This is a genomic window from Roseibium sp. SCP14 (genome assembly GCF_040329475.1).
GTDB lineage: Bacteria > Pseudomonadota > Alphaproteobacteria > Rhizobiales > Stappiaceae > Roseibium.
In genome coordinates, this window is the sequence record NZ_JBDZYH010000006.1 from 224,791 (window position 1) to 279,137 (window position 54,347).

Sequence of the window (54,347 nt, forward strand, 5' to 3'; positions counted from 1 at the left end):
CTGGCGGGGGAAACACGGATCCTGTCCACAAACCTCAAGCAGTTTGTCTTTCTTTCGCATCAGCTGGACCATTACGGTGCTTATGAACTGCAAACTCTCGAAACGTTGCTGCGTGCCCAGAGCACACCGATTTCGTCAGATGCAGCCAAGAAAAGAAACACGACCATCGAGGCCATCGTCGACAAGATCCGCAAGAAGATCGGCTATGCCGACCCGGTGCCGTCGGCAGACAGGCTGCGTTTCCTGCAAGCCTTTTATAACGCCCAGCGGGAACATCTCGAGCAGCGCCAGCTGTTCGGCGACAGACGCGAAAACAAGCACTATGCCAACGCGAATGGCGATGCTAACACCGGCACCTAAGCATGCAGCGCTTGAGGTGCCGATACTGGCAACCTAGAGTCGACAACCAGTTGCTTCAAAATTCATTCAGGCACCGGCAAATTGCAAAACCAGGATAATCAATCTGTTAAAAATTTTTATTTGGAACGGAACAGCAGAGAACAGAAGACCCCCAAAACACAATCAAAGCTCCCTCCTCTCGGTGTCGGCTCGATCATCGGCGAATGTTTTTCGATAATCTTCAACCACATTCTCCTCGCAATTCTGTTGGGTATTGTTCCAACACTTCTGGGCCATCTAATTAGTGCAGGCTTGGCCGGCTACCAGATTCAGTTGGGGCTTTCGGAATACCAATCCAGCGGCATCGACAACGATTTTACGTTGGTGTTAGCAATCGTCATCAATGTAGCCGCGTATGCAATAACATGTGTGCTACTGATTCAGTTGGCGTATGACGCCAAACATAAGCAGCGCGCCCAACCAAAGAGATATCTCGCATCCGCAATTAAAACCTTGGTGCCATTTTCAATTCTCAACGTTTTCATTGGCGCTGTCTTCACCACAGGCGCGTTTGCCGTTACTTTTCTAGGCGCTAGAGTCGGACTGCCAACGATTTTGGTATATCCAGTAATGATCGCGTTCTTTACATAGACATACGCAGCATTCTCCACAGCAGCACCAGCCATTGTTATTGAACGATCCGGACTTCGGGTATTAGGGCGCAGCTTAGCGCTTACGAAGGGCTACCGGTGGCCAATTGCCGGAACACTTAGTCTGGTGATATTGCTCACCTTGCTGATTCTAATGGTGATCAGTTTCCTCATCTCTCTTCTTGCATCGGCTGGCGGAATCATCGGCTTCATACTAGCAATCACCCTTCTTTCAGCATTCTATTCGGTTGGGATTGCTCTGATCTGCATCACAACAGCTCTTGTCTATGCCCGCCTGCGCGAGATCAAGGAAGGAATAGGCGTCGACCAGATCGCAACTGTATTTGATTAGTCTATCAGCTTCGGGCGGGTCACCCGCTGCGGCAAGGAGCCTGAGCGACTGCTTGCAGACAGACATTCAAGCAATCTAAGGTGTAGCCAACTTAATAATGCAAAAGACACAAAACGGGCTAGGGCAATTGCAAAATCTGGACAGTCATCCGGCTGAGAAAACCGGTGCAACACCGAACATTCAGGAAAACGAAACACCGGCAGGTCCTTCCAAAGTCTCTCTCGGCGTCGGCACGCTCCTCGGGGAAAGCTTTTCGATCATCTTCAGGCATATCGTACTCGTGGTTCTGCTCGGTTTCGTGCCGGTTCTTCTCGGTCAGATCGTGACAGGACTGTTGGCCGGATATCAGATCCAGGTCGGCTCGGTGGACTATCAGTCCAGTGGTCTCGACAACGGATTGGCGACATTTCTGGCGGTTCTGATCAGCATTGCGGCCTACACCATCACCATCGCCCTGCTGGTTCAGCTGGCCTATGACGCCAAGCTTCGGCGGCGGATACGGGTCAGACATTACTTCACGAACGCTGTCAGAACCGTGGTGCCGATCGCCGTTCTCAATATCGTCATTGTCGCAATCCTGGCCATTGCCGGCTTTGCGATTGTCTATCCGGGAGGCGTCGCCGGAATTTCACCCTTGATGACCTTGCCGGTCCTGTTCGCATTGCTGGCGTGGATCTATTCCCTGTTCTCCGTGACGGCGCCAGCGGTCGTGATTGAAGGCGCAGGTTTTCGGGGACTGGGCCGCAGCATCTCGCTTACCAAAGACTATCGTTGGCCAATCGTGGGCTGTCTGTTTCTGGCGATGATTTTTGCCGTGATCATTTTCTTTGTCGGCGGGCTCCTCGTCGCACTTCTTGCAGCAGTGGGCGGTATCCCCGGTGCGATCCTGGCCCTCATTGGACTATCGGTCCTTTACGCTGTGGGCACGGGCCTGTTCAGTATCCTGACCGCGCTCATCTATGCGCGTCTGCGCGAGATAAAGGAAGGCATCGGCATTGAAGAGATAGCGGCGGTTTTCGATTGACCGAAAGGGCACTGAAATTTCAGCCGTTAGATGGAAGGAAAGCCCCACGCATCGTTTTATGGTAAGTTTTCACGAGGAGTATCAGGGCCGCAACCGTTGCAGCCTCGTCGAATTTCATCACTCCACGCATCTTTGCTTTGTCATTTGAACAATACGGAGAAACTGAATGTCAGACACGACCGCAGGCCAGATCAAGCCATCCCTGGGTGTTGGCGCACTCGTAAGCGACAGTTTCGCGATCTTCTTCGGAAAATTTCTCAAGGTCTTCCTGATTGCATATGGCCCCACTCTCATCGGCTTGCTGATTTCCGGTGCATTGATGGGATTTGGGACAATCGTCGGAACCGCAACACCTGATCTCGACAGTTCCATAAGCTTTGTTGCGATCTTTCTCACAATTCTTGTCCAGTTGGTTGTTTATGCGGTGACCACCGCCCTCCTTGTCCAGTTGGCATATGACGCAAAACTGGGACGAGACGTGCGGCTCGGAAGATATGTGGGTCCGGCGTTCGCGGCCGTGATACCGATCGTACTCCTCGGTCTTGTCTCGGGTATTCTCTTCATGATCGGCTTCGCCATTTTCGTGGTTCCGGGATTGTGGATATACGCCGTGTTCTCCGTCATGGTCCCGGCCGTGGTCATCGAAAGAGCCGGTTTCAGCGGCCTAGGTCGAAGTGCTGCGCTTACCAAGGAATATCGTTGGCCGATCATTGGTGCGATTTGCCTGCTCATCATCATCGCAATCGTGATCAATCTCGCCGCCAGCTTCCTGGTTGGTATCATCTCGACAATTTTCGGCAGTGTTGCTCTGGATATCATCCTGTCCGCCGCCATCTCCACGATCAGCGCCGGCATCGGCAGCATCTTGATTGCCCTCATCTACGCCCGGCTACGTGAGATCAAGGAAGGTGTCAGCGTCGATCAGATCGCTGCGGTTTTCGACTGAGAAACATTTCGGAACGCGGGTGCACCATCCGCGTTCCCGATACCAGGACGAAGGAAATTCGAAGTGGGCGCCATTTGACAAATATTAAGGCAGCTGAATTCGCTTGCATGATAGCTGTCCGGCTGACTAGGGTCCGACCCCTGACAAGGTGACCATCCACTTCCTTCGGAGCACTCCCCTGAAGCTGATTGCAAAAAACCTGACTATCGACCGCGGCGGACGCCGGGTGTTTCAGGATCTGTCCTTTTCGCTGGAACACTCCACGGCACTGGTCGTGACCGGCGCCAACGGCATCGGCAAGTCCTCGCTGCTGCGAACCCTGGCGGGGCTCGTTCCGCTTTCTGCCGGAGAGTTTCACCTGGAAGGTGGAGAAGGGGAGAAGCTCCCACAGGAACAGACGCATTATTTCGGTCATCAGGACGCCGTGAAACCCGCCCTGTCCGTTCTGGAAAACCTCCGCTTCTGGCAGAGTTTTGCCGCACCGTCCGTCGCCGGAGCCTTTTCGGGGCGTGTCCTGTCTCCGGTTGAGGCGATCGAAACACTTGGCATCGGCCATACCGCGCATTTGCCGGCCGCCTATCTTTCTGCCGGTCAGAAACGCCGCTTGTCGCTGTCGCGCCTGCTGGTTACACCCCGTCCGATCTGGCTGATGGACGAACCGACCTCCGCTCTCGACAAGGCCTCCGAAGCACAACTTCTTGGCCTGATGAACGCACATCTGGCATCCGGTGGTCTGATCGTCACGGCAACGCATACGGATCTCGCGCTCGACAAGATCCAGGTCCTTCACCTGCAGGCGAACGACCCGGTGTCGCAAACGCCCGAGGAGGCGATGATATGACCGGTTGGGCTGTTGCTCTTTTCCAGCGCGATCTGCGCCTCTCCGTTCGGGTCGGTGGCAGTGCACTTGTCGGCGTGCTGTTTTTCCTCGCGGTCGTCACAGTCATTCCCTTCGGCGTCGGGCCGGATCTCAACCTCCTGGCCCGCATTGGGCCGGCAATCCTGTGGATCGGCGCGTTGCTGGCAACGTTGCTCGGTCTTGACCGCCTGTTTCAGGCCGATAGGGACGATGGCACGCTGGATCTTATGCTGATGGCGGGCCGTCCTCTTGAGCTGGTGGTCCTGATCAAATGCCTGGCACACTGGATCGCGACCGGTCTGCCGCTGGTTGTCGCCGCTCCGCTTCTGGCAATTTTCCTCAACCTCGACCCGATCGCCATGGGGGCTGTCACGCTCACGCTGCTGGTCGGAACTCCGGCACTCACCCTGATCGGCGCGATCGGAGCTTCACTCACCGTGTCGCTGCGCCGGGGCGGATTGCTGCTGGCCGTTCTGGTCGTACCATTGGCAATTCCAGTGCTGATTTTCGGAGTAAGTGCCGCCGACGCGGCAATTCACGATCCGGTACCGTTCATGACGCCGTTCCTGATCCTGTGCGCACTGTCGCTGATCGCGGCGGTCATCGGTCCGATTGCATCTGCAACGGCACTGCGCTTCGCGGCAGACTGAAGCACATCCTGGCGATGCGGAGGCGCTCTGCCTCCGCCGAATTCTTTCTCGTCAAACCTGCGTCTGTCGATGCTTAGTTTCGGCTTCCAAGTGCGAGCCGGCAGGCAAGGCCGACGAAAACCGTCGCAAGCAGGTATCTCGGCAAGCCGGAGAAGCGGCCTTTCCCTGCAAAAAGGGAACGGATGTGCCCGCCGAGGAGTATTACGGTGCCGTTCACCAGAAGGCCCATGCCGTTGATAACGGTTGCAAGTATCAGCATCTGAAGCACGATCGATCCGCTCGACGGATTGACAAACTGCGGAAACAGGGCAAGCACGAACAGAACCATCTTCGGATTGAGAAGATTGGTCAGCAAACCTTCGGTGAATATGCGACGTCCGCCCGGATCTGCCGGCGCAGCGTGTGTGTGACCCGAGCCGCCTGGCGAACGCAGGGTCTTGAAGGCCAGGTAGATCAGATAGGCACAGCCTGCCCAACGGACGAACTCGAAGGCAGCTGGAACGGCCGCAAACAATTGCGACAAACCGAAAGCGGCGGCCAGTGCGTGGCAATAGGTTCCTGCCGCTATTCCAAAATACGTCAGGAAGCCTGCGCCGCGCCCCTGACTGACGGATCGCGAAGCGATCAGCAACATGTCGGGTCCGGGTGTCGCGGTCAGCACAAGCGACGCAGAGGCAAAAAGCATGATCGTGGAAAGGTCCGGCATCTTCAGTCCTTCAAGGTTATGGCCGGGAATCCTGTTTATCACGATTTGTTTGTGCGACAATCACAGTTCTCCGAAGGCTGGAAATACCCACAATTTCAAAACGAAAACGGGATTTCCATGTGTCTGCAGGTACGCAAGACCGGTCACGGAGAAGGGAATTCGTTCCCGGGTTTGACCAAACGCAAGGCATTCTGCGACCCTTCGGTGCATTGATGACCGCAGAAGACTGAAGTAAAAGGCTCCCATGGCATTCTGGGATTACGCAAATCCGACGCGATTTCTGAGACTGGTGCAGGTAGTCCTGCCCTGGCTCATCGGCTTGTGCATCATTGCTTTTGCGGCCGGGCTTTACATGGCCTTCTTCACGGCGCCGCAAGACTATCAGCAAGGCAACACGGTCCGGATCATGTACATTCATGTTCCCGCCGCCTGGCTGTGCATGATGTGCTACTCAATCATGTCCATCTCATCCATCGGTACATTGGTGTGGAAACATCCTCTTGCCGATGTGTCGGCCAAGGCGGCTGCACCGATCGGCGCAGCCTTTACATTCATGGCCCTCGTGACCGGGTCCCTGTGGGGCAAACCCATGTGGGGCACCTACTGGGTCTGGGACGCGCGGTTGACATCGGTTCTGGTGCTCCTGATCATGTATCTGGGTCTGATGACCTTGTGGCGGACGATGGATGACCCGATCAAGGCCGGCAAGGCTGCCGCGGTACTGACCCTTGTCGGAGCGCTCAACCTGCCGGTGATCAAGTTCTCGGTCGATTGGTGGAACACGCTTCATCAGCCGGCCAGTGTCGTGCGCATGGACGGGCCGACCATTCATCCGGACATTCTGTGGCCGCTGCTGATGATGGCGCTTGCCTTCACCTTGCTTTTCTTCGTACTGCATCTGATGGCGATGCGTAACGAGATCCTGCGCCGCAGAGTTCGCGCCCTGCGCCTGCGTGCGGCAAGCGTTTCTCACCCCGGAACCGCCGCTGCGACGGCCCAGCCTGCGGAGTAAGCTCATGGATTTTGGACCACACGCAGGTTTCATCATGGCTTCCTACGGCCTGTGCCTGTTTACGGTACTCGCTCTGATCGCCTGGGTCAGGATCGACAAGGCCAATCAGGAACGCGCGCTCCGAGAACTTGCAGAACAGGGTTTCTCCCGTGCCCGTCCCGATAGCAGGAGCAAATAGTCAAGATGAGCGCCTCTCATTCTGAAGCTGAAGGCGGCAAGCCGCATAAACGCGGCTTTCCGGTTCTCGTTCTGCTGCCGCTTGTCGTGTTTACAGGACTGGCGGCTCTGTTTCTTTTCCAGCTGACGCTTGGGGGCGATCCCAAGAAAATTCCGTCCGCGCTGATCAACAAGCCTGCTCCAGAACTTGCCCTCGGCCCGGTTGAAGGCCTTACCAGGGACGGTGCGGGAATACCCGGCTTTTCCCGGGAAGACTTCCTCGGCAAGATCTCGGTCGTGAACGTGTTTGCTTCCTGGTGCGTCCCCTGCCGACAGGAACATCCGATAATGGAAGAGCTGGGGACGATAGACGACATTCAACTCATCGGCATCAACTACAAGGACAAGCCGGAAAACGCTCGCCGTTTTCTTGGCAGCCTTGGCAATCCCTATGATCTGATCGGCGCGGACGATGCCGGACGCGCAGCGATCGAATGGGGCGTGTACGGCGTCCCGGAAACCTTCGTCGTCGATGAAAAGGGCATGATCCGCTACAAATTTATCGGCCCGTTGAGCCCGAGCACTTTCAGGGACACTTTCCTGCCCGAACTGAAGAAGGTAATGGACGGCGCCTGATGCGCCGGACATTTGGTCACGCGACCTCCATTTGAAGTCACATTCCCGCGAAATCTCAGGATAGCGGCCAAAGTCACCGGCTCGTGACTCGCGATTGAAAGCCCGATTGCATATTTTATGGTCGAGCAAACAAGGAATTGAACCAAATGGTGGGTCTTCACTCCCGGAAAGCAGGTCAGGCTTTCCGGACGGGCGCGATTGTCATCGCCGGATTACTTGCTGCAGTCACGTCGTGGGACGGCGTCATGGCGGCATCGCAGCCGCAGAAAGTCGTGGAGCTGTTTACCAGTCAGGGCTGTTCCTCCTGCCCGCCTGCCGATGAGCTGGCGGAGCGGCTGGTTGAGGAAGACGACAACGTCCTGACGGTTCTGATGCCCGTCGATTACTGGGACTATCTGGGTTGGAAGGACACTCTTGCCAGCCCGGTCTATTCTCAGCGCCAGCGCGCCTATGCGGCACGGCGCGGAGACAGGTCCGTCTACACCCCGCAAATGGTCATCAACGGTGAGGAACATGTGGTCGGCAGCCGCGAAGGTCAGGTCCGCTCGGCACTTGAGCGCTCGGAACCGTTCACAGCCGAAGTTGACCTGGAAATTTCCGACATGGTGGTCCAGGCAACCGTAGACGGCGCGTTACCTATCGGCGCCAAGATGGCGACCGTCTACTTCCTGCGCATCGATGACGAAGCAACCGTCGATATCGGGCGCGGCGAGAATGCGGGCCGCAAGATCAAATACGTCAATGTTGTTCGCAATCTTCAGCCGATCGGAATGTGGTCCGGTGGAAGTGAAACCTTCCGCATGACCAAATCCCAGCTGGATCTCAAAGGCGACGCCAGATGTGCCATTTTCATCCAGATCGAAGATCAGGATGGGCCCGGCAGGATCATCGGCGCTGCCGTCATGGACTGGCGCGGCGGCTTCTAGGGGGCTCGAGACCGAGTTAAAAAGATTGGTCGACAGCCCTTTAGGTCTGCCCTAAAGCCGCCGCGCATTTTTTTGACTGACCTTCACCCGCGGGAAAAACTGCGGGAATAAAGCCGCACCACTGTTTGTAACCTCGTCAAAAACTGCTACCCCTTGCGCCACATGATCGGTATCGCCGCGCGTGCGCTCTGAAGAACGCTTGCCATTATTCTGAAACATGCCGGTCGATCAGCGCCGCTGCCATCATGTTCTTTCGTCATGGCAGTTGATCCCGGGGGACAGGCATGAACCTTAAATCGAGGCTCCGCATCGCCTTTGCCAGCATTGTTGTCGGAGTCCTTGTTCTGGGGCTGAAGATCGGTGCTTACCTTCTGACCGGCTCGGTGGCGCTTTATTCCGACGCCCTGGAGACCACGGTCAACATCGCCTCGTCGGTTGCCGCTCTTGCAGCCGTCTGGTTCGCGTCCAAGCCCGCCGATAGCAATCACCCCTACGGTCATGACAAGGCGGAGTATTTTGCAGCCGTTCTGGTCGGGGTCATGATTGTCCTGGCGGCGATTTCCATTTTCCACGCTGCCTGGATCGGCTTCATTCAGGGAGACAGTCCGGAATATTCCCTGGAAGGGATCTCAATGAACCTGGCTGCCGCGTTCATCAACGGTGCCTGGGCGCGGTATCTGATGAGCTACGGCAGGAAAGAGCGATCACCCGCGCTGATGGCGGACGGCAAACACCTGATGACCGACGTCTTCAGTTCGCTCGGTGTTCTGGCCGGGGTCATTCTGGTGCTGGCAACAGGTTGGAAGATCCTGGATCCTGTCCTGGCGGTCATTGTCGGCCTGCTCGTCCTGTGGTCAGGCTGGGAGCTGGTCAAGGAATCGGTGGGCGGTTTAATGGATGAAGCCGCGTCCGCCGATGTTCTTGCCAAGATCCGCCTGTTGATATCCGAACACGGCGAAGGTGCGCTGGAGGCCCATGATCTCAGAACACGTATTGCCGGCAAGTCCACCTTCGTGGACTTTCACCTGGTGGTTCCCGGAACAATGCCGGTCGAGACGGCTCACGATATCTGCGACCGGATCGAGGAGGCAATTTCAGAAGATGTGCCGGGAGCCCGCATCACCATTCATGTCGAACCGGAGCACAAGGCCAAGCATTCCGGGATCGTTGTGCTGTAACCGTTGCGGCTGATGAATACGCGCAAAAAATCGCAACACGCGCGAATACAAGAAAATCTGGCATTACAACGACTGCGGGAAATGCTCTAAGTGGTGACCCATCGGTTTGGATCCGGGAATTTCTGATTATGCTTTCATGGCAGCGCTGGCAGGCGCAACTGATTGACCACATTATTCTGATTGCCGGTACGCTTTTCATGACACTGCCGGTCTATTCGCTGTTTGCGGCAACAACTCATGGACCGGGCAGTCCGATGAAACCACGCCTCGATCTCGGCAACAGCACCCTGGAGAACTACGGCGCATTTCTGACTGCCAGCTCCGGGTTTTCCGGTGACATAACGGCGCTTGCCATGTTGTGGAATTCCTTCGTTCTGGGGGCAGGGTTCGCCGGCCTGAAGGTCCTGTTGTCCCTGCTTGCCGCTTATGCCCTGATTTACTTCCGTGTGAAATTTGCCTCGGCTGTCTTCGCGGTTCTGCTGCTAACCCTGATGCTGCCCCTGGAATCCCGGTTTCTGCCAACATTCGATGTCGTCGCCGGGCTTGGGCTGGTCAACACGCGCGCCGGCCTTATCTTACCTCTCGTAGCCTCCGGACTCGGCACGCTGTTCTTCCGCCAGTTCCTGCTGACGGTTCCCGACACGCTTCTGGAATCCAGCCGCCTCGACGGCGCAGGACCTTGGAAATTCTTCAGGGACATACTTCTGCCCTTGTCGCTGCCGACCGCGGGTGCGCTTTTCCTGGTGTCCTTCGTCACCGGCTGGAACCAGTATCTATGGCCAGTCATCGTGACATCGGAAGAAAGCACTTACACGGTTGTCCGGGGAATGCAGTTTTTCGGGCGCGCAAGCCTGCCCGGGCTGATGCTTGCGACCCTTGCAATTCTTCCTCCTGCATTGCTTGTCATCTTGTTTCAAAGACAAGTGATTAAAGGACTGTTTGACGGCTCACACTGAAAGGCAAACTGCATATGACATTTCAAGCGATCCTGTTCGATTGCGACGGCGTTCTGGTCGATTCGGAAAAAATCTATGTCGACGTGGAACGCGAGCATCTGGCACGGATCGGGCTGCATTACGGACTGGACGAATATATGGACCGGTTTCAGGGCCTGAGCGGCGTCGACTTCTGGGCAGAGCTCGACCGGGATCACCGCGCGCTCGGTAAAGGACCGCTACCTGACACTTTCGGCCCCGATCTCGATGAAGCCACGATGGAGCGCATCAACAGGGAATTGTCGGAAATTTCCGGCATCAAACAACTCCTGGAAGTCCACAGCGGTCCTCGTGCAGTTGCTTCCTCATCGCGTCTTCACAGGCTCATCCACAAACTGAAACACACCGGCCTGTTCGACTATTTCGAACCGCACATTTACTCCGGCGAGCAGGTGGAAAACGGCAAACCCGCGCCCGATCTCTTTCTGTTTGCAGCGGAAAAGCTGGGCGTTGCACCCGCCAACACGCTGGTGATCGAGGACAGCTCCAACGGCGTCAAGGCCGGGCTTGCGGCAGGTATGACCGTGTGGGGCTTTGTTGGCGGCGGCCACAGTCACGACGGACATACCGAACAGCTGAAGGCTGCCGGTGCGCACAAGGTGGTCGATAGCCACGACAATCTGGCGGAAATGTTGATGAGCGACAAAACCCTCACCTGATCCCGCAAAAAAAGAGGCGCTTCCTGTGGAAGCGCCTTCAGAGAAAACTCGGTCAGCCGGCATTACCGGCCGAGATCGTATTCCGGATTGGAACTGATTTTGTGGATCGAAAGATCCGCACCCATATGCTCTTCTTCTTGAGACAGGCGCAGTCCCATTACCGATTTCAGAACACCGTAGACGACGAAGCCCGCTGCTGCGGCATAAGCCGTTCCGGCAACGGTGCCGATGATCTGGCTCATCAGCGCGACGCCGCCAAGTCCACCAAGAGCTTCCAGACCAAAAATGCCTGCGGCGATACCGCCCCAAGCGCCGCAAATGCCATGCAGTGGCCAGACACCAAGCACGTCATCGATCTTGAGCTTGCTCTGGCAGAATTCAAACCCGGTCACGAAGATCGCACCGGCAACACCGCCGACAATCAGGCTGCCGACCGGATGCATGACATCGGATCCGGCACATACCGCCACGAGCCCCGCAAGCGCGCCGTTGTGGACAAAACCCGGATCGTTTTTGCCGACCACAAGCGCCGCCAGAATGCCGCCAACCATCGCCATCAGCGAGTTGATCGCAACGAGACCCGACACGCCCTCCAATGAGCCTGCAGTCATCACATTAAATCCGAACCAACCGACACAGAGCATCCACGATCCCATTGCCAGCCACGGCAGGGAAGACGGCGGAATGCCGATGGGGCGGCCATTGCGGTCAAAGCGCCCCATCCGGGCGCCAAGCAAAAGGACCGCAGAAAACGCAATCCAGCCGCCGACGGCATGCACCACGACCGATCCCGCGAAATCGTGAAACCCTGCACCGAATTGCGCTTCAAGCCAGGCCTGGAAACCGAAATTGCCGTTCCAGACGATACCCTCGAACAGCGGATAAACGATACCGACAAGCGCTACCGTCGCCAGACACTGAGGCCAGAATTTCATCCGTTCGGCAATGCCACCGGAAATGATCGCCGGAATGGCTGCGGCGAAAGTGGTCAGAAAGAAGAACTTGACCAGTGTCAGCCCCTGAAGCTCGAACCCTTCGCCGCCACCGGACAGTGTTGCCGCACTTACGAAAAAGGTCGTGCCATAGGCAAAGGCGTAGCCGACAAAGAAATAGGCGACCGTGGAGAGCGCAAAGTCCACCAGGATCTTGACCAATGCATTGACCTGGTTCTTGTGCCGAACGGTGCCAACCTCGAGAAAGGCAAATCCACCATGCATGGCGAATACGAGAATGGCTCCGACCAGGACAAAAAAGACGTCTCCGCCCACCGCAGATGTATTCATGATTGACCCCCAATTAGGCAGATTGCCACTTGATTTTGTTCATTGGGGACCGAGGGGTTCAAAATGCATGCCAAACAGGCAAAAGGCTTCAGGAAGGGCAGAGAACAGCCAAAAATTTAAACAAGTCAGACAAAGGAGGTGGAAATTGGCGCGAATAGTCAGCTTAGAATTTCATCACCTGACCACTTTTTATGCGAACAGGACTTTCCAGCATCGCATCGGTCTCAACAACACGTGAAACGCTGCGTCACGTTTTCACTGTATTAACCATGTCCTTCGATCCTCGGACAGGCAGACAGGCAAGAGTCGGCGCACATGATCAAACGGGCACTCATCACGGCGTTAATCGTCGGGACGATTCTGACACTCATCAATCAGGTCGACGCCTTGTTTGGCGAGGCTGAGCTCGTCATCTGGCAAGCGCTGCTTTCAACCGCGGTCCCTTTTGTCGTTTCCCTGGTCAGTGCTTCGCTAACGCTTCGCCAAGCCAAGCGGTTGGAAACAACCCCGTCCGGCGCGATAGCTGGAGAAGCCGGTCCATCCTCCGGCTCGTCTGTCGCACCCCTCCCCTCCGGATCAGCGGAACCAGCATCAAGCAGACGGATTGACCAACTGCAGGAAGCATTCTCCGTCGTTTCCCAAATCGGGCAAAATGCAAAGGCGGTCAACGCTGCCAGCAAGGAGCGCGCTGAATTCCTGGCCAACCTGATTTCAGCCGCAGAGCGGATTCAATCCGATCTTCATTCTGTAGGCCGGCAGGCACTCGGCTGCACCGAAGACCTTGCAAAAGCAGGCGGCAAGATCACCAAAGCACGTACCGGCATTCAGTCGATCGCGCAAACATGCCTCGGAGCAGCGGATCTGATCGGACAACTGAATTCGGCCACCGTGGATCTTTCAAGCAAATTCGAAGACATTGAAAATCTCGCCCAGGAAATCTCTTCGATTTCTTCCAAGACCAATCTTCTTGCCTTGAACGCAACAATAGAGGCGGCGCGCGCCGGTGATGCCGGAAAGGGTTTTGCCGTTGTTGCCGGGGAGGTCAAATCATTGGCAGGGTCGACTGAAAACGCGGTGGTTTCCATTTCCAACATCCTCTCCGAGATGACCGGGGCGCTTGCGGAGACACGACAGTTGGTCGGCAACGCGGCGGAAAAGCTGCAATTGTCCGATAGCCAGAGCAGCAGCAGCCTGGAGCAGATTTCCTCCGTCGAGCAATATCTGAACGAATTGACAGAGCGGAACGAAGAGACATCCCATCAGATGTCCGAACGCACGACAGCCCTCGAGGAAGTCTCTGCCAATTTGCAAAAAATCCGCCTCGACACTGAAAGTGCAATCAAGGGGTCGGCCAGAAACATCGAGCTGGCTCAGATGGCATCGGACACGGTGACAAGTGTCGCCAATTCCTTGAAACAAACGAACTGAAAAGGTCGGCTTGCAGAAAAAAGGGCCCGGGAAATCCCGGGCCTTCCAAGTTTGCGGTCTGAGCCAATAGACCGCCAGGGAGATTTTCAAGTTCAGCACCTCAAGCTCAGAGGCGCTGAGAGCCTGTGCCGAATTCCGGATAGGCTTCGACACCGATCTCAACCTTGTCGAGACCAAGTGCCTCTTCCTCATCGGAGACCCGGATGCCGATGGTGAGCTTCAGGACGTACCAGACGACACCACTGGCAACGAAGGTGAAGACGCCATAGGCCGCGATACCAACGATCTGAGTGCCATAGGAAGCCGCATCGTTGGAAAGCGGAACAATCAGAGTGCCCCAGATACCGGCGATCAGGTGAACCGGGATCGCGCCGACAACGTCATCGATTTTCAGTTTGTCGAGCATCGGAACCGCGAAAACCACGATGGCGCCACCAACACCGCCGATCAAGACAGCCTGCCAGACGCTCGGGGCAAGGGGTTCTGCGGTGATGGAAACCAGACCGGCAAGTGCACCATTCAGGGCCATGGTCACATCGACCTTCTTGTAAAGTGCCTGGGTGAGACCGACAGCGACCACGACACCGGCGGCGGCGGCCATATTGGTGTTGGCGAAGATGCGCGAGACGTCGGTCACGTCACCGATGGATCCCATGGCAAGTTGGGAAGCGCCGTTGAAGCCGAACCAGCCGAGCCACAGGATGAACGTGCCGAGGGTTGCAAGCGGCATGGAAGATCCGGGAAACGGATGAACGCTGCCGTCCGGACCGTATTTGCCTTTTCGCGCACCCAGGATGATCGCACCTGCGAGAGCTGCCCAACCGCCAACGGAGTGAACGATGGTGGATCCGGCGAAATCGGAGAAACCCATTTCGGAAAGCCAACCGGCACCCCACTGCCAGGAACCCGAGATCGGATAGAGAACACCGGTCAAAATGGCAGAGAAGATCAGGAACGGCCACAACTTGATGCGCTCGGCGACGGTACCGGAGACGATGGAAGCGGTTGCCGCGACAAACACCATCTGGAAGAACCAGTCGGAAGCCGTGGAATAACCGGTATCCAGAGCGTTGCCGCCGACCGGATCGAAAGCATATGGCCCAAAGGAGCCGATGAAACCACCGTCAACGCCGGTGTACATGAGGTTGTAGCCGGTAATCCAGAACATCAGACCGGCAACGGAATAAAGAGCGATGTTCTTCAGGCACTGCATGGATACGTTCTTTGAACGCACCAGACCGGCCTCGAGCATGGCAAAACCCGCTGCCATGAACATGACCAGGAAACCACCGATCAGAAACAGCAGCGTATTGAAGATGTAGGCGACTTCCGGCGACACGGCCGGCACTTCGGGTGCAGCTGCGGTATCCTGAGCAACAACCGGCAGTGCTGAGAGGCTCAGCAGGGCCAGCGTCGTCGCGCCCTTAGCGACAAGATTTTTCATGATACGTTTCCTTACCTAAATCACAGAGCTTCGGCGTCGGTTTCGCCGGTTCGAATGCGGACCACCTGATCAATCGAATGAACGAAGATCTTGCCGTCACCGATCTGACCGGTTTTTGCGGCGCCAGTGATCACTTCGACCACCTTGTCGACAGCACCTGCGTCGACCGCGACTTCGATTTTCAATTTCGGGAGAAAGCTGACCGCGTATTCCGTCCCGCGGTAAATCTCGGTGTGACCCTTCTGGCGGCCGTAACCTTTGACTTCGGTCACCGTGAGCCCCTGGATGCCGATGCTGGTCAGGGCATCACGCACTTCGTCGAGCTTGAACGGCTTGATGATGGCCATCACTATTTTCATTGCTCGTTCCATTCCCCTCGTTAGCGCCTCTTCCCGTTGAAGAAGCTCGGCCGGCCGCCCCGGAAACGCGCCTGTTTGATGTCCCTCTGGAAGGATCTGTTCAGGTCTTTGGCGTCCCCATGCTTGAGGATCCGGGCCGGCGTCGGCACTTACTAATCAAAGACCGTGCCAGTTCTGGATTTCAGGAGAAAAAACCGCAGAAATCTGCGAAAAAATAGGTAAGAAATACTGATTCAGCACCCGAAGCTTCGTTGCCCCTGGTGGATATTCAGGCACAAAAAATGCCCAACTTTTAACCAAGCAAAATTAGCATGATCAAAAATTGGGCACCAACAAAGAAGGCTAAGAATACGCTCAAAAAACATCACCAGCCACTTCGCCCGCGTGCGACAGGCAGCTGGAAGCGTGGAGCGAACCGACAGAATTATGCCGAAAAACCGCTTGCTTTCATGTAGGCAATCTCTTCTGGCGCGGAGTCACGACCAAGGATCTTGTTCCGGTGCGGAAAGCGACCGAAACGACGTATCACGTCCATATGGATGAGCGCATAGTGATAAAGTTCCTTGTCTCCAAGAACCCGGCATAAATCGACGGCCTTCTCCTGATGCTCCATGTTTTCCGAATGCTCGAACGGCAGAAAGAAAAAGCCTCTGACATCCTTTGGGAAGGCTTTGTCATACCCTTTCTCCAGAGCGAATTCGGCAACGGCAACGGCTTTCTCGTCGGCAGAAAACGCATCCGGCGTCCCCCGGTAGACATTTCGCGTCATCTGGTCGAGCAGCAGCAGAAGTGCCAGGGTCCCGTCTGCCGTCTCCATCCAGGAATCGAGATCCCCTGCCTTGGCCGCATCAATTGCCGCCAGGAAACGGTCCCTGCATCGTCCGTCGAACTTGTCGTCATTGGCAAACCACTTGGATGGACCCGCCTGCCACCAGAAGTCCAGAACATCCAATGAAGTAGGAATTTGATCAGTCATATCTTTTTACCGTTGTTGCAAACTGAAAGAGAACGTCTGCATTCCGTCTACGGAATTCAAGCCCGGAACGTCCCCGGAAAGAAATGTGCGCAGGCTCTCCAGAAACATGAAGCTCAACCGCCGCATGCCCGCTTTTGCCAACTAGCCGTGTGCATTCTTGTTCGCTGCTCGAGAAACCTTTCTTCCTTCAGCTGTGCCATTTCTGCCTTGAAGGCATCAACAAGCTCAGGGTCGCTCCCCTTGCTGAACACTGCCCACAGAGGCTTCGCCAAGGCCTCAACGAAAACCACAGGCTCAAGCTGTGAGCCGTCATAACCCTGCATGCAGGCCGAAGCTTCTGCAAGAAACCCTGTGAGCGGCAAGAGATCTATGCGCCCGAGATAGAGCATTTCGATGCCCTGCCTGTAGTCGGTAAGCGGCATCAGGTGGCGGGTGTCATCGAACTGAAGCTGTTTCAGGTAGGAGTGAAGGTTCCCACCGTCCTGCACACCGACCTTCAAATTCAGATCCAGCAGGTCTTCCAAACGCTCGATAGAGACATCCGGGCTGGACTTGAGCCGGTATAGATATTGTCCGTAAGGTGAGACTTCACCGAGCCAGTGAAACTTTTCCTCTCGGGCCTCGGTGCGCGAAAGCGAGAAAAACAAGACATCGGGTTTCGCTTCCGCCAGGAGTATCGCGCGTTTCCAGGGTAGGAATTCAAAGGAACTGACGGAAACAGGCATCCGCCTGTTTACCCGGTCCACCACCTCAAGAATGTACTCGGCAACATACCCGTCGGGCTTACCGGCATTGTCCCATTGAAGCGGGGCAAATCCCTGGGTGACGATCCGAATCTGCCTGGGTTCGGCTTGCGCGCGCAAGGCGAAGGACACCGAAACCAAAACCACGGCGACTGCTGCAGTCCACATCCGAAGGTTCATTAGCCCACCTGCTTTCGCCCTTCCGGCTGCCTTGGATTGTTCCCTCTTCAAATACAGATACCCTGACGAAGATCGTCCAAGTCCAAGATCGCTTATGCTGCGCTGACCTCCGAGTTTTCCTGTCTCTCCAGATGTCAGGCAAAGTCAGTTTGCGCCCTGCATACTTATGAACTGCTAAACACATGTGAACATCTGTCATCTGCATTTGTTTTTTATTATGTTGGCGGCTGATTTTCGCCATTGCGCTTAGGAAAGTCTTCTGTGACCGACACAATTCTTGATCTGAAGGGATTGAAATGCCCTTTGCCGGTACTCAAAACCCGAAAAGCCTTGACCCGGCTGTCCGATGGCGATCAGCTGACCGTGCTGACGACCGACCCGATGGCGGAAATTGACATTCCCCATTTCTGCCAGGAAAACGGTCACACGCTGATTACCAGTGAACGCACTGATTCCGGTCACAGGTTCCTGCTCTCCAAGGGCAGTTGATCTGCACCGTCGCCAGGAACCTGCCGTAGGAGCTTCGGCTCAGTTCCTGTTCGCAAGCCGGTCGATCTCGGCTGCAAGCTTCAGATCCAGCGGGCTCAGACCATCGACATCGTGAGTCGACAGGGTGATGTCCACGCTGCGATACACATTCGACCATTCGGGATGATGGTTCATTTTCTCCGCCGCAAGCGCAACCTGGGTCATGAACCCGAACGCTTCCTTGAAGTCCCTGAACTTGAACGATTTGGAGATGGCCTCTCGCCCCTCGCATAGATGCCAGTCTGGCAGCGTCGTCAGTCCGGCTGCCCTGTCCTCCGGTTTCAAGCGCTCTACCATTTTCTCCTCCTGGATCTGGCATTCTTTCCTCTGCGTTTGAACAGTGTATCCGGTTGACATTCGGATGGCGAACCAGTGCTTTCCGTTTGACGAGAAGGTCCCGCGAGGGGAAAACGGAATTGCTTTCTTGAAGAAATCACCGTCATCCATCGTTTCAGGAGCACCTTCTTGTCCCACGCCGTCTTGTTCGTCTGCCTTGGCAACATCTGCCGCTCCCCTCTTGCCGAAGGGGTATTCCGATCCATCGTGGACGAGGCAGGCCTTACTGATAGCTTTGAGATCGACTCGGCAGGCACCGGCGCGTGGCATGTCGGAAACCCGCCGGACCCCCGCTCGATCGAAATTGCCTCCAAGCATGGAATCGATATCTCCGGCCAGCGTGCGCGCCAGGTCGAAGAGTTCGACTTCGAACGTTTCGACACGATACTTGCCATGGATCGAAACAATCTGGCATCCCTGAAGCTCATGGCCGGACACGGGAAGGCGAAGGTCAGACTTTTCCTGAATGCCCCGGCACAAGACGTGCCCGACCCCTATTACGGTGGTCCGGACGGATTTGAAGATGTTTACCAGTTGGTTCGAGCCGGAGGACAGAAACTGCTGGAGGACCTCACCTGACGTTGCCTGGGCGTTTAACCGCGATCGCACGTTCATAAATCCGTCTTACAGCTTGCGGTATGGGTGACTGTCCCGCTTCACTGTAACTCGGCAACGGCATGAAACTTCTGTGGTGGTTCCTGGCTGCGGTTCTGATATTGCTCGGATTGGCAACTGTGTGGCTGCCGATACCAACCGGCGTCCCGCTTCTCGCACTGGGACTGATTGTCATCGTCGGCACCAGCCGTGGCGCCGCGCGCATGCTGCGCAACCGCCGACGAAGCACCCCCCAGCTGAACAATGCGATCACCTGGGTCGAAGACAGATCGCCATTACGGTTTGCACGGATTCTGAAGAGAACCCGCCCTCGCAGGAAATAGGTTGCCCAGGGACACCTGCCTCAACTGTCGGAAAACTTGCCGACAGCTGTCCGCAACGATCTACGGGCCTTGATGAAAACCCGCCGCCCCGTACGCTGCAGTTTCCGCCCCTTGACCGTAAACCATTCATCCAGTTTCCGATCGGTCACGAGCGGAGGATCATTCTGGTAAAGCAGCCGGTAAATGCCGAGCACGAGCAAGAACGTCAAACCCCAGGAAATCAGGGTGTCGGAGAAAAAGTGTCCACCGAAGGCCACCCGGTTCGCCGACAGGATCAGGCAAAGCGGCAGGACAAAGGCCAGGGTAGCCTTGCGCCACGTTGCCGGTACGATGAACGCGACCGACACCAGCCAGATGCTTGCTGAAGCCTCCCCGGAAACAAAGGAACAGTTGCTCTGGCAATAGTCGGAGATCTTCCAGACCGGCTGGAATGGCAGCTCGCCGCCAAACTCCTCAACCGAACGCGGCCTCGGACGCCCCCAATTGTTTTTCAGAATCAGGTTGACCAGTACACCCGGCCCCAAAATCAGAGTGCTGAGCAGAAATATCGGCTTGCGCAGAGGCAGAATGGGCGGTCGGCTCGGCACAAGCAACTTGAGCAGAAGCACTGCGACGCAGACAATCGCAATCACCCGAACAAGAAACGGACCCAGATGCCTGACTTTGCGCAAAAACGGTTCGTTTTGTGCCCAAAAACCGTCAGTTTGCGAAAAGAACAATCCGCTCGCCCAAAAGTCAACTTTGGGGAAAGCCAGAAAAAACAGGGAAACGACAACGACATACAAGCTGACCGTCGTCATCGGGTGTTCGAAACACCAATGTCCCGCCTTGCGAAGACCGGACTTCGGATTATGCTCATTGGGCTTGGCTTGGTTCATGGCAGCTCTTTAGCGCATCCGGAATATCTATCCAATCCCCTCTTCCTGTCCCATCCATTCGGCGATATCGGGCAGAAAGTCCATCGGGGAAGTGTCAGTGGAGTTTTAATCGTGCCAGAAAATCACTCGCACCCCGGCGCTGAAATCATCCCGTTGCGTGGAAACGATCAGCCGATCGTTGAATTCTGGTATGAATTTGCGTCGACCTATAGCTATCTGTCTGCGATGCGGATCGAAACCCTGGCGCGGCAGGCTGGGGTCACGATAGCCTGGCGGCCATTCTTGCTCGGCCCTATCTTCAAGAAGCAGGGTTGGGACACATCTCCATTCAACCTTCACCCCGCCAAGGGCCGTCATATGTGGCGGGACATTGCACGCCAATGCGAACGCTATGGCCTCCCCTTGTGTATTCCAACCCCCTTTCCGCAACACAGCCTACTTGCAACACGCATTGCCTGTTGTGGTCAGGAGCAGTCCTGGGTCAGCGAATTTACCCGCTCGGTCTATAGCGCGGAATTCGGCCAGGGCCTCGACATCTCCGACGAAGGGTTATTGGCAAACCTGCTCCTCGACGCTGGCGCGCCGGCAAAGCGGGTTCTGGAAGTCGCGCGGACCGCCGAAACAAAATCAGACTTACGGAACACGGTGAGCGAGGCTGAAAAGCACGGCATTTTCGGAGCACCCAGCTTCATCCTGCCGAATGGCGAACTTTTCTGGGGCAATGACAGGCTCGAACAGGCGCTGGAAGCCGCAAGACGGCTTGCAACAAGCTGACGGACAAAAATGCTCGGCGGGCTATTCCTGCGCAAGCGCAATGCGGTTCCGGCTTCGCTCCATCGCCTCATAAAGCGCCCTTGGCGCGAGCGGTTTGGTCAAGATTTCCTGGAACCCTGCATCACGCAGCCTGGTTTCTCCGACAGAATCGGAGGCCGCTGACACGGCGATCAACGGCAATTCCGCCATGGACCGGAATTGTCTGATTGCTTCGGCGGTTTCGACACCGCTCATTCCCGGCATGTTCAGATCAAGGAGCACGGCATCAAACGCATTCTCCTCGACCAGTCCAAGCGCCTGTTGTCCGGAACTGGCAATTGCGGACGTGATGCCGAAGGATTCCAGCAACGCGGCAAGCAGTCGGCAATTCGTGTCGTTGTCGTCCACGATCAACACGTGGTCCGGCAGCAGCCCGGCAGGAGACATGAGGTCAGTTTTTGCATGTGAACTGCCGTCCGGAAGATTGATTTCATCAGATCCGGTGGGCATCTGAATTTCAAACCGAGACCCGCCAATCTCGGACTGCGTCAGAAGCAGCCGCCCATTCATTTCCTCGACCAATTGCGCGGTTCCCCAAAGGCCCAGGCCGGAACCCTGACCCGTTTCCCGTCCCCGCCGACCGCGGACGAACGGCCGGAACAAACGGGCTCTTTCTTCTGCATCAATCCCGGGTCCGCTATCGGAAATCGAAAGACTTATCCAACCGGAAGGCTCGTGCTTCGCATCCTTTTTGCCCGCCGACGGGAGAACCTGCAAGCTCAACTCAACACTTCCGTGTTCCGTGTACTTGATGGCATTGTCCAGAAGCGCCGCGACAACACGGCGAACCGTGCCGCCATGCGGTGTCATACATGCTCGGGCAGCATCTTCGATACTGACGTTAAACGAAAGCGATTTCGCATCGGCTGCGGCGCGGAACAAATCTGCGCTCTCGGCGACGATTTCACTGACCCGGCTCGGAGTGCCCCCGGCGTTCTTGCCCGGTTCGGCCTGCTGGATCAGCGCGCCGGTCATATCGGTCAATGCGTCGATGGATCTGATCAGGACCGAAAGATGTTCGGCCTGGGAAACATCCAGAGGTCCATTGCCGATGAGTTCCGCGGTCAACCGCATCGCCGACAGGGGGGTTCTGAGGTCGTGGGCCAGGAGCGCCAGTCTAACGCTGTCATCGTCATGATCTGCCATGCGGCCCGGTTCCTTCCTCCGGATTGTGCGTCAATGGGGCTTGCCAGACGACCGGCAAAAAGCCACTTTGACCTGTACTGTGCTTACCTCGATGGCTATCGACTGTCCATCTGCCCCGCCTCAAGTTGCTTCACCCAACCTTAACTCGCCGCTAACAAACCGTTTTTCATAGACATCTTTCCGGCCGGACACCTGGATGCTTGCTCAAACACTCACGATCGTCGCCCCTGTATTCCTGCTGATCGGCATCGGCTACGCCCTCGCCAGATTCCAGGTCCTCACCCAATCCGTCAGTGATGCTCTCGGGCAGTTCGTCTTCGTGGTTGCCATTCCGGTGCTCATTTTCCGCACCTTGACGACCGCGGATCTGTCGGCAGGTGTGCCTCTGGCGCTGTGGGCAAGTTATTTTCTGGGTGCAGGCGTCGCCTGGGCCCTTGGCAATCTTGTCATTCGAAAAGGATTTGGCCGTGAAGCGCGCGCCGGCGCGATTGGCGGAATTTCATCGACGTTCTCCAATCTCGTCCTTGTCGGACTTCCATTGATCACGGCCGTCTACGGCGAAGAGGGTCAGGTTCCCCTTTTGCTGATCATTTCCGTTCATCTGGCAACCATGACCATCGTCATGGCGGTCGCAATGGAACGCGCGGCGGCAATCGACAAGGGAGAAGAGACCCCGCCTCTCGGTCAACTTGTCGGCGGTGCTGCCAAGAGCCTTTTGAAGAACCCGTTGATCGTCACGATCGTATTTGCATTTGTCTGGAGGCAGACGGGTCTGCATTTGCCGGTGATTGGGCAAGATGTGCTCAACCGTATCGCCGCAACGGCTTTGCCGCTTGCCCTTCTCTCCCTCGGCATGAGCCTTGTGCAATACGGCATGCGCGGAAATGTTTTACCGGGTTTCCTGTTGAGCGTCATCAAGATCGCGATCATGCCGACAGTGGTGTTCCTGACGTCCTATTTCGTCTTTCAACTGCCACCTCTCTGGACAGCTGTTGCGACCTTGGCGGCGAGTTGCCCAACGGGAGTGAATGCCTACCTCTTCGCCAACCGCTATGGCACGGGCCATGCAATGTCGGCCAATGCCATCACCATGACCACCTTGAGCGCAATTGTGACCACCAGTCTCTGGATCTGGTTCCTCGACCTCTGGTTCGGTCTTGGCTTGTCGTAGCGATTGGAGCTGAGTGGTATAACTCTAAAGGCCGATCATCTTGCGCAGCTGAACATGTGTCAGACCGCCCTGGCGCAAGGATCGCAGGCTCGTATCCTGATTGGACTTGGACAGTTTGCGTCCGTCTTCACCAAGAATGAGACGGTGATGCCGATAGAGCGGCTCCGGCAGACCAAGCAGTTCCTGAAGGACACGGTGCACGCTGGTAGCGTGGTAAAGGTCCAGTCCGCGCAGGACGTCGGTAATTCCTTGTCTCGCGTCATCCACCACCACCGACAAATGATAACTCGTTGGTGTGTCCTTGCGGGCGAGCACCACATCGCCCCACGTCGCTGCGTCGACGGGAATCTGCCGGGACCGTTCAAACAGCGCCTTTCCTTCAGCCCCAACCTCTTTCCAGGTAAGCTGCTTTCCGAGCTTCTGCAGTGCGGCTTTCATATCGAGGCGCAGCGCAAACGGAGCATCACTGTCGGCTCGCTTCTTCCGCTCCTCGTCCGACAGGACCGCATCGTCTCCGGGATAGACCGGCGCACCATCCGGGTCCCGGGGCCAGGCTTGTCCTCTTTCTTCGAAACTTGAAACGAACCGCTTGATCTCTGCCCGGGTCAGATACGCCGGGTAGACAACACCCATATCCTGGAGTTTCTCAAGAGCTGACCTGTAATGCGAAAAATTCTCCGACTGCCGCAAAACCGGTTCATCCAGCGGAACGCCAAGCCAGGCCAGATCCTCGAACATTTCCTCCTCGAGCTGAGAAGTGCACCTAGTCTGATCGATGTCCTCCACCCGGACCAGAAACCGCCCTTCAAGCGCAATTGCGGCACGCGCATTCAGGAGTGCCGAAAGGGCGTGACCGACATGCAGATGCCCATTGGGCGACGGAGCGAACCGGAAGACGGGCATGGTCATGAAGACAGGCTGAACCGGGTTAGAGAGATGACAGACGGGTAATCCTGTCCTACCTATCATTACCGTTCATACGCGCAAGAGCGCAGATCCTGAGACCAGGCGAAATTTGCAAAAATGAAACCAATTGAGACATTGGCCGACATTCAGGCAGGGCTGACAGTGCTGACACGCGAAGATCCGCGTCTGATTTCTATTGCAGACACAGCCGGTGAGGTTCCACTTCGCCGCCGGGCTGCCAATTTTGAAGGTCTGGCACAGATCATTACCGGTCAGCAGGTCTCCGTCGCCAGCGCAGCGGCCATATTTGCGCGTCTCCAGGCATTGGTTCTGCCGCTGACGGCAGAGCGGCTGGCGGCCTTTTCCGACGAAGACCTCGCCGGTGCCGGCCTATCCAGACCCAAGATCAGAACCTTGCGCGCTGTCAGCCTCGCCTGCGGGGAAGGTCTCGACCTTGCACTCCTGGCAACAGCTCCCGCGGAAGAAGCCCATGCGAGCCTTTGCGCGATCAAGGGAATCGGACGATGGACAGCCGATATCTTTCTGCTGTTTTGCGCAGGACATCCGGACATCTTTCCAAGCGGCGACCTCGCACTTCAGATCGCGGTTCGCGACGCCCTCGCGCTGCCGGAAAAACCTGCGCCCAGGGAGCTGGACGAAATCGCCTCCGACTGGGCACCCAACCGGGCGGTCGCCGCACGGCTGTTCTGGGCCTGGTACCGGGTCCAGAAACAAGGCCGCGAGGCCATGCCGGTGTAAAAATGATTGCTCAAGTGCCCGACATTTCCGCAACCGTGCGCAACAGAAGCTCAATGTCCTGAGCCCGCGACAGGCGGTGGTCGCCATCGGGCACGAGCGAAAAGGTCACGTCATCCTGTGGCAGGGCTTCGACCAGCCTTTGCGCATGGCTTGCCGGAACGTCCGGGTCAAGGGCTCCCTGAAGAATTGCAACCGGCGCACCGATATGGATCGGACTGCCGAACAAAAGATGGTTTCGTCCATCCTCGATCAGCTTTCTGGTGATCACGTAAGGGTTTTCATCGTAAACCGACGGCTGCGCCCATCTGCCCTTTTCCAGGATCGACGCGCGGATCTCGTCCGTAAAACGCTGTTTCCACATCAGCTCTTCGGTGAAGTCCACCGCCGGGGCGATCAGGACAAGTCCCTTGATCCTGTTGGTCTGTTTTCTGCTGAGAGCCAGCAGCAGTGCGATCCACCCTCCCATGGAAGAGCCGACGAGTATCGTTTTCTCAGCACAGAACCGATCGAAGACAGCTTCAGCTTCTTCCAGCCAGTCGGAAACGCATGTCTCTTCGAAAACCCCGCTGGATTGACCATGGCCGGAATAGTCGAACCGGATGACCTCCTGCCCATTTGCCGCACCATATTCCGCAAGAGCCTCTGCCTTTGACCCGGTCATGTCCGACTTGAACCCGGACAGCCAGAGCAAAGAGGGCTGATTTCCCGAAGTCCTGATCACCGCAATCCGGCGTTGATCGTCATTTTTTCCCACCTTGATGAATTGCGGATTGCTCGCACCCATATTATGGCTCTCGTTCTGTTGACCATCATTCTGGCTCCGACCGGGGCCCGAACAGCCGTTTGACATAGCCGTTTCATATTGAAAAGACCTTCCGGAGATCTGACTTGGTTCAATTGCCTTCTGCAACCACCATCCTGCAAGTGATCCCGGATCTCAATTCCGGAGGTGCGGAGCGCACAACGCTGGACGTTGCCCGCGCAACCGTGGAGGCGGGAGGTACGGCTCTTGTGGTCAGCCAGGGGGGGCAGCTGGTGCCGGAGCTTGAATCTTATGGTGCGGAACACATCGTCATGCCGGTAAAGTCCAAGAACCCGCTAACGCTCTACAAAAATGCCGGCAGGTTGAGCTCTCTCGCACTCGAGCGCAAAGTCAGCGTCATTCATGCCAGGAGCCGTGCTCCGGCCTGGTCGTCGCTTTGGGCTGCTCGGCGCACCAAAACACCTTTCGTGACGACCTATCACGGCACCTATAATCAGTCGAACGCACTGAAAGCCTATTACAACTCTGTCATGGTGCGCGGTGACGCCGTCATCGCCAACTCCCATTTCATTGCAAATCTCATCTCGGATAGACACGGCTTCGCCAAGGATCGGATCACCGTGATCCAGCGCGGCTCAGACCTGAAGTCCCTGGCTTCGGAAAACGTAAGTGCCTTGCGGCGGCAGGCTCTCAAAGACAGCTGGGGCATCCCGACCGGACATCCGATCATTGTGAATATGGCCCGGCTTACCGGCTGGAAAGGCCAGAAGGTGATCATCGAGGCTATGGCGAAACTGAAGGACGCCGGCTTCTGTGATCCGATCGCGATCCTCGCCGGTGACGCGCAGGGACGCGACAGTTATGTGGCAGAACTGAAGAAGCTGATTGCCGACAATTCCCTGCAGGAACAGGTCCGCCTCGTCGGCCATTGCGCCGACGTTCCGGCAGCCCTGGCGCTGGCCGACCTGTCCGTCGTTGCCTCAATAGAACCCGAAGCCTTTGGCCGGGCTGCCGTCGAAGCACAAGCCGCCAGCGTTCCGGTGATCGTCTCCAATCACGGCGCGGTGCCTGAAACGGTTCTCGCGCCGCCGCAGGTATCAGAAACCGAGCGCACCGGATGGCGCGTGCCACCCGGAGATGTCAATGCACTTGCAGATGCGATCGGCAATGCATTGAACCAGCCAGCCGAGGCCCGACAGGAAATGACGGACCGGGCACTGGCCCATGTCCGTCAGAACTTTTCCGTCGAGATCATGTGTTCCCGGACGCTGGACGTCTACAAACAAGTCCTCGAGGCCCGGACCGGGGCTTAAGCCGCACGGATCTGGTTCAGGAACCTTCCGACTTCCTCACGCAGCGTGTTTGACTGATGAGTCAGCTCGTCGATGCTGCTGCGCACCTGATGAGTTGCTTCGCTTGCCTCGACAGAAGCATTCTTCACCACCTGGATGCTGTCGGAGACGTCCCGCGTACCTGTGGCAGCCTGGGCAACGTTTTCGGCGACCGATTGCGTGGTAGCCCCCTGTTCTTCCATCGCCGAGGCAATTGCCGTGGAAGAGTGCTCAAGATCCCGGATGACATCGCCGATCTTGCCGATCGAGCCGACCGCGGTCTTGGTTTCAGCCTGTATCTCGGTCACGAGCTCTGAAATGCTCTCGGTCGCCTTGGCCGTTTCGCTCGCCAAAGCTTTCACTTCACTCGCAACCACCGCAAATCCCTTGCCGGCTTCTCCCGCACGAGCGGATTCGATCGTCGCGTTGAGTGCCAGCAAGTTTGTCTGCTCGGCAATATCGGAAATCATCGAGACGACTTCGCCGATCTTGTCGGCCATATTGGCAAGCATATCCATCTGACTCGCGGTCTGAGATACGTCTTGCGCAGCATTGCGAGATGCTTCCGAGGCCCGGATAACCTGCTCGTTGATCTCGCTGATCGAAGCAGTCATCTCTTCGGCGGCCGAAGCAACCACGCTGACATTTTCAGTCGTTTGAGCAGATGCATTGGCAGCGTTTTCCGCCCGTTCGCTTGTGTTTTCCGAGACTCTGGACATGGTTGCAGCACTCTGGTCGAGAGAGACGGCAGCATCCGACACACGTTGAACGATCGCACCGACCGACGCGTCGAACTGGTCGGCGAGGCTTTCCATAAGTGCGCGTTTCTCCTGCTCGGCGCGCGCGGACTGTTCCTGCTGTTCTTCCTCCAGCTCGCGTGTACGCACCGCGTTGGTCCGGAAGACCTCCACTGCCCGCGCCATGCTGCCGATTTCGTTGCTCCGATCCGTAAAGGAAACGTCCACCTCGATATTGCCGCCGGCAAGATCGCGCATCGTATCAGTGAGGTTCTTGACCGGACGGGTGATGCTGCGGCCGATCAGCCAGCCAAGTCCGATCGCCAGAAAGAGCGCAATGCCCGAAACAGTCAGATAGGTTTTGCGTGAGGAGGCTTCCGCAACGTCCAGCGCATTGCCGGCAGCCTGTTTACCGGCGAAAGCAGCTTCCGACATGACGGTCCAGAGCGGATTGACCTTTGCGTAGAGCTCTTCAAGGTGCTCAAGATCCACTTTGATTTCTGTTGCCTTATCGGCATATTTTTTGAAAGCAGCCTGATAGGTGTCCAGAAGCTGATTGAGCTCCGCCTGTTCGCTGGCTGCCAGACCGCTTTGTGTCAGCAGGCTGGCGAATTCTTCACGGCGCTTGTCGATGCGGCCGACATACTTGTCCTTGCCGCGCAGCATGAAGTCCTTTTCGTGCCTGCGCATCATAAGCATCTTGACGGTTAGAGCATCCAGATTTGCTGCCTTCAGTCTTTCTTCCACATTATGGACTGCAGACCGCAGAGCACCTTGAAGGCCGCTGTTTTCATCAAGCCCCATTTCCTGAAGGTCGGTACTCAGGACTTCAAACTCGGCCTTGTGCCTGTCGAGAATACTCCGAAGGCTGTCAATCTCGCGCTTGATTGCAGCCGACTGCGGTTTGACCTCCACTTCGTTCAGGTTCGAAACCGCCTTTTCGTATTCGGACCGGTAGTCTTCAACGAACACGAGGTCCTTGGTCAGCAAAAGGTCTTTTTTGCTGCTTCGCATATTCTGCGCATGGGCCTGCACCTGGGAGACCCTGTAATCCATCTGGGAGTAATCGGCCAGATTGTCGATCTCTGTCGAAACGACATGCTGATTGTAGAGAGCCGTTCCCAACAGCACTCCGATCGCAACAACCGCAATAGCAGACAGGCCACCCACTCGGGCGGCGATGGGGAGATTTGCAAGAAACTTCATTATTATCTCGTTTCATTTTTTTAGACGGCTCATCTAGCGAGCTGCACAGCAAAGCCAGAAAAAGGCCAAAGCAATTAACAAATCTTTACGCAAATAAAAGTTGGAATCTCAATAATTACCACTGCTCTGTTATACTATTTAAAATCAGATTCTTAGGCTCAATACCGGTGGTCGCTTCTTTCAATTTCCCGACCTCCATCGCATTACCTGACACGACGAGGCTGACTGGCTCGAACCGAAGCGGTTCGTTCGATTCGAGCCTTTGATCAGATCGAGAAAATCACGTAAATGAAGCACAGCACCGGCTGTGCGCGGTTACCCGAAACGGCCCTCACGCACTTGACCGGCTCGCCTGTCTTCCGGCTGCCTTCCAGCCTCACGCTGCGAGCGGGTAAGCTTCTTCAACAAGGTACGGGCCGCCTCCGACGCTGGCCTTGGCCGAGAACAGAACAAACCTTCCGGCAACAAAAGGCGGAGCCTGAAAGTTGCCCCGTTCGCTGAGCCACTTGGCAACGTCCTCGTTTGTCGAAGTCTTGCAGCGGGCCACCGTCACGTGCGGAATGTACTTTCGCCTTTCGGCAGGCAGATGCAGCCGCTGCAGGATACGCTCCTGCTCGGCCTGCAGCTCCGCCAGCTGAACCGTCGGTTCGACCCTGGCCCACACCGCATGCGGCTTCCCGTTGCCGAATGACCCCAGACCCGTCAGCCGGATATCCACCGGCTCTCGGTGTATCCGGTCAAGAGCCGCAACGACTTCGTCAGCCGTACGGTCATCGATATCGCCAATGAAGCGCAACGTGATGTGGTAGTTTTCCGGATCAATCCAGCGGGCGCCCCGAAGGCCTCCCCGGAGCATTGAAAGCATGAGCGCCGTCTCTGACGGAATCTCAAGGCCTGTAAATAGGCGCGGCATGGGTATTCCCTCCGCTGTCGCTGATGAATCCCATGAGGAATCAACTTCATGAAATTCGCAAGACAAAAATCCAAGACACTGGCAAAGCGTTGATTTTCTATGTGGACAGCGAACGGCAGCCGAACCGGCCCGGGCCGATCCGGCGAAATGCCTGAAATGATTCTCTTCCCCTGACGCGATAAGCCGTCAGTTATGGCGCGGGATTGCCATACTCCTGATGGAGGGCGTCGATTTTTTCAATCACGTCCGGGCTGAGCGCGAGGTCGGCTGCTGCGATATCTGTTTCCAGCTGGTCCATCTTGGTGGCACCGATAATGACAGACGTCATGAAGCTGCGCGATTTGGCAAAGGCAAGCGCCATCTGGGCCGGATCAAGTCCGGACTCTTTCGCCAGATCCAGGTAGGCATCCACTGCCTGGAATGTGCGCGGATGTTCATAGCGCTGCATGCGATTGAACAGCGTCTTCCTGGCACCTGCCGGCAAGGCGCCATCGCGGTACTTGCCGGTCAGATAACCCTGTGCCAGCGCAGAGTAGCCCAAAAGACCGACGCCCTCGCGATGTGCAACCTCCGCCAGGTTGGTTTCAAACGTCCGGTTCACGAGGGAATAAGCGTTCTGGATCGACACAATTCGGGGAAAATCCATCAGCTCCGCAGCTGTGATGTACCGCATTGTGCCCCAGGCACTTTCATTGGATATTCCGACATGGCGGACCTTGCCCGATTTCACCAGTCCCGCCAGGGCCTCGAGTATCGAATAGATGCTGTTTTCGTCTTCGACCGGCTCCGGGTTGGCCCAGCGCGTCGGATTGGAACCAAACCTTGAAACGTTCCGGTCAGGCCAGTGGATCTGGTAGAGATCGATATAGTCGGTCTGAAGGTTTCGCAGGCTCCTGTCGACCGCAAACTCGATTTGAGCGGCGTTCAGTTGACCCGGCTCGCCCCCCTCGCGAAACCAGTCCATCTCCGTGCGTCCGACAACCTTTGTCGCCAGCACCACCTTGTCGCGGTTGCCGGTGTTCTTGAACCAGGTCCCGATGATCCGCTCGGTCCTGCCTTGCGTCTCTTTTTTCGCCGGAATCGGATAAAGCTCGGCAGCATCGAAAAAGTTGATGCCATTTTCAAAGGCATAGTCCATCTGTGCGTGCCCTTCGGCTTCCGAGTTCTGCTCGCCGAAAGTCATGGTTCCAAGACACAGGGCACTCACTTGCACATCCGTGCGGCCAAGACGGCGCTGTTCCATCAGGCGTTCCTTCAAATTTAGAAAAATAGCAGGCCAGATCCCTCAAGCGTGACCGCTTGAAGGACACGGCCTCAAGAGGATTGGGCTTTTGCCAGAAGCTCTTCGACTTTCGGCAGGATATTCTCGACGATTATGCCAACCCCGTCGGCGTTGGGATGCATGCCGTCGGACAGGTTGAGTTCCGGATTGAGAGCGACACCCTCAAGAAAGAACGGATAGAGCAACGCATCATGTGCCTTGGCAACGTCCGCATAAATCGGATCGAACGCATCCGCGTATTCCTGCCCGAGGTTTCGGGGCGCTAGCATGCCTGCCAGCAGCACTTCAACCCCGCGTTCTCTCAGACGTTGGGTAATTTCTTCAATATTCTTGCGGGTGATTGTCGGTTCGATGCCTCGAAGCGCGTCGTTCGCACCCAATTCTACGATCACCGCATCGGTATCGGCTCCGACGGACCAGTCCAGGCGCGCAAGACCTCCCGTCGATGTGTCGCCTGAGACGCCGGCATTCACGACATCCACCGAATATCCCTTCTCGCCGAGGGCTTTTTGCAACTGTTCGGGAAAGCCCTCTTCGGGCGCAAGCTGATACCCGGCGGACAGACTGTCACCCAGCACAACAAGCTTCAGATCGTCTGAATGCGCCACGATCGGAACGAAGCACAGGATCAGAAAGTTCAGGAAAGCAAAAAATCTGTTCACGCTAATATCTTTCAGGACTGGAAGACCCGCCACATCAGGCCCATATGGTCGCAGAGCGTCCAATTGTCGAGGGCATGCATCTGTCAGGAAGACGATCACGCGCCCGTTGTAAAGGTCTGATAATGACAAATTCACCCGCAATCACCCTCAAAAATGTGCACCTGACACTCGGCGAAGGCGCCGGACGTGTACACATTTTGAAGGGTATCGACCTGGATATCGAAAAGGGAACGTCGGTTGGGCTCGTCGGCCCTTCAGGATCGGGCAAATCGACATTGCTCATGGTCATGGCCGGGTTGGAGCGGGCAGATGAAGGCTCCGTCGAAGTCGCCGGCTCGCAGCTCGGTCCCTTATCGGAAGACCAGCTGGCGCGTTTCAGAGGCCGCAACGTCGGCATCATCTTTCAGTCCTTTCACCTCGTCCCCAACATGACTGCCCTGGAAAACGTTGCCGTTCCGCTGGAACTGGCCGGTGATCCCTCCGCCTTCGAAAAGGCGAAGGCCGAACTGGAAGCCGTCGGACTTGGCCACAGGATGCATCACTATCCGGCGCAAATGTCAGGGGGTGAGCAGCAAAGAGTCGCTGTCGCCCGCGCCCTGGTGGTAGAGCCGCAAATCCTCATTGCCGACGAACCGACGGGCAATCTGGATGAATCCACCGGCGCTCAGATCGTGGAACTGATGTTCTCCGCTCAGCGCGACCGCAAGACGACGCTTGTCCTTGTGACACACGACCCAAGCCTTGCCGAAAAATGCGACCGCATGATCCGCATGCGGTCGGGCGAAGTTGAGGAAGACCATGCAGACAGCGCGCACCTTCCGAAAGAGGTGTCTGCATGAGCAGTTTTGTTTCCGGCAGTGCTCACTCCGGCAATCAGACCTTCAAGCTTGCAAGCCGGTTCGCATTGAGAGAACTGCGCGGCGGTCTGAAGGGGTTTTATATTTTCATCGCCTGCATCGCGCTCGGTGTTGCTGCAATTGCCGGTGTTACCTCTGTTTCCCGCGCTCTCACCGAAGGTATTGCAGAAGAAGGGCAGGCAATTCTGGGCGGTGATCTGTCCTTCTCGATCATTCACAGACAAGTCGAGCCCGACCAGGCGGCGTTTCTGGAAACACTGGGTGATGTTTCCCGTGTCGCCACCCTTCGGGCCATGTCCCGAAGAACCGACACCGGTGATCAGGCCCTTGTCGAACTGAAAGCCGTCGACAACGCTTATCCCTTGTACGGAAGTCTGGATCTGGCCTCGGGCCAATCGCTGGACGAAGCATTGGCGCAAAAAAACGGCGTGTGGGGCGCCGTCGTCGATCTTGCCTTGCTGGCCCGACTTGATGTCGAAGTTGGAGACCAGCTGGCTCTCGGACGCACCACCGTGCGCATTGCTGACGTGATCGAAGGTGAGCCAGACAAACTTGCCGGTGGCATGGATTTCGGGCCCCGGCTGATGATTTCCGACGCCGCCATTCCCGATACCGGTCTCGTCCAACCTGGAAGCCTCGTGCGCTGGCACTACCGTGTGCGCATGTCCCCGGCGCCGGACATTCAGGATCTGCAAAGCGTTGTCGAACGTGCCAAAGCGGCTGAACCGGATGCCGGCTGGCGGGTTCGCTCCCGTGCCAATGCCTCGCCTGGCCTTCAGCGCAGCATCGATCGGTTCGCACAATTCCTGACCCTTGTTGGATTGACGGCACTCGTCGTCGGCGGTGTCGGAGTCGCCAATGCCGTACGTTCCTACCTGGAGACCAAACGGGAAGTCATTGCCAGCTTCAAGTGCCTTGGTTCCACCGGCGGCTTCGTCTTCAGGATTTATTTGGTGCAGATGCTGATCATTGCGCTGATCGGCATTCTCATCGGCCTGGTGCTCGGAGCCATGATCCCCTTCGCGGCCGGAGCAGCCCTTTCGAGTGTCCTGCCGGTGCAATTGGCCGCGAGCATTTATCCGGCTGAACTGGGATTGGGTCTGCTTTACGGTCTGCTCACGGCCCTCGCATTTGCCTTGTGGCCGCTTGGGCGCGCGCACGACGTGCCGCCAACAGCTCTCTTTCGCGACATCGTGACCGGTGGCTCCAAGCTGCCACGCAAGCGCTATCTGTTCGCAACCGCGACGACCGTGCTTGTCCTGGTCGCCATTGCGATTTTCCTGTCTCACGACAAGGATCTGGCGGTTGTCTATATCAGCGCGACCGCCGGGGCTTTCGTTCTGCTTGTTGCGGTGGCACGCCTGATCATGTTCGCCGCCAGACGCCTGCCGAGCGTCCGCTCGACCGAACTCCGTCTGGCCATCGCCAATATCCACCGTCCAGGAGCTCTGACGCCTTCCGTGGTTCTGTCGCTCGGGCTTGGCCTGTCCCTCCTGGTGGCCCTGGCCCTCATTGACGGTAATCTGCGCCGTGAACTGAGCGCCACGATCTCCGACAAGGCTCCAAGTTTCTTCTTCGTCGACATTCAAAGCCATGAGCGCGACGCCTTCGAAGCCTTGTTGGTGCAGGAAGCACCGAATGCCGAGCTGCAGAGCGTCCCGATGCTGCGCGGACGCATCATCAGCCTGAAAGGCATTCCTGCCGATCAATTCGAACCGGCTGAGGAAGGTTCTGAATGGGTGCTGCGAGGCGATCGCGGCATAACCTATGAAAAAACGCTGCCCGAGAATTCCAAGCTTGCCGAGGGAAACTGGTGGCCGGAAGACTATTCCGGAAAACCGCTGGTTTCCTTCGACCTTGAGGCGGCAACGGAACTCGGTCTGGCAATCGGCGATACAATCACCGTCAACGTCCTCGGTCGCGAGATCACCGCGGAAATCGCCAATCTTCGAGATATCGAGTGGCAATCCTTCGGCATCAACTTTGTCATGGTGTTCTCGCCGAATACATTTGCCGGTGCGCCGCATGCCAATCTGATGACACTTGGCTGGGAAGAAGAAGTCCCGACGGAAACCGAACTGGCCCTGCTCAAGACCGTTTCCAATACCTTCCCGACAGTCACATCGGTACGCGTCAAGGATGCGATATCACAGGTGAACGAACTGGTCGCACAATTGGCCTGGGCCATACGGGGGGCAAGTTCCATTACCCTGATTGCCAGCGTGCTGGTGCTCGCGGGAGCCCTGGCAGCAGGACATCGCAGCCGGATCTACGATGCGGTCATTCTCAAGACCATCGGTGCGACCCGGCCTAGACTGATCCTCGCCTACGGCCTGGAATACGCCATTTTGGGCCTGGTGACCGCGGTGTTCGCGCTTGTCGCCGGTGGTATAGCCGCCTGGTATGTGATCACCCAGATCATGGGCGGATCCTTCGTCCTCATGCCGGTAACCGCCGCCGGTGCTGCGCTGGTCGCACTTATTCTGACCGTCGGCTTCGGCCTGATCGGCACCTGGCGGATACTCGGGGAAAAACCGGCACCGGTTCTGAGAAATCTGTAACACCGTCTGAATCGGCATCCACGCCAAGCCCGTCAGGAAACTTTCATAAAAAACAGAAGGTTTCCTGACGGACACCAGCCACACGCAACTTGCATACTGCCCTATTCTTGGCTATCCGATTAGTGTCGGGGCCTAAAATGAAATAGGGGCAGAGTTGTATGCTTAAGTTTACCCAAAAAACTGTTTTCAAAAATCTTGCAAAAGTGGCGGTCTTTGCTGCGGCAGCTACGTTGTCATTCGCTGCTCCTTCCCACGCCGAGAGCCCGTTTCACACCGGTGTCTGGCAACTGAATGAAGCCAACGGTCCACGCGGCCTGGTCGTCAGTGACTGGTTGGTGTTCGAGGATGGCCTGCCGAAGCGCTGGCTCTATCGCCGCGCCGGAACGAATGACGAAAACCAGTTTGACTTCTTCACCCGGACGCTTGGCGATTCCGGCTATACTCCGGTCGGGATCCGGGTATACCGGACCGGTGAAAACTCCATGAAATACACCATTGCCGCAAAGGGTCAGGAACCAATCGAAGTTTCTGCCGTGCGGCTTTCCATACCGAACTTCGAAAACTCGTGCCTGTCGGTCGAGAAAAAAGGCAAGCGTTTCTTCGGCAACTGGGTGGGGACTTCCGGTTCGACGCTCAAGAAGCTCAACGTCGGCAAGAACAAGATCACCATTGACGGAAAAGCCCGTGATATCTCAATTGAGGAGGTTCGCGTCGGCCGCATGGGCATTACTGAAGGCGGCAAGCCGATTGCCTTCCTGACAGACGCCGGAGGCGACTATGCTGTTCTTCAATGGTTCAAGCCGGGCGTAACGGTCGAGCAGATGCGCAACAAGGAAACGGAAATTCTTGATTTCGCGGCAGAAGAAATCGTACGTAATCCGGGTGGCACCTGCGACCGGCAGATCGCGTCACGCCTGAAAGCAATGAAATAATACCGGGTTTTTAAACATAATGACGTATAATGCGGCCAATAGCATGAAGATTACGATTTTTTCAGAAATCTCGTCTTGTGCTTAAGTCCGCATTTTCCCATATGTTGAGGGAGTTGTGTTGCATGTGATCTTGCATGCAAAAACCAATCTAGAAGGGGATTCACACGACCATGTCGACCTTTGACCGTCAACCTCAAGGCGCTTACACAGTCGCCGGCACACGCGCCGAGGCCGGCATCGATCAAGGCCTGCGCAGCTATATGCTCGGCGTCTACAACTACATGACCATCGGTCTCGCCCTGACCGGTTTCTTTGCCCTGGCTACGTCCATGCTGGCAACGACAACCGACCAGAGCGCTGCAGTAGCGAGCCTTGGCAACGGCCAGATGCTCACGCAGCTCGGCGTAACGCTTTATGGCAGCCCGCTGAAATGGGTTGTCATGCTTGCACCGCTTGGAATGGTCATGTGGCTGTCTTTCCGCATTCAGTCCATGAGCGCGAGCTCCGCACGTACCCTGTTCCTGGTCTATTCGGCCGTGATGGGCATTTCGCTGTCGTCGATCTTCCTGGTCTATACCGGAGCCTCGATCGCCCGCGTGTTCTTCATCACCGCCGCTTCCTTCGGTGCGCTTAGCATCTTCGGCTACACCACCAAGAAAGACCTGTCCGGTTGGGGTTCGTTCCTGATGATGGGCCTGATCGGCATCATCATTGCAGCGATCGTGAACATCTTCCTGGCGTCTTCCGCGCTGCAGTTCGCCATCTCCGTGATCGGTGTTCTGGTGTTTGCCGGCCTGACGGCCTACGACACCCAGCAGATCAAGGAAATGTACTACGAAGGTGACAGCGGCGAAGTTGCCACCAAGAAGTCCGTTATGGGCGCCCTGCGTCTCTACCTCGACTTCATCAACATGTTCCTGATGCTGCTGCAGCTGTTCGGCAACCGCGAATAAGCAGACGCAGAAATACGAACACGAAAAGCCCCGCAGAAATGCGGGGCTTTTTTGTTGACTTGAACTGCGTTGGAAACGTCAGGCGTCGACCAGGCGCAAATGCTTTTTCTTTTCCAGGACACGCAGAACCTGAGCCAGGTCGTGCCCCCGTTTCAGGATCATACCTCCGGCTGCGACCACCGAATAGGCTCCCTGTCGACGAGAGAGCTTCGGATCCTTTTCGATCCGGTAGAGCGGCATTTCCGAAGATCGGCGGAACACTGAGAACACTGCCTTGTCTTTAAGGAGATCCATTGCATAGTCACGCCACTCGCCGTCGGCAACCATACGTCCATAGAGCCTTAAGATGGTATCGAGTTCGCGTCTGTTGAATGCAACAACGGGTCTGGAGGGGGGAGCCGGTTGGCTTTGCGGCAGCGGGTTCAGTCCCGCGCCGCGTTGAAACGCGCTGTCATCGGCTTCGCTCATTCCGCCTCCATGTTCGTTTGCGGTTTCGCCCCGGACCGGAAAACCGTTCAAAGGATTTTCCATGTCACCTATCTGTCATGATGCGTCGCCTTTGGGGCGGATGGCAAGCCCGCAATCAAAGAAAGGAAGCTCTGCCAAAGCCGGTCGGTATTTTTGCCAAGTAAATTTTCCGCAGATTACCCAAAGTGTTAACGTAGCGGAAAGTTGCCCAGAAAGAATGCGTAAAATTCCATGATTTCGCCTTATTCCAGCCCTTGGCCAGCCATTTTGCCTACCCATATTGAACTCATACCCTGATGGGTGTGACCAGTAGGGACCGCGGAATGCATTAGCCCCCCAGCCCCCCGGGGTTTTTACAGGTCAACCAGATTTAATGAGTCAAACATCAGGGCAACTGAAGGGCCGGCGCTATGCCGGCCCTTTTCATTTCCAGCTTCCTTCCGATATTGCCATCGTGAGTTTTGCCGATTCCACTGCGCAGCCGGATCACTTTTCACATTTTCCGTTACGAATGCCTCTTTTCCGACGCATCGCTTGCTGTATCCTTTTTGCAGGATGACTACAGACCTGATCGATCTCCGTGCGGCCCGAACCGCAGATTGCGAGGCGCTTGCAGGCATTCACACTGAAGCCTGGCTCGGCGCCTATCGTGGTGTCCTGCACGGTGTTGACCTGCAGAAAATGGTTTCGCGCAGAGGCATCGGCTGGTGGCGCGGCGCGCTGTCGCGCGGCGTCAACATCAGGATTTTGAGCATTGCCGACGTACCGGCAGGCTACGCGACCTACGGACCGTGCCGACTGCGCGGCACAGGCATGGACGGAGAAATCTACGAGCTGTACCTGAAGCCGGAATATCAGGGCCTTGGATTTGGGCGAACACTCTTCACCAATGTCCGCGAAACTCTCGCAGCAAAGAACATGGCCGGTCTCGCTGTCCAGGTGTTGAGCGACAATCAGCCGGCACGCAACTTCTATCGGGCCATGGGGGGTAAGCTGTCGGCAAAATCCTGGTACAGAATTGGCGGACGGCGCATGGAGCTCTCCATTTACACCTGGTTGCCTAACATTCCCTGATGCTGATTACGATCGTTCGCCAGCTTTTTCAGGCATCCGGTTAGTACAGGATCCCGGGCAGCCCTTCGATCAGCGGTCCTTTCGAACAATCGAACTGCCCGGCAAACCTGTCTGCGACATTCCGTGCAAGCACGTTGGCATTCTTGTTGGCCTGGGCGTCAATTCGGGCAATCTGACAAGTGGCTCCACCCGGATCAAGCTGCGTGACAATCAGGACACTGCCGGTCTTACCGCTGTCGTCCAGGGTTGGAAACCAGCGAAGGATCGTTGCAAAAGCTGCTCCGTCCCGCAAGCGCCACTCCAAAGTCTCGTTGATCGTATTGAAATTCGGCAAAGTTTGCGTCGCCGCAGGTTCCTGAGCTGCGGAAGGGCTGAAAGAAACGAACATGCGCAGATCGCCCTCCGCAACATAAACCTTCTGCCCTTGAAGACCTGCACACTCCCAGGACCCGCCAAACGTACTTTCCTCAGACGCTGTTTCGGTCTGCGTGCAGTCCTGAAGCCGGATCTTGGTGTAAGTGCTGGTTATTTCAGCCGCTTCAGCTTCTGCCCACTGCACTTCCAGCAAAACAGCTGAAAAAGCCAGGAAGGTCAATTTCTGGCAAAGGTTGAATTTCCCCATGAACGCACCCCGTCAAATCCGCGACCGCCATCATAGACACACTTTCATCAATTAGGTGCAATGCAAAAATTAAAGGCTTGAACTTCTCGGGCTGGATTGCGATAGACGGCGCAAAGATCAACAGGAGTTTTGCGATGCGTATCGACGCTGTGCCGATTGGCAAGAACCCGCCGGAAGACATCAACGTCATCATCGAGGTGTCGATGGGCGGCGAGCCGATCAAATACGAAATGGACAAGGATGCCGGCGCAATGTACGTCGACCGCTTCCTTTACACCCCGATGCGCTACCCGGGGAACTACGGCTTCGTTCCGCATACCCTGTGCGGTGATGGTGACCCGATCGATGTGATTGTCGTCAACCAGCGCCCGGTCGTGCCCGGCGCCATCATGAACTGCCGTCCGATCGGCGTTCTGCTGATGGAAGACGAGTCCGGCCAGGACGAAAAGATCATCGCCGTTCCGACCCACAAGCTGACCAAGCGGTACGACAACATCAACGATATTGCCGACCTGCCGGAAATCACCATCGCCCAGGTGAAACACTTCTTTGAACATTACAAGGATCTGGAACCGGGCAAATGGGTCAAGGTAACCGGCGTCGAGGGCATGGAAGCAGCCAAGAGACTGATTTCTGAATCTATCGTCCGCGCACAAAAAGAAGCTGCTGAATAAGCTTCCACACGGTTCTTAATGGCGAGGCTGTCGCATGACCTAGCGGTCGGCGGCAGCCTCGATTCTTTCCATGTCTTGATCGGACAGGCCGAAGTGATGGCCAATTTCGTGGATCAGCACATGTGCAACCACGTCGCCTAGTGAATCGTCCATGGCGGCCCAGTAATCCAGGATCGGCCTTCGGAACAACCAGATCCGGTTCGGCATCTGGCCGGTTCGATCAGAATCACCGCCCTGTGCAAGTCCCTGCCCTTCAAACAATCCCAGAAGGTCATGAGGGTCTTCAATCGACAGCGCATCAAGTACATCGTCTGGCGCATAGTCGGCAAGGCTGATCTGCAGATGTCCGCAGCGAAGCAGAACATCGTCCGGCAGTCCAGCCAGAACCTCACTCGCCATTGCCTCGAAATCGGCAAGACCGGGCGCCTTGCGCTCAGACCAGTCGCTACGGCTTATCGGTTGAACAGATGCCATACTGCTTCCCTTGACCCATTTTTCAGCAAAATCCTACCTACAGGTAGGTAACGGCGAGGTAAATCACCAGTCCGACAGCAAAAACGGCACCTGCAATCCGGCCGATCCGGGTCCCCCAGACCTCGATCCGGTCCTCTTCGTCCTTGTCAGCCGCGCTCAAGTGATCCTTGGCACGGTCCGCCATGCGCACGAATGTCGAACCGGTTATGGTCTCGCTTTCCGCCTGTGCCCGGTCGATGGTTCTCAACGCTTCTTCGCGCTGCTTTTCCTTTGGGTGCTTTGATCCGCTCATGCGTTTAAAGTGGCTTCATTCTCACGCCGATTCAACACAAAAGCTGAAATCAGCGCCAGCAGGGCGACACCGCCGGATGCCACCGCGTTCCAACCGGCGAAGGAAAGGCCGAACATGCGCCAACTCGCTTCCGTACAGCTGACGATGCGAGTGGATTGCAGAGCCTGCAGCATGTTGGCGGCAGAGGCCGGGGCTGCTCCCCCTCCTCCACAGTCGTTTGGACCAGCCCAGAAGCCCCATTCGGCACCCGACTGATAGATCCCCAATCCCGACCCGTAGGCAAAGACTGCTGCAACAGTCAGGAGCACGATGGTGGCCAGCCCCAACCTCTTCTGCATCATCAGGATGATAGCCAGAGCTGCAAGCGGCAATCCGACGTAATATGGGATGCGCTGTTCGAGGCAGAGCTTGCAAGGTAGATATCCGCCGATCAGCTGGTATCCCCAGGCCGCGGCAATCGCCGCGGTTCCCCCCAGGAACCCCAGGACGGTCAGATTTCGTGCCACGCGCTCTGAAGACATCACATCACCTCTATTTCTTTAAATATACCGCAGAAGAACAAAAGCACCGACCAGCAACACCACGAACAGGGTGAACATGAGGCCAAGGCGTTTTTCGATGAATTCCTTGATCGGCGGGCCGAAAAAGTAGAGCAGTGCGGCGACGACGAAAAAGCGCAGGCCTCGCGAAACTATACTGGCCAGAATGAACACCGGCAGGCTGAGCCCAGCGACCCCGGAGGCAATCGTAATGACCTTGTATGGAAACGGTGTCAGCCCTGCAATGAAGACGAACCACCAGCCCCAGTGATTGAAAACCGCACTGAACTCATCGAACTTTTCCATTTTTCCGTAGAAGGAAAGAATGGGCTCGGCGACCTGATCGAACAGGAACATGCCGATCAGATAACCCAGAATACCGCCTGCCACCGATGTCAGCGTACACAGAAACGCATACCACCAGGCGCGCTCGCGCCGTGCGATGACCATCGGGATCAAAAGAATGTCCGGCGGGATCGGAAAGACCGAACTTTCAACAAAGGAAACGGAGCCCAGCGCAACGGGCGCGCGCGGTCCGGCAGCAAGGGACAAAGTCCAGTCATAGAGGCGTCTGATCATGGCGCTTCCCATAGCCGCGATGGCACAAAAAGTCACCTGGAGATTTCATGAAGCCGTCACGATGCCGCACACAAGGTACTCATCGCAATCGATCTCCGATCGACAGAAGCATCGAGACTTCAATACCTGAACTCAACTCCGAAAAGGAAATTCGCTCAAAACCAGGCGCATTTGAGCATTCCTGCGGGTGCATTACACGCTCGGCACAGTTGGTCGTAGATTGTGCAAGGAAAATGGTGCCCCCCGCCGGAATCGAACCGGCACTCCCGAAGGAACGGGATTTTGAATCCCGCGCGTCTACCAGTTCCGCCAGAGGGGCAACTGACACCGGAGAGCGTGCCTATCATGGGCCATTGAAGGATGCAAGCGGCCCATCGCACAAAGTGGTTGGTCTTTCCACTACATAGCGGAGAAACAGGTCGGCGAGTTCCCGGCAGCTTTAGCCATTATCTTAACTATTCCTTTGCGATAGCAGGAGAAATCGGCCGGCATCTCCCAATTTCAGAAGGAAGTTCTGCAACACTTAAAGTTCATTTCAATTCCGGCCATGCACAATGACCTGAAACATTGATGACGACTGGATAGTGAGCTGGCACAGAACACACACAAATTCGCCTCGGCATGAAGAAGCGGCCTTGGTGGAAACACTGCAGCTGCTGACGCTGGGAGCAGCCCAACCCCATGCAATTGGCGGACAGTTTTCACAGTCCCGCCTGGACAAGACTTCTCTTGAACCGTCGCCGATCAATCCGACTGGATCCTTGAAGGTAATCCCGAAGCCAAATGCAAGAACCTGTCTCAAATCGGAGACAGCTGGACCGTTGTCGATCACTGGTCCTGCACGGCGGGAAAGTTCGTCTGGCATTACTTTTTTGACGAGACGATTCTCATTCTCGAAGGCGAAGCACTGATCGTGGACGAAAATGGCGTCGAATATCTCGCCGTTCCGGGTACTACCCTCTCCTTTCCGGATGGATCGAAAGCAACCTGGACCGTGCCCGAGTATGTTCGCAAGATCGCCTTCAATCAGAAATCGGTTCCGAACTACCTGCACACAATCTGCCGCGCAGTGAACAAGGTGCACCGCAAATTGTTCAAGTAGATACTGTCCTGATATTCGCTAGACGCATCGGACAACACGCCGCCGCGTCATTAGCCGGCTTACAAAAGTGCAAATTGTGCACCTTTTCTGGACAAGAGCGCTCTGCTTGGCTAGAAATTTTTCATGTCAAAATCTGCACGTGAAATCGAGCTCAAGCTTGAACTGGATCCAGGTGCGCATGACGCGATGAAACGCGTTGGCGTCATCGAAGGATTTACAGCGAGCAAATCAGTCACCAAAACACTGCAGTCGATTTATTTCGACACGCCGGACCAGGCGCTGCGCAAGTCAAAAATCTCGCTCCGGGTCCGTAAATCCGGCCGCAGCTGGATCCAGACAGCCAAACTCGGCACAGGCGTCATGGGGGGGCTTTCCTCGCCCATTGAATCGGAGCACCAGGTCAAGGGTCGCGCGCTCGATTTTACCGTAATCGAAGATCCGGATGTCGCCCGGAAGCTGACGGAGATAATCAGCGGCGGCTCCCTTCAGGAATGCTTTGAAACAGTGATGAAACGGACCACCCGCATCCTCACACGGGAGAGTGACGATACCGAAATCGAGATCGCGTTCGATACTGGCAACATCCTCGCCGGAAGCGGCAGTCAACCGCTTGTCGAGCTTGAACTCGAACTCAAATCGGGACCAAGCCATTCGATTTTCGAAGCGGCCAAAGCATTGGTGAAAGACACTCCCTTCCGTTTTTCACCCTATAGCAAAGCCGAACGCGGCTACAGGTTTGCCGAAGGGCATCAGGCAACTGAACCCGAACCGTTTTTTGCCGACCCGATCTCCTTTTCGGCGGGAAGCAGTGTTGAACTGGGATTCCGCGACGTCCTGCGGTCCTGCCTGACGCAGGTCGCTGAAAACAGGATCGCAATTCTGGCGTCCGACGACCCGGAAGGACCACACCAGCTACGCGTCGGCCTGCGCCGGCTGCGAAGCGCTTTCCGTCTGTTCAGGCCTGCCCTCAATCCGGCGACGACACTTCCGCTCGACCAGATGGCACGCACGATTGCCGCTGAAGCCGGCGCCTTGCGCGACCTCGACGTCCTGATTGATGAAATCGTGGCTCCGCTGGTCGACAGGGCACCTGAAAGCCTTTCTCTCAATTCCCTTCTCAACAACCTCAACGCGTCACGTGGGCAAGAAACGCGCAAGGCGCTGGTTGATCACTTGAAGTCGGCTGAAGTGAACGCCTTCCTTCTGGACATTGCAGCCTATACGGAAGGCCGGGGTTGGCTGGATCCGGAAAACTTTGACCAGACAGGGCTTTTGGCGCAACCGATTGAGGCCTTTTCCAGCGAAGCTCTCGCCAAGCAATGGAAGAAGGTCATCAAGTATGGCAAACGGCTGGAAGAGTTGTCGATTCCAGAGCGCCATGAAATGCGCAAGGCGATGAAGAAGATGCGATACGGCATCGAATTCTTCGGCTGTCTCTACCCGGAAGACACGGTCAAACCATTCCTCAAGCGCATGAAGAAGCTGCAGGATATTTTCGGGTATCTGAACGATGTCGCAATGGCGGAACAGCTGCCGCAAAAGTGCAAGGTCGGCGGAGCCAGGGCGATGGAAACTGCACAAGCCATCGGATTCGTTATCGGCTGGCATGAATCACAGTGTCAGACGAAGTGGCATCATGCCAAAGATTATTGGGAAGCAACCAGGTCCACGCCTAAATTCTGGACATAATCGGGATTGGTTCAACCCGGCAAGGTGTCGGCGGATCCAAAGCCGACAAATCCGAAAAAACTTAGGCACCACCGTTGACGACGAGCTGCATCCGATCGGCTGCCGCACGTGCCCGCGTGTATTGAAGGGGCCTGCCGGATATGTCGAGGTTGACGCTCTCAACAATCAGAACAGGCTGCCCAAGTGGAAGCCCGAGCTGTTGCGCGTCCCGGGCTTCCACCAGTTCGGCCGAGATCCGTGTCTCCTTGCGGCGATAATCGTCGATACCGGCGCGCCGCAAGGCTTCGGTGATCGAACCGCAATCGGCATAATCGGCGACCAGGTTCGGAACCTTCGACTGTTCCAGCCAGCTGGTCCCGATCATCATCGGAATACCATCGGCAACCCTCAGCGTTTCCAGACGGATGAGCATGGTCCCCAGCGGCACGTCCAACTGATTGGCCAGCAGCGCGTCGGCCTCTTCCAACGCCGACCCGATCAGTCGGCCACTTGGCGCACGGTCCTGCCCAGACACAATTTCGGAAAACCGGGTACGCGGACCGATCGGGTAACTGAGCGGCGCGGAGGCGACGAAGGTTCCCCGGCCCTGATCCGCTCGCAAGATACCTTCGCTTGTCAGAGCGGCAATCGCCCGGCGCACCGTATGCCGGTTCACGCCAAAGCGCGTCGCCAATTCCGACTCGGGCGGCAATCGACTGCCCTTTTCGAAAGCACCGCTGACGATTTCCGCCTTCAGCGTTTCCATGATCTGGCGCCAGACGGCGATGCCTGCACTGCGGTCAAGAATGGTGTTGTTCGTCATGTGACCGTCATCAAATTTCGGTACCAAAGAGTCAATCAGTTTATTTGTATAGACAAATAGACAAATCAAAGCTAGAAAACTTCAACACTCTCCTCCCAAGACCGCCAGCAAAAGGCGTGCCCATGACCGAAGCCACCTCCACCACTCCTATCGACGGTGCCGCAGGCATCCGGCAGAAAAACATGGCGACCCTGGCCGCCGCTTCGCCGGAAGCCGTCGCCGAACGGTTCGAAACCCTGTCACCCCCATCCTATGAACTCGTACGCCAGCCCGAGACCGGCCTTGTGATGGTACGAGGCCGCATGGGCGGAACAGGCCGCCCCTTCAATCTCGGGGAAGTCACCGTAACGCGCTGTGTTGTGCGCCTGGACACAGGCGAAACCGGCAGCGCTTACGCCCTGGGCCGCAACAAGACAAAGGCGCTTCAGTCCGCGGTGATTGATGCACTCTGGCAGCGAAGCGAAGTTCGGGCGCAGATCGAAACCGACATCATCGCCCCGCTTGCAGACGCACAGTCCGGTGAGAAGGAAAGTGTTCGCAGCGAGACGGAAGCCACCAAAGTCAACTTCTTCACCATGGTGCGAGGAGACAACTGATGACAATCACAGCAGTAGGACGGCCCGCGGACGGCACACCACTCGCCGCAGGCCTACAGGATCCGGTTCATGACGCACAGACCTGTTTCCGGGCGATCATGGATGTCATGGCAAGACCCGGAGACAGAAGGCCTGTGAACACGGACGGTCTGACACCGCCGTCCCCTTTGACACCGGTCGCAGCCGCAATCGCGCTTACACTGTTCGACTATGACACGCCAATCTGGCTCGATCGCCCACTGATGACATCGGAACCGGTCAAGGCATTTCTGCGTTTTCACACTGGTGCCCCCATTGTCTCAGAACCTGTCGATGCCGCCTTTGCACTTGTCGCAGATCCTGAACACCTGGTCCCTTTGGCAAGCTTCAACCAGGGCTCGGCGGAGTACCCCGATCAATCGACAACCGTTATCCTGATCGGACAAGAATTTGACAGGGCGCCCAAAGTGAAGCTGGAAGGCCCCGGCATAAAGGACTTCACAGCCTTTTCGTCATCTCCCGTTCCTCCGGTTTTCTGGGACCAGACCATCAGCAACAGCAAGCAGTTCCCGCGCGGCATCGACCTGATCTTTGCCGGAAAAACGGACGTGGCAGCCCTGCCTCGCTCCACCCGCATCACGCTCACGGAGGCCTGAGCCATGTATGTTGCCGTTAAGGGTGGCGAAAAGGCCATCCGCAATGCTCACAAGCTTCTGGCAAAGCGCCGCAGGGGCGACACTTCGGTTCCTTCGCTCACATTGGAGCAAATCGCACAGCAGCTGTCCCATTCCGTTGCCCGGGTGATGGGCGAAGGATCTCTTTATGACGAGACCCTCGCCGCGCTTGCCATCAAGCAGGCACGCGGAGACCTGATCGAGGCAGCCTTCCTGATGCGCGCCTATCGCACAACCCTGCCAAGGTTCGGCTACAGCCAGCCGGTCGACACCGCGAAAATGTTGGTGGAACGGCGTATTTCAGCCACTTACAAGGACTTGCCCGGCGGACAGGTCCTCGGGCCGACTTTTGACTACAGCCACCGCCTTCTGGACTTCGCTCTGGCAGCTGAAGAAGACGCATGTGACGTTGCCGTTGAGACCGCTCCCGCAATGGACGAGACGATGCCTCGCGTGACGGATCTTCTCGGAGACGAGGGGCTGATGGAACCGGATCCGATTTCCGATGAAGGTGCTCCGGTGGGTGACCTCACCCGCGAACCGCTGGCATTCCCGGCAGATCGTGACCTCCGCCTGCAGAACCTTGCAAGAGGAGACGAAGGTTTTCTGCTGGCACTCGCCTATTCCACCCAGCGTGGCTATGGCCGCACGCACCCCTTTGCCGGGGAAATCAGATACGGCGAGGTTGAAGTCGAGTTCTTTGCGGAGGAGCTGGGCTTTGCCGTAACCCTAGGCACCATCAAAGTGACCGAGTGCCAGATGGTCAATCAGTTCCAGGGGTCAGCCAAGGCCGCTCCGACGTTCACGCGTGGATATGGATTGGTCTTTGGCCAGGTTGAACGCAAGGCCATGTCCATGGCCATGGTCGACCGGTCCTTGCGGTGGCAGGAGCTTGGCGAGGAACAGACCGCGCCCGCTCAGGACGTTGAATTCGTCCTTTCGCACTCAGACAACATTCAGGCGACCGGTTTTGTCGAGCACCTGAAGCTTCCGCACTATGTCGACTTCCAGGCGGAACTCGATCTTGTTCGCCGCATGCGCGACGAATGGTTCGAGAAGCGTCGGCAGGAAGAAAACGGCGAGACCGCTCAGGAGGCTGCGGAATGAGCCGTGGCCTCAGCCATATCACTTTCATCGTCAGCGACCTTGAAGCGATGACACGCATCCTGATCGATGTGTTGAAGGGCCGGCAAGTCTACGAAAGCGGCGAAGACACCTTTTCGCTGTCTCCGGAGAAGTTCTTTCTGGTTGGCGACGTATGGGTTGCAATCATGCAGGGCGATGCTCTTGCCGAGCGCAGCTACAATCACGTTGCTTTCAAGATAGAGGAAAGCGAATTCGAAAACCGGCTTGAGACCATCAGAAGCCTCGGTCTCGAGTTCAAACCGCCTCGCCCGCGCGTCGAGGGTGAAGGCCGGTCGATCTATTTCTACGACAACGACAACCATCTGTTCGAGTTGCATACCGGGACACTGGAAATGCGGCTTGAGAATTATCGTCAAATTCTGCTGGAGCGGAGGACCGCACCATGAACGACACGGCTCAGATCTACGATCAGGGCGAATACAATTTCGCTTACCTGGATGAACAGACAAAACGCATGATCCGCCGGGCGATCCTGAAAGGCATTGCCATTCCCGGCTATCAGGTTCCCTTTGCTTCCCGCGAAATGCCAATGCCATATGGCTGGGGAACGGGTGGCGTGCAGGTAACGGCTTCGATCCTTGGTCGGGATGATTGTCTGAAGATGATCGACCAGGGATCGGATGACACCACGAATGCGGTCTCATTACGCGGTTTCTTTGAAAAGACCGCCGGCGTCAGGACAACTTACGAGACTTCGGAAGCGACCGTCATCCAGACCCGCCACCGGATCCCGGAAAAGACGCTCACGGAAGACCAGATCCTGGTCTACCAGGTTCCGATCCCCGAACCGCTACGCTTTCTGGAACCGCGCGAGACCGAAACCCGCAAGATGCACGCCCTGGAAGATTACGGGCTGATGCACGTGAAACTCTATGAGGATATCGCCAAGAACGGTCACATCGCCACCACCTACGCCTATCCGGTCAAGGTCAACGATCGCTACGTGATGGACCCATCGCCGACGCCCAAATTCGACAACCCCAAGATGGACGAAATGGCCGCTCTGCAGCTGTTCGGTGCCGGTCGGGAAAAGCGTATCTATGCGATCCCGCCTTTCACGAAAGTCAAGAGCCTCGATTTCGAGGATTACCCGTTCGAAATTCAAAAATTCGACAAGCCCTGCGGACTCTGCGGTGCGGAAAATGTGTATCTCGACGAAGTCATCCTCGATGACCAGGGAGTCCGCATGTTTGTCTGTTCCGACAGCGATTTCTGTGAAGAACGACGTTCCGACGGCCACCTCGGCCCGATGGCTGCAGACCCTGCCGCAGCCCAGATCGGTAGTAACGTGAAGGAGACGGCCCAATGAACGCGTTGATGCCTGAAGAACCGCTCCTGCAGGTTCACAATGTCACCCGCTACTACGGCGACAGGATCGGCTGCTCGAATGTTTCCTTCGACCTGTGGCCAGGCGAAGTACTGGCAATCGTTGGCGAGAGCGGCTCGGGGAAGACAACTCTTCTCAATTGCCTTTCCACACGTCTCGCCCCGACGGCCGGCGCCATCGAATACCGCATGCGTGACGGCTCCATGCGCAATCTCTACCAGCTCACCGAAGCAGAGCGCCGGTTGCTGATGCGCACCGACTGGGGATTTGTTCATCAGAACGCCGCCGACGGATTGCGCATGAACGTGTCGGCCGGTGCCAATGTCGGCGAACGGTTGATGGCGGTTGGCGAGCGTCACTACGGCAATATCCGTTCGACGGCCGATGACTGGTTGGGCCGGGTGGAGATCGAAAGCGACCGGATCGACGACGATCCACGCTCATTTTCCGGCGGCATGCGTCAGCGCCTTCAGATTGCCCGCAATCTCGTGACACGTCCGCGGCTGGTCTTCATGGACGAGCCGACCGGCGGCCTCGACGTTTCCGTTCAGGCCCGTTTGCTCGACTTGCTGCGCCGATTGGTGGCTGACCTCGGACTGTCCGTGGTGATTGTCACCCATGACCTGGCGGTCGCCCGTCTTCTGTCACACCGGATCATGGTCATGCGCCAGGGCAACGTTATCGAGAGCGGCCTGACCGACCAGGTTCTTGACGATCCACGCGAGCCATACACGCAGTTGCTCGTATCCTCGATCCTTCAAGTCTAAGCGGAGTGCACACGAATGCCTGTCCGTCTTTACCTCAACAATGTCGGCAAGTCCTTCACCATGCATCTGCAGGGCGGCACCGTCATACCGGTCGTCGAGAAGGTCGAGTTCTCGGTCAAGGAAGGCGAATGTGTCGTCCTGGGCGGCCCGTCCGGAGCCGGCAAGAGCTCGATCCTGAAAATGATCTACGGCAACTATCGCTGCGACGAGGGTCAGATCCTCGTGACCATCGGCGATGAAATCGTCAATGTCGCCGGTGCCGAGCCGCGCCAGGTTTTGAAACTGCGCGAAAACACCATTGGCTATGTCAGTCAGTTTCTGCGGACGATCCCCCGGGTCTCCGCCGAAGACGTCGTCGCAGAACCCCTGATTGCACAGGGCGCCAGCGAAGCCGAAGGGCGGGACACTGCCCGCGCTCTTCTCGCCCGGCTCAATGTACCGGAGCGACTGTGGACGCTTCCTCCGGCAACTTTTTCAGGCGGAGAACAGCAACGCGTCAACATCGCCCGTGGTTTCATCGCCCATTATCCGATCCTGCTGCTGGACGAACCGACGGCCTCACTTGATGCCGCCAACCGGGCGGTGGTTGTCAGGCTGGTGGAAGAGAAGAAGGCGCAGGGCGTTGCCATGGTTGGCATCCTGCACGATCAGGATGTGCGCGAAGAGATTGCCGACCGGATCATCGACGTCACAGGCTTTGCCGCGGAGGTTGCGGCCTAGCTTCTTGACAAGAAACACTTGCAGGTGACGGAAAACTGTCACAGAACAGTCACTCCCCACCTGTAAGGCCATCACCTCGGCCACCCCTTGATCGAAGTCGTGATTCTGAACCATGCGCTACGCCATCTATTTTGCCGCTTCAGCTGAAGACCGCCTGATGCAGTTGGGCAATGCCTGGCTGGGCCGGGATCCGTTTGCTGCCGAGGACCTGCTGCAGCCGACGCTCGAAGGACTGGAAGCTGAACGCTTTCATGCGCTCACCGTCAATCCTCGCAGATACGGCTTCCACGGCACGCTGAAGGCACCTTTTCATCTGCATCACGACAAGACCGAAGCGGGGCTTGTGGCAGCCTGCAAGGAATTCGCCGGCCTTGTCTCCCCCTTTGAAATCCAGGGGCTGTCGGTCAATCGCCTCGGAAAGTTTCTGGCCCTGACACCTGACCAGAGCGAGCCGGAGCTGTCGGCTTTCGCGGCAACATGCGTTCGCCAATTCGAGGCGTTTCGGGCACCGCTTTCCAAAGCCGACTTGCAGCGGCGTCGGCAAAGCAACCTGACACCCCGGCAGGACTCTTATCTGGTTGACTGGGGGTACCCTTACGTCTTTGACGAGTTCCACTTTCATATGACCTTGTCGAACAAGCTGGACGATGACCGGGAAGCGGAATTGATCGCGGCAGAGGCAAGGTCACATTTCGGCTCCGTGACCGGGCGTCCAAGAACCTGCGGCAGCTTTGCGCTCTATCTTGAGACGGAACGCGGAACCCCCTTTGAAGTCCATTCTGTGTTTGAACTGACCGGCGACATTGGCCCGGTCGAAGCCGAGTCACGATCCGGTGGCGTGACGCCCAAGGAGACAGCATGAGCACGCATCCCAAAACCTTCAAAAACGCCAAACTGATTGTGGCCGATGAAGTGATCGACGGGTCCCTGACCGTCGATGGTGAGGGTCGTATCGAAAACATCGCCTCTCCCACTGAAACCGACGGGCACGATTGCGAAGGCGATTTCTTGCTTCCCGGGCTGGTGGAACTGCACACCGACCACCTGGAAACCCATTACGCCCCGCGCCCCAAAGTGCGCTGGAATACGGTTTCGGCCGTTCAGGCCCACGACGCCCAGATTGCCTGCGCAGGCATCACCACAGTGTTCGACGCGCTCCGGGTCGGCATGGATGAAGATGCCGATCTGACCTACCAGGATATGAGATCGCTGGCCGATGCCATTGAAACCGGTCAGCGGGAACACAGATTGCGCGCAGATCATTTCATTCATCTGCGCTGTGAAGTATCTGCGCCTGATGTCATGAACGCGTTCAAGGTGTTTGAGGAAGATGACAGCATCCGGCTGATATCCCTGATGGACCATACGCCCGGGCAGCGCCAGTTTGTCTCTCTCGACGCCTACAAGGTGTATTTCAAGGGCAAAAAAGGCTTTTCGGATGCCGAGATGGACGCGTTTATCAAACGCCGTCAGGAAAAGGCAAGTGCGCTTGCACCAGAGCATCGCAGGCAGCTTTCCGATCAGGCCGGCAAACGCGGCATTGCCATTGCAAGCCATGATGACGCCACCAGCGAGCATGTCGAGGAAGCCGTCGCCCTGAATACGAGGATCGCGGAATTTCCGACCACGGTGCAGGCGGCAAGAGCCTCCCATGAAGCCGGCATGGCCGTGCTGATGGGCGCGCCGAACGTCGTTCGCGGCGGTTCTCATTCAGGCAATGTGTCGGCACGTGAACTGGCCGAAGCGGGATATCTTGATGTTCTGTCCTCGGACTACATCCCTGCATCGCTCCTGCAGGCCTCGTTCCAGCTGGCTGAAGAAATCGAAGCTATTTCACTTCCCAAAGCGGTCGCGATGGTGACGTCCAATCCTGCGACGGCAATCGGGCTCGATGATCGCGGTTCCCTGCTTCCGGGGCTTCGTGCTGACCTTATCCAGGTAAAGCTGGTCGGCAACGTGCCGATCGTTCGCGGTGTCTGGCGCGAAGGCAAGAGGGTTGCCTGACACCATGAAAGGTCCTTCGGCCAAGCTGGGTCCGGGACGAATGGTGCTTGTCGTCGGTCCGAGCGGTGCGGGCAAGGATACGCTCATGGCCGCATTGAAGGACCGGCTCAAGAGCCATTCCAATGTCCATTTTGCCCGGCGCGCGATTACACGTGCGGCCGATGCAGATGCCGAAGATCACGACACGCTGACCCGGACCGAATTCGATCATCTCGTAAAGTCTGGAGAAACGGCGCTTTCATGGGAGGCGCACGGGCTCGGCTACGTCATTCCCAAATCCTATGACGGGGTCGTCCGCTCCGGCGACACGGTCATTGCGAACGGATCGCGCAAGGTGCTCGGGCAATCCGCCGCCAAGTATCAAACATCAATCGTGCTGCTGATAACGGCTCCGATCGATGTGCTGGCAGAACGGCTCTCCGCGCGTGGGCGCGAAAGCATGGAAGACATTCGCAAGAGGTTGCAGCGCGCAGACCTGGAGCCTGACAATGTTCCCAATCTGATCCGGATCGAAAACACCGGCACAATAGATGAAGGTGTCGCAGCGATGGTCCAAGCCCTGGAACTCTAGGCTCCGGAACATCGTTACCTCGCCGGGTGTGAAGTTAACTCAACACTACACCCGAACATCACGTGCAAATTTACCGGAAACAACTTTCAATATTTACTACTTAAGTAGAAATTACAAGTAAATCCAACAAATAACCAAACAACTTTGAATAAGCAGCGCAGTCGCTTAAGCTATATCTACTGCACGACATCTGACTACAAACAGAGTCTTACGGATATGGCAGAGGCGCTTTTCGACAAATATGGTGGCTTCAAGTTTGTCAGCCGACTTGTGTTGTCCTTTTACGACAAGGTTCTCGACTCTGATCAGGTCGGTGACTATTTCGATGATGTCGACATGCCACGACTTATCGACCATCAGACCAAATTCGTTTCTTCGCTCCTTGGCGGCCCGGTTTCCTACACGGATGAACGCCTTAAGAGAGCACATGCGTCCCTGAACCTGACTTCGGCTGACTTCGATGAAGTTCAACGCCTGTTGCGGGACACCCTCGCCGAACATGGCATCGAGTCTCAGGACATCGATATCGTTATGACGGAAATCGAAGCCCGGCGCGGCTCGATCCTGGCGGATGGCGCGTCATGAGCATTGCTGCCATCAACGAGCAGCTCCTGCGCGCAATCGGCGTGGGTATTGCCGTTGTACGGCGCAAGGATCTCAGGTTCCTCTTCACCAACGAACCTTTCGCCGAATGGTTCGGCAAGCCCGCACCCAGATCGTGCCTGCCCGATATCCTGCAGGACATCGACATGGACGACATAAAGTCCGAGATGGAAAGGAGTGGCCGGTACACCGGTGAGCTGCAGGTGAAGCGGAAAAGGCGAACGCTCATCATCGCCCTGTCCATCTCGTGCGCGAGCGCGGAGGCGCAGGACTTCTACGTGGTCGAATGCCAGAACATCACCCGGATCCGCGAGCTGGAATCGATGATCGACAGCTATTCGGCTATGGTGGAGCGCAACACACGGGAACTGGAACGCGAAAAGGAGCGTGTGGAGCGCCTGCTCCTGAACCTCATGCCTCGCTCGGTATACGAAGAGTTCAAGACGTTCGGCGTTGTCACGCCTCAGCTTTA

64 protein-coding genes and 1 tRNA gene (2 of these 65 only partly in view) are annotated in these 54,347 nt (G+C 56.7%); 42 read left to right on the forward strand and 23 right to left on the reverse strand.

Annotated features, from left to right (window positions below; all coding sequences use genetic code 11):
- From ABLQ08_RS23965 to ccmB, 7 genes are all read left to right on the forward strand, one after another.
- Positions 1–360: the final stretch of an RDD family protein gene (locus tag ABLQ08_RS23965; RefSeq protein ID WP_352947432.1), read on the forward strand. 576 nt of this gene lie to the left of the window's left edge; only the last 360 of its 936 coding nucleotides appear in the window; its start codon lies off the left edge, out of view; it ends in the stop codon at positions 358–360.
- An 81-nt stretch (positions 361–441) separates the two neighbouring features.
- Entirely contained in the window at positions 442–990 is a 549-nt protein-coding gene (locus ABLQ08_RS23970) for a hypothetical protein (RefSeq protein WP_352947434.1), read from the forward strand.
- 153 nt (positions 991–1,143) lie between these two features.
- The gene (locus tag ABLQ08_RS23975; RefSeq protein WP_352947437.1) at positions 1,144–1,341 is read left to right on the forward strand and encodes a hypothetical protein; all 198 of its coding nucleotides are present in this window, start codon (positions 1,144–1,146) and stop codon (positions 1,339–1,341) included.
- 97 nt (positions 1,342–1,438) lie between these two features.
- Positions 1,439–2,365 (forward strand): hypothetical protein, encoded by a 927-nt coding sequence (locus tag ABLQ08_RS23980; protein WP_352947439.1) that lies wholly within the window; start codon positions 1,439–1,441, stop codon positions 2,363–2,365.
- A gap of 166 nt (positions 2,366–2,531) precedes the next feature.
- A complete protein-coding gene (locus ABLQ08_RS23985; protein WP_352947442.1) occupies positions 2,532–3,311 on the forward strand; it encodes a hypothetical protein in 780 nt (259 codons plus the stop codon).
- Between the two features lie 178 nt (positions 3,312–3,489).
- Entirely contained in the window at positions 3,490–4,152 is a 663-nt protein-coding gene (gene ccmA / locus ABLQ08_RS23990) for a heme ABC exporter ATP-binding protein CcmA (RefSeq protein ID WP_417714944.1), read from the forward strand.
- Complete coding sequence (gene ccmB / locus ABLQ08_RS23995; RefSeq protein WP_352947445.1) at positions 4,149–4,820, forward strand: heme exporter protein CcmB; 672 nt, start codon at positions 4,149–4,151, stop codon at positions 4,818–4,820. Before ccmA ends, ccmB begins: the two co-directional genes overlap by 4 nt.
- Before the next feature lie 73 nt (positions 4,821–4,893).
- Here ccmB and ABLQ08_RS24000 read toward each other — a convergent pair whose 3' ends face one another.
- A complete protein-coding gene (locus ABLQ08_RS24000; RefSeq protein ID WP_352947675.1) occupies positions 4,894–5,526 on the reverse strand; it encodes a LysE family translocator in 633 nt (210 codons plus the stop codon).
- 244 nt (positions 5,527–5,770) lie between these two features.
- Between ABLQ08_RS24000 and ABLQ08_RS24005 the strand changes: the two genes are divergently transcribed.
- From ABLQ08_RS24005 to ABLQ08_RS24035, 7 genes are all read left to right on the forward strand, one after another.
- On the forward strand, positions 5,771–6,538 hold the full coding sequence (locus ABLQ08_RS24005; RefSeq protein WP_352947448.1) for a heme ABC transporter permease: 768 nt from the start codon (positions 5,771–5,773) through the stop codon (positions 6,536–6,538).
- Positions 6,539–6,542: 4 nt separating this feature from the next.
- Positions 6,543–6,716 carry a heme exporter protein CcmD gene (gene ccmD, locus ABLQ08_RS24010; protein WP_352947450.1) on the forward strand — a complete coding sequence of 58 codons (174 nt, stop codon included), beginning with the start codon at positions 6,543–6,545 and terminating at the stop codon, positions 6,714–6,716.
- A gap of 5 nt (positions 6,717–6,721) precedes the next feature.
- Positions 6,722–7,330 (forward strand): DsbE family thiol:disulfide interchange protein, encoded by a 609-nt coding sequence (locus ABLQ08_RS24015; RefSeq protein WP_352947452.1) that lies wholly within the window; start codon positions 6,722–6,724, stop codon positions 7,328–7,330.
- Between the two features lie 146 nt (positions 7,331–7,476).
- A complete protein-coding gene (locus ABLQ08_RS24020) occupies positions 7,477–8,256 on the forward strand; it encodes a DUF1223 domain-containing protein (RefSeq protein WP_352947455.1) in 780 nt (259 codons plus the stop codon).
- 284 nt (positions 8,257–8,540) lie between these two features.
- The gene (locus tag ABLQ08_RS24025; RefSeq protein ID WP_352947457.1) at positions 8,541–9,434 is read left to right on the forward strand and encodes a cation diffusion facilitator family transporter; all 894 of its coding nucleotides are present in this window, start codon (positions 8,541–8,543) and stop codon (positions 9,432–9,434) included.
- 128 nt (positions 9,435–9,562) lie between these two features.
- Positions 9,563–10,390, forward strand: coding sequence for an ABC transporter permease subunit (locus tag ABLQ08_RS24030; RefSeq protein WP_352947460.1), 828 nt, complete (start codon positions 9,563–9,565; stop codon positions 10,388–10,390).
- Between the two features lie 14 nt (positions 10,391–10,404).
- Entirely contained in the window at positions 10,405–11,088 is a 684-nt protein-coding gene (locus ABLQ08_RS24035) for an HAD family hydrolase (protein WP_352947462.1), read from the forward strand.
- Positions 11,089–11,150: 62 nt separating this feature from the next.
- Here ABLQ08_RS24035 and ABLQ08_RS24040 read toward each other — a convergent pair whose 3' ends face one another.
- Positions 11,151–12,371, reverse strand: coding sequence for an ammonium transporter (locus ABLQ08_RS24040; RefSeq protein WP_352947464.1), 1,221 nt, complete (start codon positions 12,369–12,371; stop codon positions 11,151–11,153).
- 315 nt (positions 12,372–12,686) lie between these two features.
- Here ABLQ08_RS24040 and ABLQ08_RS24045 point away from each other — a divergent pair, with 315 nt between their 5' ends.
- A complete protein-coding gene (locus ABLQ08_RS24045) occupies positions 12,687–13,799 on the forward strand; it encodes a methyl-accepting chemotaxis protein (protein WP_352947466.1) in 1,113 nt (370 codons plus the stop codon).
- Positions 13,800–13,905: 106 nt separating this feature from the next.
- Here the strand turns inward: ABLQ08_RS24045 and ABLQ08_RS24050 are convergent, their stop codons facing one another.
- From ABLQ08_RS24050 to ABLQ08_RS24065, 4 genes are all read right to left on the reverse strand, one after another.
- Positions 13,906–15,243: an ammonium transporter gene (locus ABLQ08_RS24050; protein ID WP_352947468.1), complete on the reverse strand. Its 1,338-nt coding sequence runs from the start codon at positions 15,241–15,243 to the stop codon at positions 13,906–13,908.
- A gap of 20 nt (positions 15,244–15,263) precedes the next feature.
- Positions 15,264–15,602, reverse strand: a complete 339-nt coding sequence (locus ABLQ08_RS24055; RefSeq protein ID WP_352947471.1) for a P-II family nitrogen regulator — start codon at positions 15,600–15,602, stop codon at positions 15,264–15,266.
- Between the two features lie 424 nt (positions 15,603–16,026).
- The gene (locus tag ABLQ08_RS24060) at positions 16,027–16,578 is read right to left on the reverse strand and encodes a DUF924 family protein (protein ID WP_352947474.1); all 552 of its coding nucleotides are present in this window, start codon (positions 16,576–16,578) and stop codon (positions 16,027–16,029) included.
- A gap of 113 nt (positions 16,579–16,691) precedes the next feature.
- The gene (locus ABLQ08_RS24065; protein WP_352947477.1) at positions 16,692–17,501 is read right to left on the reverse strand and encodes a substrate-binding periplasmic protein; all 810 of its coding nucleotides are present in this window, start codon (positions 17,499–17,501) and stop codon (positions 16,692–16,694) included.
- Between the two features lie 261 nt (positions 17,502–17,762).
- Here ABLQ08_RS24065 and ABLQ08_RS24070 point away from each other — a divergent pair, with 261 nt between their 5' ends.
- Positions 17,763–17,990: a sulfurtransferase TusA family protein gene (locus ABLQ08_RS24070; protein ID WP_352947479.1), complete on the forward strand. Its 228-nt coding sequence runs from the start codon at positions 17,763–17,765 to the stop codon at positions 17,988–17,990.
- Positions 17,991–18,029: 39 nt separating this feature from the next.
- On the opposite strand, the gene ABLQ08_RS24075 is transcribed toward ABLQ08_RS24070, so the two are convergent.
- Positions 18,030–18,326 (reverse strand): 4a-hydroxytetrahydrobiopterin dehydratase, encoded by a 297-nt coding sequence (locus ABLQ08_RS24075; RefSeq protein WP_352947482.1) that lies wholly within the window; start codon positions 18,324–18,326, stop codon positions 18,030–18,032.
- A gap of 168 nt (positions 18,327–18,494) precedes the next feature.
- Here ABLQ08_RS24075 and ABLQ08_RS24080 point away from each other — a divergent pair, with 168 nt between their 5' ends.
- Positions 18,495–18,944, forward strand: coding sequence for a low molecular weight protein-tyrosine-phosphatase (locus ABLQ08_RS24080; protein WP_352947483.1), 450 nt, complete (start codon positions 18,495–18,497; stop codon positions 18,942–18,944).
- A 98-nt stretch (positions 18,945–19,042) separates the two neighbouring features.
- A complete protein-coding gene (locus tag ABLQ08_RS24085; protein WP_352947486.1) occupies positions 19,043–19,303 on the forward strand; it encodes a hypothetical protein in 261 nt (86 codons plus the stop codon).
- 20 nt (positions 19,304–19,323) lie between these two features.
- On the opposite strand, the gene ABLQ08_RS24090 is transcribed toward ABLQ08_RS24085, so the two are convergent.
- The gene (locus ABLQ08_RS24090) at positions 19,324–19,974 is read right to left on the reverse strand and encodes a phosphatase PAP2 family protein (protein WP_352947488.1); all 651 of its coding nucleotides are present in this window, start codon (positions 19,972–19,974) and stop codon (positions 19,324–19,326) included.
- Positions 19,975–20,406: 432 nt separating this feature from the next.
- Between ABLQ08_RS24090 and ABLQ08_RS24095 the strand changes: the two genes are divergently transcribed.
- The gene (locus ABLQ08_RS24095) at positions 20,407–20,955 is read left to right on the forward strand and encodes a 2-hydroxychromene-2-carboxylate isomerase (RefSeq protein ID WP_417714945.1); all 549 of its coding nucleotides are present in this window, start codon (positions 20,407–20,409) and stop codon (positions 20,953–20,955) included.
- Between the two features lie 21 nt (positions 20,956–20,976).
- Here ABLQ08_RS24095 and ABLQ08_RS24100 read toward each other — a convergent pair whose 3' ends face one another.
- Positions 20,977–22,140 carry an ATP-binding response regulator gene (locus tag ABLQ08_RS24100; protein ID WP_352947491.1) on the reverse strand — a complete coding sequence of 388 codons (1,164 nt, stop codon included), beginning with the start codon at positions 22,138–22,140 and terminating at the stop codon, positions 20,977–20,979.
- 196 nt (positions 22,141–22,336) lie between these two features.
- On the opposite strand from ABLQ08_RS24100, the gene ABLQ08_RS24105 reads away from it, so the two are divergent.
- Positions 22,337–23,311, forward strand: coding sequence for an AEC family transporter (locus ABLQ08_RS24105; protein WP_352947493.1), 975 nt, complete (start codon positions 22,337–22,339; stop codon positions 23,309–23,311).
- A 24-nt stretch (positions 23,312–23,335) separates the two neighbouring features.
- Here the strand turns inward: ABLQ08_RS24105 and gluQRS are convergent, their stop codons facing one another.
- Positions 23,336–24,220 (reverse strand): tRNA glutamyl-Q(34) synthetase GluQRS, encoded by an 885-nt coding sequence (gluQRS, locus tag ABLQ08_RS24110; protein ID WP_352947496.1) that lies wholly within the window; start codon positions 24,218–24,220, stop codon positions 23,336–23,338.
- A gap of 114 nt (positions 24,221–24,334) precedes the next feature.
- On the opposite strand from gluQRS, the gene ABLQ08_RS24115 reads away from it, so the two are divergent.
- Positions 24,335–24,976 (forward strand): DNA-3-methyladenine glycosylase family protein, encoded by a 642-nt coding sequence (locus ABLQ08_RS24115; RefSeq protein ID WP_352947498.1) that lies wholly within the window; start codon positions 24,335–24,337, stop codon positions 24,974–24,976.
- Between the two features lie 10 nt (positions 24,977–24,986).
- On the opposite strand, the gene ABLQ08_RS24120 is transcribed toward ABLQ08_RS24115, so the two are convergent.
- Entirely contained in the window at positions 24,987–25,760 is a 774-nt protein-coding gene (locus tag ABLQ08_RS24120; protein ID WP_352947501.1) for an alpha/beta hydrolase, read from the reverse strand.
- A gap of 104 nt (positions 25,761–25,864) precedes the next feature.
- Here ABLQ08_RS24120 and ABLQ08_RS24125 point away from each other — a divergent pair, with 104 nt between their 5' ends.
- On the forward strand, positions 25,865–27,052 hold the full coding sequence (locus ABLQ08_RS24125) for a glycosyltransferase family 4 protein (RefSeq protein WP_352947503.1): 1,188 nt from the start codon (positions 25,865–25,867) through the stop codon (positions 27,050–27,052).
- Here ABLQ08_RS24125 and ABLQ08_RS24130 read toward each other — a convergent pair.
- The 4 genes from ABLQ08_RS24130 to ABLQ08_RS24145 all read right to left on the reverse strand — a co-directional run bounded on the left by ABLQ08_RS24130 (position 27,049) and on the right by ABLQ08_RS24145 (position 31,870).
- Entirely contained in the window at positions 27,049–29,013 is a 1,965-nt protein-coding gene (locus tag ABLQ08_RS24130; RefSeq protein WP_352947505.1) for a methyl-accepting chemotaxis protein, read from the reverse strand. The two genes, ABLQ08_RS24125 and ABLQ08_RS24130, sit on opposite strands and share 4 nt — an antisense overlap.
- 376 nt (positions 29,014–29,389) lie before the next feature.
- Positions 29,390–29,926 carry an RNA 2',3'-cyclic phosphodiesterase gene (thpR, locus tag ABLQ08_RS24135; protein ID WP_352947507.1) on the reverse strand — a complete coding sequence of 179 codons (537 nt, stop codon included), beginning with the start codon at positions 29,924–29,926 and terminating at the stop codon, positions 29,390–29,392.
- 190 nt (positions 29,927–30,116) lie between these two features.
- Positions 30,117–31,169: an NADP(H)-dependent aldo-keto reductase gene (locus tag ABLQ08_RS24140; protein WP_352947509.1), complete on the reverse strand. Its 1,053-nt coding sequence runs from the start codon at positions 31,167–31,169 to the stop codon at positions 30,117–30,119.
- A gap of 71 nt (positions 31,170–31,240) precedes the next feature.
- On the reverse strand, positions 31,241–31,870 hold the full coding sequence (locus tag ABLQ08_RS24145; protein WP_417714943.1) for an arylesterase: 630 nt from the start codon (positions 31,868–31,870) through the stop codon (positions 31,241–31,243).
- A gap of 122 nt (positions 31,871–31,992) precedes the next feature.
- Here ABLQ08_RS24145 and ABLQ08_RS24150 point away from each other — a divergent pair, with 122 nt between their 5' ends.
- From ABLQ08_RS24150 to ABLQ08_RS24165, 4 genes are all read left to right on the forward strand, one after another.
- Positions 31,993–32,709: an ABC transporter ATP-binding protein gene (locus ABLQ08_RS24150; protein WP_352947511.1), complete on the forward strand. Its 717-nt coding sequence runs from the start codon at positions 31,993–31,995 to the stop codon at positions 32,707–32,709.
- Entirely contained in the window at positions 32,706–35,288 is a 2,583-nt protein-coding gene (locus ABLQ08_RS24155; protein WP_352947512.1) for an ABC transporter permease, read from the forward strand. The genes ABLQ08_RS24150 and ABLQ08_RS24155 overlap by 4 nt, the downstream gene beginning before the upstream one ends.
- 158 nt (positions 35,289–35,446) lie before the next feature.
- Entirely contained in the window at positions 35,447–36,220 is a 774-nt protein-coding gene (locus tag ABLQ08_RS24160) for a hypothetical protein (protein ID WP_352947514.1), read from the forward strand.
- A gap of 170 nt (positions 36,221–36,390) precedes the next feature.
- On the forward strand, positions 36,391–37,173 hold the full coding sequence (locus tag ABLQ08_RS24165) for a Bax inhibitor-1/YccA family protein (RefSeq protein ID WP_352947517.1): 783 nt from the start codon (positions 36,391–36,393) through the stop codon (positions 37,171–37,173).
- Positions 37,174–37,251: 78 nt separating this feature from the next.
- Here ABLQ08_RS24165 and ABLQ08_RS24170 read toward each other — a convergent pair whose 3' ends face one another.
- On the reverse strand, positions 37,252–37,641 hold the full coding sequence (locus ABLQ08_RS24170; protein ID WP_352947519.1) for a DUF2794 domain-containing protein: 390 nt from the start codon (positions 37,639–37,641) through the stop codon (positions 37,252–37,254).
- A gap of 555 nt (positions 37,642–38,196) precedes the next feature.
- Here ABLQ08_RS24170 and ABLQ08_RS24175 point away from each other — a divergent pair.
- Positions 38,197–38,715 (forward strand): GNAT family N-acetyltransferase, encoded by a 519-nt coding sequence (locus ABLQ08_RS24175; protein ID WP_352947521.1) that lies wholly within the window; start codon positions 38,197–38,199, stop codon positions 38,713–38,715.
- A gap of 40 nt (positions 38,716–38,755) precedes the next feature.
- Here ABLQ08_RS24175 and ABLQ08_RS24180 read toward each other — a convergent pair whose 3' ends face one another.
- Positions 38,756–39,337, reverse strand: coding sequence for a hypothetical protein (locus ABLQ08_RS24180; RefSeq protein ID WP_352947523.1), 582 nt, complete (start codon positions 39,335–39,337; stop codon positions 38,756–38,758).
- 134 nt (positions 39,338–39,471) lie between these two features.
- Here ABLQ08_RS24180 and ppa point away from each other — a divergent pair, with 134 nt between their 5' ends.
- Positions 39,472–40,011: an inorganic diphosphatase gene (gene ppa / locus ABLQ08_RS24185; protein ID WP_352947526.1), complete on the forward strand. Its 540-nt coding sequence runs from the start codon at positions 39,472–39,474 to the stop codon at positions 40,009–40,011.
- 39 nt (positions 40,012–40,050) lie between these two features.
- Here the strand turns inward: ppa and ABLQ08_RS24190 are convergent, their stop codons facing one another.
- From ABLQ08_RS24190 to ABLQ08_RS24210, 5 genes are all read right to left on the reverse strand, one after another.
- Positions 40,051–40,485: a metallopeptidase family protein gene (locus ABLQ08_RS24190; protein ID WP_352947529.1), complete on the reverse strand. Its 435-nt coding sequence runs from the start codon at positions 40,483–40,485 to the stop codon at positions 40,051–40,053.
- Positions 40,486–40,522: 37 nt separating this feature from the next.
- Positions 40,523–40,777, reverse strand: a complete 255-nt coding sequence (locus ABLQ08_RS24195; protein ID WP_352947531.1) for a hypothetical protein — start codon at positions 40,775–40,777, stop codon at positions 40,523–40,525.
- Positions 40,774–41,298, reverse strand: a complete 525-nt coding sequence (locus ABLQ08_RS24200; RefSeq protein WP_352947534.1) for a disulfide bond formation protein B — start codon at positions 41,296–41,298, stop codon at positions 40,774–40,776. Before ABLQ08_RS24200 ends, ABLQ08_RS24195 begins: the two co-directional genes overlap by 4 nt.
- 18 nt (positions 41,299–41,316) lie before the next feature.
- Entirely contained in the window at positions 41,317–41,895 is a 579-nt protein-coding gene (locus ABLQ08_RS24205; RefSeq protein WP_352947535.1) for a YqaA family protein, read from the reverse strand.
- Between the two features lie 234 nt (positions 41,896–42,129).
- Positions 42,130–42,214: transfer RNA gene (locus tag ABLQ08_RS24210), tRNA-Leu, on the reverse strand.
- 483 nt (positions 42,215–42,697) lie between these two features.
- Here ABLQ08_RS24210 and ABLQ08_RS24215 point away from each other — a divergent pair.
- Complete coding sequence (locus ABLQ08_RS24215) at positions 42,698–42,997, forward strand: cupin domain-containing protein (protein WP_352947684.1); 300 nt, start codon at positions 42,698–42,700, stop codon at positions 42,995–42,997.
- A gap of 123 nt (positions 42,998–43,120) precedes the next feature.
- Positions 43,121–44,686: a CYTH and CHAD domain-containing protein gene (locus ABLQ08_RS24220; RefSeq protein ID WP_352947538.1), complete on the forward strand. Its 1,566-nt coding sequence runs from the start codon at positions 43,121–43,123 to the stop codon at positions 44,684–44,686.
- Positions 44,687–44,747: 61 nt separating this feature from the next.
- On the opposite strand, the gene phnF is transcribed toward ABLQ08_RS24220, so the two are convergent.
- On the reverse strand, positions 44,748–45,488 hold the full coding sequence (gene phnF / locus ABLQ08_RS24225; RefSeq protein ID WP_352947541.1) for a phosphonate metabolism transcriptional regulator PhnF: 741 nt from the start codon (positions 45,486–45,488) through the stop codon (positions 44,748–44,750).
- Between the two features lie 122 nt (positions 45,489–45,610).
- Here phnF and phnG point away from each other — a divergent pair, with 122 nt between their 5' ends.
- The 12 genes from phnG to ABLQ08_RS24285 form a co-directional block, all read left to right on the forward strand.
- Positions 45,611–46,084: a phosphonate C-P lyase system protein PhnG gene (phnG, locus tag ABLQ08_RS24230; protein ID WP_352947543.1), complete on the forward strand. Its 474-nt coding sequence runs from the start codon at positions 45,611–45,613 to the stop codon at positions 46,082–46,084.
- Positions 46,084–46,719, forward strand: coding sequence for a phosphonate C-P lyase system protein PhnH (gene phnH / locus ABLQ08_RS24235; RefSeq protein ID WP_352947545.1), 636 nt, complete (start codon positions 46,084–46,086; stop codon positions 46,717–46,719). Before phnG ends, phnH begins: the two co-directional genes overlap by 1 nt.
- Before the next feature lie 3 nt (positions 46,720–46,722).
- Positions 46,723–47,844, forward strand: a complete 1,122-nt coding sequence (locus ABLQ08_RS24240) for a carbon-phosphorus lyase complex subunit PhnI (RefSeq protein ID WP_352947548.1) — start codon at positions 46,723–46,725, stop codon at positions 47,842–47,844.
- Positions 47,841–48,269, forward strand: a complete 429-nt coding sequence (fosX, locus tag ABLQ08_RS24245) for a FosX/FosE/FosI family fosfomycin resistance hydrolase (RefSeq protein WP_352947550.1) — start codon at positions 47,841–47,843, stop codon at positions 48,267–48,269. Before ABLQ08_RS24240 ends, fosX begins: the two co-directional genes overlap by 4 nt.
- Positions 48,266–49,192 carry an alpha-D-ribose 1-methylphosphonate 5-phosphate C-P-lyase PhnJ gene (locus ABLQ08_RS24250; protein WP_352947553.1) on the forward strand — a complete coding sequence of 309 codons (927 nt, stop codon included), beginning with the start codon at positions 48,266–48,268 and terminating at the stop codon, positions 49,190–49,192. Before fosX ends, ABLQ08_RS24250 begins: the two co-directional genes overlap by 4 nt.
- An 8-nt stretch (positions 49,193–49,200) precedes the next feature.
- Entirely contained in the window at positions 49,201–49,977 is a 777-nt protein-coding gene (gene phnK / locus ABLQ08_RS24255) for a phosphonate C-P lyase system protein PhnK (protein WP_352947686.1), read from the forward strand.
- Between the two features lie 15 nt (positions 49,978–49,992).
- Positions 49,993–50,697: a phosphonate C-P lyase system protein PhnL gene (gene phnL / locus ABLQ08_RS24260; RefSeq protein WP_352947555.1), complete on the forward strand. Its 705-nt coding sequence runs from the start codon at positions 49,993–49,995 to the stop codon at positions 50,695–50,697.
- A gap of 112 nt (positions 50,698–50,809) precedes the next feature.
- A complete protein-coding gene (locus ABLQ08_RS24265; RefSeq protein ID WP_352947556.1) occupies positions 50,810–51,559 on the forward strand; it encodes a DUF1045 domain-containing protein in 750 nt (249 codons plus the stop codon).
- Positions 51,556–52,701, forward strand: a complete 1,146-nt coding sequence (locus ABLQ08_RS24270) for an alpha-D-ribose 1-methylphosphonate 5-triphosphate diphosphatase (RefSeq protein ID WP_352947558.1) — start codon at positions 51,556–51,558, stop codon at positions 52,699–52,701. Before ABLQ08_RS24265 ends, ABLQ08_RS24270 begins: the two co-directional genes overlap by 4 nt.
- Before the next feature lie 4 nt (positions 52,702–52,705).
- The gene (phnN, locus tag ABLQ08_RS24275) at positions 52,706–53,272 is read left to right on the forward strand and encodes a phosphonate metabolism protein/1,5-bisphosphokinase (PRPP-forming) PhnN (protein ID WP_352947560.1); all 567 of its coding nucleotides are present in this window, start codon (positions 52,706–52,708) and stop codon (positions 53,270–53,272) included.
- Positions 53,273–53,488: 216 nt separating this feature from the next.
- Entirely contained in the window at positions 53,489–53,857 is a 369-nt protein-coding gene (locus ABLQ08_RS24280; protein WP_352947562.1) for a group I truncated hemoglobin, read from the forward strand.
- On the forward strand, positions 53,854–54,347 hold the 5' portion of the coding sequence (locus tag ABLQ08_RS24285) for an adenylate/guanylate cyclase domain-containing protein (protein WP_352947564.1). It continues 565 nt past the right edge of the window; 494 of the gene's 1,059 nt are visible here — the first part of the coding sequence; it begins with the start codon at positions 53,854–53,856; the stop codon falls past the right edge of the window. The genes ABLQ08_RS24280 and ABLQ08_RS24285 overlap by 4 nt, the downstream gene beginning before the upstream one ends.

Excerpts from the sequence above, each read along its gene's own strand:
- ABLQ08_RS23975 (WP_352947437.1), top strand. The coding sequence starts at position 1,144 with ATGGTGATCAGTTTCCTCATCTCTCTTCTTGCATCGGCTGGCGGAATC.
- ABLQ08_RS23980 (WP_352947439.1), top strand. The coding sequence starts at position 1,439 with ATGCAAAAGACACAAAACGGGCTAGGGCAATTGCAAAATCTGGACAGT.
- ABLQ08_RS23985 (WP_352947442.1), top strand. The coding sequence starts at position 2,532 with ATGTCAGACACGACCGCAGGCCAGATCAAGCCATCCCTGGGTGTTGGC.
- ccmB (WP_352947445.1), top strand. The coding sequence starts at position 4,149 with ATGACCGGTTGGGCTGTTGCTCTTTTCCAGCGCGATCTGCGCCTCTCC.
- ABLQ08_RS24000 (WP_352947675.1), bottom strand. The coding sequence starts at position 5,526 with ATGCCGGACCTTTCCACGATCATGCTTTTTGCCTCTGCGTCGCTTGTG.
- ABLQ08_RS24005 (WP_352947448.1), top strand. The coding sequence starts at position 5,771 with ATGGCATTCTGGGATTACGCAAATCCGACGCGATTTCTGAGACTGGTG.
- ccmD (WP_352947450.1), top strand. The coding sequence starts at position 6,543 with ATGGATTTTGGACCACACGCAGGTTTCATCATGGCTTCCTACGGCCTG.
- ABLQ08_RS24015 (WP_352947452.1), top strand. The coding sequence starts at position 6,722 with ATGAGCGCCTCTCATTCTGAAGCTGAAGGCGGCAAGCCGCATAAACGC.
- ABLQ08_RS24020 (WP_352947455.1), top strand. The coding sequence starts at position 7,477 with ATGGTGGGTCTTCACTCCCGGAAAGCAGGTCAGGCTTTCCGGACGGGC.
- ABLQ08_RS24025 (WP_352947457.1), top strand. The coding sequence starts at position 8,541 with ATGAACCTTAAATCGAGGCTCCGCATCGCCTTTGCCAGCATTGTTGTC.
- ABLQ08_RS24030 (WP_352947460.1), top strand. The coding sequence starts at position 9,563 with ATGCTTTCATGGCAGCGCTGGCAGGCGCAACTGATTGACCACATTATT.
- ABLQ08_RS24035 (WP_352947462.1), top strand. The coding sequence starts at position 10,405 with ATGACATTTCAAGCGATCCTGTTCGATTGCGACGGCGTTCTGGTCGAT.
- ABLQ08_RS24040 (WP_352947464.1), bottom strand. The coding sequence starts at position 12,371 with ATGAATACATCTGCGGTGGGCGGAGACGTCTTTTTTGTCCTGGTCGGA.
- ABLQ08_RS24045 (WP_352947466.1), top strand. The coding sequence starts at position 12,687 with ATGATCAAACGGGCACTCATCACGGCGTTAATCGTCGGGACGATTCTG.
- ABLQ08_RS24050 (WP_352947468.1), bottom strand. The coding sequence starts at position 15,243 with ATGAAAAATCTTGTCGCTAAGGGCGCGACGACGCTGGCCCTGCTGAGC.
- ABLQ08_RS24055 (WP_352947471.1), bottom strand. The coding sequence starts at position 15,602 with ATGAAAATAGTGATGGCCATCATCAAGCCGTTCAAGCTCGACGAAGTG.
- ABLQ08_RS24060 (WP_352947474.1), bottom strand. The coding sequence starts at position 16,578 with ATGACTGATCAAATTCCTACTTCATTGGATGTTCTGGACTTCTGGTGG.
- ABLQ08_RS24065 (WP_352947477.1), bottom strand. The coding sequence starts at position 17,501 with ATGAACCTTCGGATGTGGACTGCAGCAGTCGCCGTGGTTTTGGTTTCG.
- ABLQ08_RS24075 (WP_352947482.1), bottom strand. The coding sequence starts at position 18,326 with ATGGTAGAGCGCTTGAAACCGGAGGACAGGGCAGCCGGACTGACGACG.
- ABLQ08_RS24085 (WP_352947486.1), top strand. The coding sequence starts at position 19,043 with ATGAAACTTCTGTGGTGGTTCCTGGCTGCGGTTCTGATATTGCTCGGA.
- ABLQ08_RS24095 (WP_417714945.1), top strand. The coding sequence starts at position 20,407 with ATGCGGATCGAAACCCTGGCGCGGCAGGCTGGGGTCACGATAGCCTGG.
- ABLQ08_RS24100 (WP_352947491.1), bottom strand. The coding sequence starts at position 22,140 with ATGGCAGATCATGACGATGACAGCGTTAGACTGGCGCTCCTGGCCCAC.
- ABLQ08_RS24105 (WP_352947493.1), top strand. The coding sequence starts at position 22,337 with ATGCTTGCTCAAACACTCACGATCGTCGCCCCTGTATTCCTGCTGATC.
- gluQRS (WP_352947496.1), bottom strand. The coding sequence starts at position 24,220 with ATGACCATGCCCGTCTTCCGGTTCGCTCCGTCGCCCAATGGGCATCTG.
- ABLQ08_RS24115 (WP_352947498.1), top strand. The coding sequence starts at position 24,335 with ATGAAACCAATTGAGACATTGGCCGACATTCAGGCAGGGCTGACAGTG.
- ABLQ08_RS24120 (WP_352947501.1), bottom strand. The coding sequence starts at position 25,760 with ATGGGTGCGAGCAATCCGCAATTCATCAAGGTGGGAAAAAATGACGAT.
- ABLQ08_RS24130 (WP_352947505.1), bottom strand. The coding sequence starts at position 29,013 with ATGAAGTTTCTTGCAAATCTCCCCATCGCCGCCCGAGTGGGTGGCCTG.
- thpR (WP_352947507.1), bottom strand. The coding sequence starts at position 29,926 with ATGCCGCGCCTATTTACAGGCCTTGAGATTCCGTCAGAGACGGCGCTC.
- ABLQ08_RS24140 (WP_352947509.1), bottom strand. The coding sequence starts at position 31,169 with ATGGAACAGCGCCGTCTTGGCCGCACGGATGTGCAAGTGAGTGCCCTG.
- ABLQ08_RS24150 (WP_352947511.1), top strand. The coding sequence starts at position 31,993 with ATGACAAATTCACCCGCAATCACCCTCAAAAATGTGCACCTGACACTC.
- ABLQ08_RS24155 (WP_352947512.1), top strand. The coding sequence starts at position 32,706 with ATGAGCAGTTTTGTTTCCGGCAGTGCTCACTCCGGCAATCAGACCTTC.
- ABLQ08_RS24160 (WP_352947514.1), top strand. The coding sequence starts at position 35,447 with ATGCTTAAGTTTACCCAAAAAACTGTTTTCAAAAATCTTGCAAAAGTG.
- ABLQ08_RS24165 (WP_352947517.1), top strand. The coding sequence starts at position 36,391 with ATGTCGACCTTTGACCGTCAACCTCAAGGCGCTTACACAGTCGCCGGC.
- ABLQ08_RS24170 (WP_352947519.1), bottom strand. The coding sequence starts at position 37,641 with ATGAGCGAAGCCGATGACAGCGCGTTTCAACGCGGCGCGGGACTGAAC.
- ABLQ08_RS24175 (WP_352947521.1), top strand. The coding sequence starts at position 38,197 with ATGACTACAGACCTGATCGATCTCCGTGCGGCCCGAACCGCAGATTGC.
- ABLQ08_RS24180 (WP_352947523.1), bottom strand. The coding sequence starts at position 39,337 with ATGGGGAAATTCAACCTTTGCCAGAAATTGACCTTCCTGGCTTTTTCA.
- ppa (WP_352947526.1), top strand. The coding sequence starts at position 39,472 with ATGCGTATCGACGCTGTGCCGATTGGCAAGAACCCGCCGGAAGACATC.
- ABLQ08_RS24190 (WP_352947529.1), bottom strand. The coding sequence starts at position 40,485 with ATGGCATCTGTTCAACCGATAAGCCGTAGCGACTGGTCTGAGCGCAAG.
- ABLQ08_RS24195 (WP_352947531.1), bottom strand. The coding sequence starts at position 40,777 with ATGAGCGGATCAAAGCACCCAAAGGAAAAGCAGCGCGAAGAAGCGTTG.
- ABLQ08_RS24200 (WP_352947534.1), bottom strand. The coding sequence starts at position 41,298 with ATGTCTTCAGAGCGCGTGGCACGAAATCTGACCGTCCTGGGGTTCCTG.
- ABLQ08_RS24205 (WP_352947535.1), bottom strand. The coding sequence starts at position 41,895 with ATGATCAGACGCCTCTATGACTGGACTTTGTCCCTTGCTGCCGGACCG.
- ABLQ08_RS24220 (WP_352947538.1), top strand. The coding sequence starts at position 43,121 with ATGTCAAAATCTGCACGTGAAATCGAGCTCAAGCTTGAACTGGATCCA.
- phnF (WP_352947541.1), bottom strand. The coding sequence starts at position 45,488 with ATGACGAACAACACCATTCTTGACCGCAGTGCAGGCATCGCCGTCTGG.
- phnG (WP_352947543.1), top strand. The coding sequence starts at position 45,611 with ATGACCGAAGCCACCTCCACCACTCCTATCGACGGTGCCGCAGGCATC.
- phnH (WP_352947545.1), top strand. The coding sequence starts at position 46,084 with ATGACAATCACAGCAGTAGGACGGCCCGCGGACGGCACACCACTCGCC.
- ABLQ08_RS24240 (WP_352947548.1), top strand. The coding sequence starts at position 46,723 with ATGTATGTTGCCGTTAAGGGTGGCGAAAAGGCCATCCGCAATGCTCAC.
- fosX (WP_352947550.1), top strand. The coding sequence starts at position 47,841 with ATGAGCCGTGGCCTCAGCCATATCACTTTCATCGTCAGCGACCTTGAA.
- ABLQ08_RS24250 (WP_352947553.1), top strand. The coding sequence starts at position 48,266 with ATGAACGACACGGCTCAGATCTACGATCAGGGCGAATACAATTTCGCT.
- phnK (WP_352947686.1), top strand. The coding sequence starts at position 49,201 with ATGCCTGAAGAACCGCTCCTGCAGGTTCACAATGTCACCCGCTACTAC.
- phnL (WP_352947555.1), top strand. The coding sequence starts at position 49,993 with ATGCCTGTCCGTCTTTACCTCAACAATGTCGGCAAGTCCTTCACCATG.
- ABLQ08_RS24265 (WP_352947556.1), top strand. The coding sequence starts at position 50,810 with ATGCGCTACGCCATCTATTTTGCCGCTTCAGCTGAAGACCGCCTGATG.
- ABLQ08_RS24270 (WP_352947558.1), top strand. The coding sequence starts at position 51,556 with ATGAGCACGCATCCCAAAACCTTCAAAAACGCCAAACTGATTGTGGCC.
- phnN (WP_352947560.1), top strand. The coding sequence starts at position 52,706 with ATGAAAGGTCCTTCGGCCAAGCTGGGTCCGGGACGAATGGTGCTTGTC.
- ABLQ08_RS24280 (WP_352947562.1), top strand. The coding sequence starts at position 53,489 with ATGGCAGAGGCGCTTTTCGACAAATATGGTGGCTTCAAGTTTGTCAGC.